The following is a 55952-nucleotide window of genomic DNA, read 5'->3' as shown; positions in this document are numbered from 1 at the left end:
ATGGCTTCGATCAGCGCACTGCGCTTCGCTTCGATGTTCACCTGCAGTACTCCTCCGTCGCGGGTGCGTACCCGGTCGGGCCCCGCTTCCCCGGGGCATGGGTTGCGACCCTCGTCCCGTGGGCGGGGTATTCTTGGTTAATGATGTGTCCGATTAAGATCGAATTCGGACACTTCTGTGTCTGGCTACAGTATCCGGGTAATTTGGAAACCGGACTTTTTGTGGTGTCCAAGTTGGATACATGCAACGAGAGGATGGATAACGAGCGCCGGATGGCTTCTGCTGGAACTATTTATCTGATGTTCGAGCGGAATTCCATGCAGAATAGGGGTATTTGCTTGGTTTTCACCGTGCGTCGATAGCGAGAAAGGCTTCCGCGGGAGGTCGCAAATCGCAGATCATGGCAAGCTCGCGTACTTGCTCCGGCGAAGTGGCGCTTGCAATGGGGGCGGCGACGCCTGCCCGCGTGTTGAGCCAGGCCAGTGCGGTTTGCGCGGGGGGTGGCGCCCAATTCATCGGCAATCCGGTTCAATGTGGCCAGTGTCTGCCAGCCATTGCCGGCGGCGGCCTCGTCGAGCGGCGTGGCTACGTGCCGACCCGGCCCATTGGCGTGCTTCCGTGTATTTTCCGGTCAGGAACCCGGCGGCAAGGCCGTAATAGGGGAGGGCAGCGATACCGCGCCTCAGGCAGAGATCCTGAAGTTCGCCTTCGAATTGCGTGCGGGCGACGAGGTTGTAGAGCGGTTGGAGCGCGGTGAAGGGGGGCAGGCCCCTTTCATCGGCTACCGTGAGAATGGCGGAAAGCCGGGCGGGGGAATAGTTCGATGCGCCCAGTTCGCGGGCGTGGCCCGAGCGGAACGCGCCGTCGTACACTTCGGCCACTTCGTCCAGCGGTGTCGTGCCGTCATCGCGGTGGGCGTAGTAGAGATCGACATAATCGGTGCACAACCGCTGCAGAGAAGCCTCAAGCGCCGTGCGGACAGTGCCGGGAGCCAGCATGCCGGGCGCGCCGCCCTGGCCGGTCTTGGTGGCGATGCGCATCTCGGAGCGGACCCCGCGCGTTTTGAGCCATTCGCCGATGATCGTTTCGGATTCGCCACCAACGTGGCCGGGGACCCAGTTGGAATAACCGTCGGCCGTGTCGATCATGCGGCCGCCGGCTTCGTAGAAGGCGTCGAGGACCGCAAGGCTGCGATCCCGGTCGATGGTCCATCCAAAGACGTTTCCGCCGAGCACCAGGCGGATGCCGCCAAGGCAGGGGTGCTCGCAGCGCGGGCTGTCCTTCAGGTCGGAGACCGGGATCGTGTCAGCCATTCATTACTCCGTCAGGCGAAGCGCTCCTTGAGGTCGTAGAGCGCGATGGCGGCCTTGGCGGCCTCGCCGCCCTTGTCCTTCTGTGCGGGATCGGCGCGGACCAGCGCCTGTTCCTCGTTCTCCACGGTAAGGATACCGTTGCCGATGGCAATGCTGTCCATGGTCAGTGCCATGATGCCGCGTGCCGATTCCCCGGCGACGATTTCGAAGTGGTAGGTCTCGCCGCGGATGACCACGCCGATGGCGACGTAGCCGTCATAGTCGCCGGTGGCTTCGGCCATCGAGATGGCGGCGGGGATTTCCAGCGCGCCGGGCACGGTGATCACTTCGGCCTTGTGGCCGGCGGCCTTGAGCGCGGCCTTGGCGCCGGCGATCAGCAGGTCATTGAGGTGGTCGTAGAAGCGGGCTTCGACGATGAGAAAACGGGCCATGTCAGTTCGCTCCTTCAGCGGCAGCATCTTCACAAGTGCTGGGAATGGGGCGCTCGTTCACGATGTTGAGGCCATACCCCTCCAGCGCGACAAGCGAATGGTGCGTGTTGGTGAGCAGGATCATGTCGTGGACACCAAGTTCCGCGAGAATCTGCGCCCCCACCCCATAGTCGCGAAGTTCTTCGATGTCAGGCGTTTCGCCCGCACGAATCTGCTGCTTGATGTCCATGACCTTGGACATCGAGCTGCCGATCTGGCGGTTGATGACGACGATCACGCCGCTGCCTTCTTCCGCGATCATTTCCATCGAGCGGTGCAGCAGGTTGCCGCGATCCGTGGATTCCTCGCCGAACACGTCGGTGAACATCGACAGGGTGTGCATGCGCACCAGCGTGGGCTTGGCGGGATCGATGCGGCCCTTGATCAGCGCCATCGTCTCGTCGCCGGTGGCCTTGTTGTAATAGCTGCGGGCCAGCCACTGGCCGCCGTGGCGGCTCTGGAAGGTGATCTCGTTCTTCTTCTCGACCATGCGGTCGTGCTTGCGGCGATAGGCGATGAGGTCGCGGATCGTGCCGATCTTGAGGTCGTGGATGCGAGCGAAGCCGATCAGGTCGTCCATGCGCGCCATGGTGCCGTCGTCCTTCATGATCTCGCAGATCACGCCCGAAGGGTTGAGGCCGGCAAGGCGCGAGATGTCGACGGCGGCTTCGGTGTGACCGGCACGGACCAGCACGCCGCCGTCACGCGCGCGCAGCGGGAAGACGTGGCCGGGGGTGACGATGTCGGCCTTGCTCTTGGTGCCGTCGATGGCGACCGAGATGGTGCGGGCGCGGTCGCCTGCCGAGATGCCGGTGGTCACGCCTTCGCGGGCCTCGATCGAGACGGTGAAGGCGGTTTCGTGGCGGGTGCCGTTGTGGCGGCTCATCAGGTCGAGGCCGAGTTCGTCGATGCGCTGGCTGGTCAGCGTCAGGCAGATCAGCCCGCGGCCATGGGTGGCCATGAAGTTGATCGCCGCCGGGGTCGCCATCTGCGCCGGGATCACGAGGTCGCCCTCGTTCTCGCGGTCCTCGTCATCGACGAGGATGAACATGCGGCCGTTGCGCGCCTCGTCGATGATCTCCTCGATGGGGACGAGCATCTGGCGGTCGTCGTTGGAGAACAGCACGCGCTCCAGCTTGACCAGGGTCTCGGCGGTGGGGTTCCAGTCCGGCTCGGTGCAGTCGCGCAGCGTGTTGGCGTGGAGCCCGGCTGCGCGGGCAAGGCCCGACTTGCTCATGCCGCCCTCGGCGACGAGCTTGCGGACCTGTTCGATCACATTGCCTGCCATTGGAGTATCTCGTTCTCACATTGTGGTGTGAGAGTGATATGAACTTATCACATCGAAATTCAAGACCCCTTGAATTCGGGTCGTCGCTTTTCGAGGAATGCCTCGACCGCCTCGGCGTGATCCTGCGTGGCGTGGGCGGCAGACTGCATGGCGGCGGCCATTTCCAGCAGGGTGGCGAGATCGGCGCGGCGGCCTTCCCACAGCAGGCGCTTGGTCATGCGCACGGCATGCGGCGGGTTGGCGGCGATGCGGCGGGCGAGGGCGCGGGCCTCGTCCATCAACTGATGATCGGGCACCACCTTCGATACGAGCCCGCAGGCCAGCGCCTCTGCGGCGTCGATCATGTCGCCGGTCAGGGCCATTTCGGCGGCCTTCGACCAGCCGACCACGCGGGGCAGCAGCCACGAGCCGCCGTCTCCGGCGATCAGGCCGATCTTCACGAAACTTTCGGCAAAGCGCGCGCTCTCCCCGGCAATGCGCAAGTCGCACATGCAGGTGAGGTCGCAGCCAGCCCCCGCCGCCGCGCCGTTGACGGCGGCAATCACCGGCACTTCGAGCGCGGCAAAAGCGAGCGGCAGGCGCTGGATGCCGCGCTTGTAATTGAGCCGGGTGCGGATCGGCTCGCCGCCGTTGACGTTGCCGCCGGGCTTCATCTCGTTGATGTTGCCGCCCGAGGAGAAGCCCTTGCCCGCGCCGGTGAGAATGGCGACGCGCGCGGCGGGATCGTTGTCGAGCCGTTCGACCGCGTCCAGCAGGGCCTCGATCACTTCGGGATCGGAGATCGGATTGCGCATTTCCGGCCGGTTGAGAGTGATCGTGACGATGCCTTCGGCGTCGATCTCGTACAGTACGGCGTCGGTCATGCTCTTGGTCCTGCTCCTTGTTCTTGCATCCGCCTTAGCAGGTTGACGCATAGGGAAAAGGGGCCGGATGCCTTTGCATCCGACCCCTTCGCGATTTCTCGGTAGCCGAGGATCAGGCGGGCTGCCTGGAGGCCGCGCTCATCATCTTGGTGATGTCCACTTGGCCGGTGGCGAGGCCGCCCATGAAGCCGCCGTCCACCGGCATGACGATGCCGTTCACCACGCCGGCAAGATCGCTGCAGATCAGCACCAGCGGGCCGGCCTGTTCGGCGGGCGTGGTGTAGCGGCCGAGCGGTTCGGCGGCGGCGTCGACCACTTCCTTGCCCGAAGTGGCGTGGAAGGTCGCCATCATCGGCGTCTGGGTGGGCGAGGGCAGCGAGCAGTTGATGCGGATGCCCTTCTTGATGAGCTGCGCGCCCATGAACTGGGTCCAGACGATCACCGCTTCCTTGGAGAAGGCATAGCCCTCGCTGACCTGCTCCACGTTGGCCTCGCACCAGGCGAGCCCGGCGTCGAAGCCCTTGGTGGCGAGCAGTTGCATGTGGACGGGGATGCGGCGGCTCCAGCCAAGTCCGCCGGTGGACGCGATCGAGACCACGGCGCCGCCCTGGCCCATCAGCGGCACGACCTGTTCGGTAAGGTGGCGGGTGCCCAGGAAGTTGACCTTCATCACGTCCATCGCCGGGAAACCGCCGCCGCCGGGCAGCCCCGCGCAGTTGAACAGTGCGTCGATCTTGCCGCCGACACCGGCAACCGCGGCTTCGAGGCTGGCCGGGTCGCGCAGATCGATCTGGGTGAACGAGGCCATCGGCACCGCGCTTTCCTTGAAGTCGAAGCCGTGGACTTCGGCCCCGAGGTCGACCAGCAGCTTGGCCGTCGCCTCGCCCATGCCCGAGAAGCAGCCGCTGACGATTACGCGCTTGCCCTTGTAGCCGAGAATATCGGTCATCCGGTTATCCTTCCTCTCTCGGGCGCGCACATGGGCTGACCCCGATCTCTTGTTGCCGGATAGCTAGTCGCACAGGGGCTGCGGCATCAACCGGGATGCGGGCTGATCGCCGGTACGATGCGCCCCGATGGCTCGCAAACCGGGACCCGTACTGCTAGGCGGGCGGGGATTGCAGCGGAGGAACGCGGTGTACGAGCAGGCGGCAGGCAAAACGGCGAACGCTGTTCCCGCAGTCTATCGCGAGCCCGAGCGGGCGGCGCGGATTGCCTTGATAGCCGGGAGCTTCGAGCGTCTCCTCGGGCGTTCTCTCGTGACCGGCAACGATCCGGTAGCGGCGCTCTGGCATGCGCCCTTTGCCGTGGTCGCGCATGGAACCGAGGCCGATCCGCTGTTCTTCTTCGGCAATGCGCAAGCTCTGGCGGCATTCGAGAGCGATCTTGCGGCGTTCGTCGGCATGCCCTCGCGCCACTCGGCCGAGGCGCCGCTGCGCGAAGAGCGGCAGGCCCTGCTCGACCGCGTGACCGCGCACGGCTTCATCGACGATTATGCCGGTGTGCGCATAAGCGCGAAAGGGCGGCGCTTCCGGATCGGGCCGGCGGTGGTCTGGAACCTCGTCGAAGGCGATGGGACCTGCCACGGGCAGGCGGCGACGTTTACGCTGTGACCGGTCTCGATCCCCACCTTGTTGATGCCCGCCTTGTTGATGCCCGCCTTGTTGGTGCCGTGATGGAGCAGGTGCACGGCGCGCTCTCCGGCTTTCGCCATCGTCCCGTCGTCATCGGCATTTGCGGCGCGCAAGGGTCCGGCAAGTCCACGCTGGCACAGGCGGTGCAGGCCCGGTGCGCGGCGGAGCGCATCGCGAGCGCGGTGCTGTCGCTGGACGACCTCTATCTCACCCATGCCGAGCGGCAGGCGCTGGCGCGGGACGTTCACCCCCTGCTCGCCACGCGCGGGGTGCCGGGCACGCATGACATCGCCCTCGGGCTGGACGTGCTCGACGGGCTGGAGGCGGGCGGTCCGGTGGCACTGCCGCGTTTCGACAAGGCCCGCGACGACCGGGTATCGGAGCATGACTGGCCCATCATCGGGCCCGGCTGCCAGGTGCTCGTGCTGGAGGGCTGGTGCCTTGGCGCCTTTCCGCAGCGGACGAGTGAACTGGCCGAGCCGGTCAATGCGCTGGAGGCGGGGGAGGACCCTGATGGCCATTGGCGGCGCTGGGTGAACGACATGCTCGGCGATTCGTACCAGCGGCTGTTTGCCCGGATCGACCGGCTGGTCCTGCTGGCCGCGCCCGGTTTCGAGGTCGTCCACCGCTGGCGCAGTCAGCAGGAGCGCGATCTCGCCGCGCGCGCCGGGCCGGATGACAGGGTGATGAGCGCGGCGCAAATCGCGCGCTTCATCGCCCATTACGAGCGGATCACCCGCGCCATCCTTGCCGAGATGCCCGCGCGGGCGGATCTGGTGGTGCGGCTGGATCAGGACCGCCGCCCGGAGGTGGTCGAAGGGCGTTAATCCGCCCTTTTGCGTGCCTTTTCGGCGCGGCGGCTGCGTTTGCGCTGGAGGTCCGCGAGCGAGGGCACCCGGTCGTCGATGACGTCGGCCAGCACGGCGCCGCGCTCACCGGGCGGTTTGGGTGGGCCTCTGGTGGTGTCGCAGAAGGTCTGCCGCTCGATTTCCGCATTGAGCAGGGCGCCGAGCAGGATGCCGTAGGCCGACAGGAACAGCCACATCAGGAACACGACGATGGCCGAAAGCGAGCCATACGTCGCGTTGTAGTCGCTGATATAGGCGACATAGAGCGAAAACCCGAAGGAGACGGCGATCCACAGCAGGGTCGCCAGCAAGGCACCGGGGGCGAGCCAGCGCCACTTGGCGGGGCGCCGGTCCGGGCCGTAGCGCATGATGAGCGCAAAGCCGAGGCTGCCGAGCATCACGGCGGCCAGCCACGTCAGCCAGTTGAACAGGGTCTGCGTCGCATCTCCGAGGTAGACGCTGGCATGGGTCTGCAGCCATGCGAAGACTCCGCCGGAGAGGATACCGGTCATCGCGATCAGCACGGCGGACAGCGTCAGCCCGCCGGCGCGGAAAGTGAGCGCGATGATGCCGCGGGTCTCGCGTTCCTCGTTGATGACGTTGAGCGCGCTGATCATGCCGCTCGCCGCGCGCATGCCTCCGTAGATCGCAAAGAACAGGGCGATCACCAGTGCAAAACCGGTGACGCCGCGGCTGGTCGTGACGATCTGGATCAGCTGCTGTTCGAGCATATGGGCCACTTCGGGAGGGACCACCCGGACGATGCTCTGCATCTGGCCGCGCACGGTGTCCACGTCGCCGACGAGGCCGTAAGTCATCACGGTGGCGGCGATCAGCGGCGTCAGCGCGAGAAAGCAGTAGAAGGCCAGCCCCGCCGCCAGCAGGCCGAGTTCGTGGAACCCGCTCATCACCCAGACGCGCCGCACCACCCGCCACCATGCGCGTGCCGGCAGGGCCAGCGGCGTTTCCGCATCCGAGCCGGGGGTGACCGGTGCGGGATCGATTGCCGCCGGAGCCGGCATCAGGGGTGGCGTATTCGCGCTGGAAACCGTATCCGGCTTGTCACGGTCGACGGTTCCTTCGTGTCCATTCATCAGCTTCCCCCTTGCCGCCGGGAACTTTCGCTGTTGCAATGCGATACGCTAAAGCACGAGGGCGTCCGTTGCCCAGATTCGAAGTGGCCATCGCGACCTGGCCACGGATCAAGCGGTTGATTATCGGGCCGGTCTGCGCAAGGCCGGACGCTACAGGGGGTATCCATAAGTCTGCTCATGCCAGGACCAAGCGATCACGCCGCCATCGGTTCCCGACTGGTGCGTGAAGGCGCCGGATTGGCGACGCTGGCATTCGTGCTGGCGCTCTCCGGTACGCCTGCGCGCGCGCAGCAAGCCGATCCCGCCAGCCCCGCGGCAAGCAGCAGCGATGCCGGGCGGTCTGATGCGAGAGGGGCGGATGCAGGAAAGCCCGACGAGAACGACACCCTGAAGGCCGGACAGCTTGCCGTGCCGGCGCCGCCTGCCGATGCGGTGATGCCCGATGTGAAGCCGGTCATTTCCGACGACGAATTCAACCGTTCGATCCCCAGGCTGGGCGCCGAAGACGATCCCGAACTCGGCAAGCCGCTGGAGACGATCGACGAATTCGAGAAGCGGCTGGCGGGCGATGGCAAGGCGGCGAATGCCTCGGCGTCTGCGGCGTCTGCGGCGTCTCCTGCTGCATCTGGGGCCGCATCTGGCACCGCTTCTGGGGCCGCCGTCCAGCAGGCGGCGGCGCCGACCGCCGAAACCGAGGCCATCGGCACCGCGCCGGTTCGGGACGCGGAACTGACCGCGCCCTTGCCGCCGATCGACCAGTTCGAAGTGACCCCGGTCCAGTTCGCCGAGGCCGAGGAAGAGGCCAAGGACACCGAAGTCACCTATGCGATGCGGATCGACGGGGTGGATGAGGCCGACAAGGCCGCGGACACCGATCTGCTGGCCGAGTTCAAGTCCCATTCCGCCCTGAAGAAAGGGGACGGCAAGGCCGCCAATATCGCGATGCTGCGCGCGCGTCTGGGTGAGGATGCGACGCTCATGCAGACCGTGCTCGCGTCCGAGGGCTGGTATTCGCCGGTCATCCGCACGCGGGTCGAGCGTGATCGCAGCGGCGAGGGCAAGGTTGCGCTGACCGCGGTGATGACGGTCTCGCCGGGCAAGCGCTACACGCTTTCCGACATCGTCGTGAAGGCCGACCCGACGGTGCCGCCGAACCTTATTGCCGACAATCTCGCGCTCAAGCGCGGCGAGCCGATCATCGCGCAGCGCGTGCAGGGCGCCGAGGCGCAAGTGGCGCTGGCGCTTCCCGAGAATGGCTATGCCTTTGCGCAAGTGGGGGACCGCGACATCCTGCTCGACCCGGATAGCGGCGAGGGTGTCTATACGCTGCCGGTCGATGTCGGCCCGCGCGGCCGCTTCGACGGGTTCACGACCTCGGGCGATCTGGCCTTCGATGCCAAGCACATCGGTGTGCTTGCGCGTTTCAAGAAGGGCGACCTTTACGACAGCCGCAAGGTCGACGACTTGCGCAAGGCGCTGATCGCGACCAGCCTGTTCTCGACAATTTCGGTCGAACCCCGCAAGACCGGGCAATCGGCGGGGAGCGACGGTACCGAATATGTCACCCTGCACGTCCAGCAGGATGCCGGGCCGCCGCGCACGATTGCCGGCACCATCGGTTATGCCACGGGTGAGGGCCTCAGCGCCCAGGCCAGCTGGACCCATCGCAACCTGTTCCCGCCCGAAGGCGCGCTGATCGTCAGCGCCATCGCGGGTACCAAGCAGCAAGGGCTGTCGACGACGTTCAGGCGCTCCAATTCGGGGCAGCGCGATCGCACGCTGGAACTGGTGACCGAGGCGTTCCACAACGACTACGACGCCTATAGCGCCTATACCGGGCGCATCGCCATCCGCATGGCGCGCGATTCCACGCCGCTCTGGCAGAAGAAGATCACGTATGCCGTCGGCGCCGAAACGCTGATCACCGGCGAGACCGACTACAACACGGCGACCGGTACGCGCGACCGCAAGCTCTACTACGTGGCCGGGGTGAACGGACAGCTCGGTTTCGACCAGACCGACAGCCTGCTCGACCCCACCAAGGGTTTTCGCCTGACCGCGCTGGTCCAGCCGGAAGCGACCGTGAAGGGCGGTTTCAATCCCTACATCCGCAGCCGGATCGACGGTTCCGGCTATTTCCCGGTCACCGACAGTCTTGTCCTGGCAGGGCGTGTCCGCCTCGGCACCATCAAGGGCGCCGGTCTGTTCGACATCGCTCCGTCGCGGCGGCTCTATGCCGGCGGCGGCGGCTCGGTGCGCGGCTACAGCTACCAGGCGCTGGGCGAGCAGGCCGCCGACGGCAAGGCGGTGGGCGGGCGCAGTCTCAACGAGGCATCGGTCGAGGCGCGTTACCGTTTTGGCAACTACGGTATCGTCGCCTTTGTCGATGCCGGGCAGGCCTATCGGCAGACCACGCCGCAGTTCAACGATTTGCGCTACGGCGTCGGCATCGGCGGGCGCTTCTACACGAATTTCGGACCGATGCGCCTCGATCTCGCCACGCCGATCGACCGCCGGCCGGGTGAATCGCGCCTCAATATCTACGTTTCGATCGGACAGGCCTTCTGATGAGCGGCGAAGAAGACAACCTGCCCCCGGCAGATAACGGAAACCTGCCGGAAGCGGACATGGCCGTGACCGGGGACGAGGCGAACACGCGGCCCAGGCTCACGCTTGGACGGCGCCTGCGCATCCGCGCCCTGAAAACGGTGGTCACCGTGGTGCTGGGCGCGGTGCTGCTGGCCGGGGCACTGATCTTCGGCATCGATACCGGCCCTGGCCACCGCTTCGTCGCCGAGCAGATCGCGGGGCTGCGCTTCGACAACGGCATGCGCATCAAGGTCGGGCGGATCGAGGGCTCGCTCTACGGCAGGATGACCCTGCACGACCTCTCGGTCAGCGACCCGCAGGGCGAGTTCCTGTTTTCGCCCGAGATCGATGTCGACTGGCGCCCCTTCGCCTATCTCGACAAGCACGTCGACGTGCGCAGCGCCGTGGCCGAGCGGATGGTCCTGCGCCGTTCGCCCCGGTTCAAGCCGACCCCGCCGAGCACCGAGCCGCTGCTGCCCGATCTCGACATCGACGTCGGCCGCCTGCGGATCGGCCAGTTCGTCGCCGAGGCGCCGGTGGCCGGGGTGCGCCGCATCCTCACCGTCGACGGGCGCGCGCATATCGCCGATGGCCGCGCGCAGGTCTTTGCCAAGGGCGGCACGGTCGCGATCAAGGGCGCCGTCAGGAACGGGGAGGGCGGAGACCGCTTCGATCTCGTGCTCGATGCCGTGCCGGCCAGAAACCGGCTGGCGCTCAAGGCCGACGTCGATGCTCCGGTGGGCGGCGTGATCGCCGCGCTCGGCGGGTTCAGGCAGCCGATGACGCTGCGGCTCGACGGCAAGGGCGACTGGAAGGCCTGGAACGGTACGTTCGATGCCGATCTTGGCGGCAGCGAGATGGCGCGACTGGCGCTGACGGCGCGCGAAGGCACCTTCGTCGTCAAGGGGCCGACCCGGATTGCCCGGCTCTTCACCGGACCGACCGCGGGTCTGCTGGGGCCGGTAACCAGCGTCGATCTCACGGCGGCACTGGACCAGCGCAAGGCCAGGCTGACGGGCCTGGTGTCGAGCGATGCCTTCACCTTGCGCCCCGACGGCGTGATCGATCTTTCCGCCAACAGCTTCGAGAACTTGCGCCTGCAGTTCGCGCTGCTCAGGCCCACGGTCATGGCGAAGAACCTCGGCGGATCGGGGCTTACCGCCTCGCTCGCGCTGGACGGTGCCTTCACCGCGCCCAGGGCCGCCTACAAGATCAACGCCGCGCGTCTGACGATGAACGACATGGGGCTCGAAGGGCTGAGCGCACAGGGCGCGGCGCGGGTCGATGCCGACAAGATCCTGATCCCCCTCGATGCCCGCGTGCGGCGCATCGTCGGGCTCGACACCGTGGCTGGCGGCACCCTGGCCAATGTCACCCTCAAGGGCGACCTTGCCATCGACGGGCCGCGTGTGCTGTCCGACAACATGCGCCTCAAGTCCGATCGCATCGACGCCGGGCTGATCCTGGTCGCCGATGTGAGCAAGGGCTTCTACACTGGCGCCATCGACGGCAAGATCGACAACTACCGCCTCGAGAGCGTCGGCCTGTTCGACATTCGCACGAACATGGACCTCAAGAGCGAGAACCAGGGCTTCGCGCTGGAAGGCACGGTCCACGCGCGTTCGCGCAAGCTGTTCAACGCCACCCTGCAAAGCTACCTCGGCGGCAATTTCGCGGCCTCTTCGCGGGTGCGCTACGGTTCGGACGGGATCGTGCGTTTTGCGGCGCTCAGGATGAACGCGCCGGATCTGCGGATCGTCGACGGGCAGGGCAGCTGGTCGCCCGAGGGCCGGATCGCGCTTACCGCGCGCGGCGCCTCGCAGCGTTACGGCGCGCTTGGCGTCAGGGTCACGGGCACGCTGACCAATCCTGACGCGCATCTCACCGCCGAGCATCCCGGCTTCGGGATCGGCCTCGCCAATCTCGATGCCCGCATCACCGGCGTGCGCGGCGGCTACCGCCTCGACGTCAGGAGCGACACCGACTACGGCCCGCTCAAGGCCGACGTGAACCTGCTGATGGGCCGCCAGATGGCGATCCGGATCAACAGCGGCAACTTGTCCGGCGTCGATTTTGCCGGGCAGATGACCCAGACCGCGGCCGGGCCGTTCACCGGTGAACTGACCGCCAAGGGCAACGGCATCGGCGGCGCGCTGCGGCTGGCGGCCGAGGGCAAGTTCCAGGCGGTCGACTTCAACCTGCGCGCCAAGGACGCGACGTTTGCAGGGCCTGCCAACCTGACCATCGGCTCGGCGCTGATCGACGGGCGCGCGGTGCTTTACGACAAGCCCACGGTCATCGCCGACGCCCAGCTTGCCGGCACCTCGATCGGCGCACTCGATCTGGCCGCCGCGCGCGTGCTGGTCGATTACCGCGATGGGCGCGGGCAGGCCAAGGGCCTGATCGAAGGGGTTAGCGGGGTGCCGTTCAAGCTCGGCGTCAATGCCGATCTGGCGCCCGAGTTGTGGCGCGTGGCCCTGTCCGGGCGGGTTCGCGGCCAGTCGCTGCGCACGCTCAGTCCGGCGCGGATCGTCCCCGGCAAGGACGGCTACGAACTGCTGCCGACCACGCTGTCGTTCGGCCGCGGCCAGGCGCGGGTGGCGGGCAAGTACGGCGAAGGCCTGCGTTTCGAGAGCCGGATGGAGAATTTCGACGTCGGCGTCATCAATGCCTTCGTGCCGGGCTACGGCCTTGGCGGCAGTGCCAGCGGCAGCTTCGATTTTGCCCAGGCGGGCACCGATGCCTTCCCGCAGGCCGATGCACGCCTGACCATCACCGACTTCACCCGCACCAGTTCCAGCACGATCAGCCAGCCGGTGGACATCAATTTCCTCGGCAAGCTGGTGAGCGACGGGGCCGAGGCCCATGCCGTGATCCGCAAGCGCGGCAGTGTCGTCGGGCGCATGGAGGCGACGCTGCGGCCGCTTCCGGCGGGTGGCGGCACCTGGTCGCAGCGGCTGCTGGAAGCGCCGCTGGGCGGCGGCATCCGTTACAACGGCCCGGCCGACACGCTGTTTTCGTTCGCCGGGCAGCCCGGGCAGACGCTGGTCGGCTCGGTCGGGCTGGCGGCGGACTTCTCGTGCAAGCTCACCGATCCTTGCGTGAACGGTCTGGTGAAGGGGCGTGACCTTACTTACGAATACCAGGCCTATGGCACCAAGCTGACCAACATGACGCTGGAAGGCCGCTTCAACGGCAACAACTTCGAACTGCAGTCGCTCAATGCCAATGCCGGCAGCGGCACCGTGAGCGCCAGCGGGCGGATGAGCCTGGCAGCGGCGGAAGGTTATCCCATGGATCTCGCCGTCAAGCTCGACAAGGCGCGGCTGGCGCGCAGCTCCTCGCTTTCGGCGAGCGCCACCGGCACCGTCAACCTGACCAAGCGGGCGGGCGAGAAGGCCCTCCTCTCGGGCGAGTTGCGGCTGCCGGAAACGCGCTACCAGATCGTGCGCGAAGGGGCGGTGGAAGTGCCGCACCTGACCGGCGTGCGGTTCAAGCCGCAGATCGGCCCGACCCGCGTGACCGGCGACGAGCAGGCCGAGGCCATGCTGACCGCGTTCTCGACGCTGCGGCTCGACCTGCACCTCAAGGCGCCGGAAAAGCTCTACGTCTCGGGCATGGGGCTCGATTCGGAATGGAGCGCCGACTTCACCGTGGGCGGCACCAGCGCCGCGCCGACGATGGCCGGCGACATCACGCTGATCCGCGGCAATCTCGACTTTGCCGGGCGCTCGTTCGACATCTCGTCGGGCAAGATCTCGTTCAACGGCGGCCAGACGATCGATCCTTCGGTGACGATCACCGCAACCGACACGATCGAGGATGTCGATGTGACCGTCGCCGTCAGCGGCAGGGCCTACAACCCGCAGATCACGTTCAGTTCGGACCCGAGCCTGCCTGACGACGAGATCCTCTCGAGGATCCTGTTCGGCAGCTCGATCGCCAACCTCTCGGCGATCCAGGCGGTGCAGCTGGCGACCTCGCTCAACTCGCTGCGGGCGAGCGGGGGCGGCCTCAATCCGCTGGGCAAGCTGCGTTCGGCAACCGGCATCGACCGGCTGCGCATCCTCAGTCCCGACCAGACCACCGGGCGCGGCACCGCGCTCGCCGCCGGGCAGTACCTGACCGACGACATCTACGTCGAACTGATCACCGACGCGCGCGGCTTCACCGCGACGCAGCTGGAAGTCAGCGTGACCAAGTGGCTGTCGGTGCTCAGCCAGGCGGGTGGTTCGGGGGTCAACTCGCTCAACGTGAAGATCAAGAAGGACTACTGATGCGGCGCGCTTCCATTTGCGTGGTCCTGCTGGTGCTCGTGGCGGCCTGCCACCGCGAGCCCAGCTTCGACGAGCGCTACAAGGCCGCGCAGGACAGCATCGGCGCCAAGGTCAAGGAGATCGACGCCCAGGCCTCAGGCAGCGCGCCCCCGCCGGCGGAAGACGCGGCAGCAGAGGGGGAGGGCGGCCGCTAGTGGATTGATTTTGACATTTGAGCCCGGCCTTTCCGATCGGGTCGCAAACGTCGGAACCGAACCATTGGCGAGATCGCGCCACTGCGGGGCGTATCCTGCTTAAACCCGGCCCCACCCAGGCCGAGCTTGTCGAAGCCCGCGCGCGGCGCGTGACCATTCGCTGAAGGGGCTTCAACAAGCCCGGCCTGAGCGGGGCTCGGAAGCTCGTGCCCCGGCGCTGCACAGATATTTTTAGCGGATTCCCTGCGTCGTTCACCAAGCTGCGTGCCTTCCGGCGAGACGCGGTGCCTGGCAGGGCCCGGCTTCGCCACATGGCTGACACGGCCATAACGAACATCGTTAAGTTCGGTTAAACGCGTTCCTTCAGGACGCTGCGTAGTACGGTTCTAACCATGGAGGCCCCAGACCTTGGGGGCCGCCGCCCGGCCCTGCACGCAGAGCAGGCCTGCGGCGGCGTTACCAAGGAAAGGGATAGTCTATGAACAGGACTGCACTCACGGTAGCCGCGCTCGGGATCGCGCTGGCAATTTCCGGTCCGGCACTCGCCGGCACCAAGGCGAGCGACCTTGCGGCAAGTGTCGCCAAGGCTGGCGCTGCGGGCAAGAAGGGTCTTCCCCCGGGCTTCTACACCTCGCAGGCCCACGCGAACGGACATTCGGCCGGCGCGCCGGGTCATGACTACGACCACCACACCAAGTCGCGCGGCTGCTGAGCTGACCTGACCTGAAAATGGGGAGAGGAGCCTGGGAGGCACCCGTCACGAGGTGCGATTCGCGCTCTGTCGCGAGGCAGGCTTCGATCGGAAGGAGAATGCGCTGAAAGGCGCGGTGGTGGACGCACTTGGGCTCGAACCAAGGACCCGCTGATTAAGAGTCAGCTGCTCTACCAACTGAGCTATGCGTCCACGCGCGTTGCCGCGTAAGTGATGAAATGGTGGACGCACTTGGGCTCGAACCAAGGACCCGCTGATTAAGAGTCAGCTGCTCTACCAACTGAGCTATGCGTCCACACGCGTTGCCGCGTAAGTGACGGAAATGGTGGACGCACTTGGGCTCGAACCAAGGACCCGCTGATTAAGAGTCAGCTGCTCTACCAACTGAGCTATGCGTCCACACACGTTTCCGTGCAAGGACAGGACTGGTGGACGCACTTGGGCTCGAACCAAGGACCCGCTGATTAAGAGTCAGCTGCTCTACCAACTGAGCTATGCGTCCACACTTTACCCTGTCCGGGCTGCCGTTTCAGAGCCTTGCGGGCTCCTCCTCGGCGGCGGAGAGGCCCCTATAACGGCAAAAATCCGGATGGGAAGGGGGGAGTTTGATTTTTTTTCAGGAAAGGCTGTTGGGGCGCGTATTCCAGCGGTTGATTGCCATCAGCGTGCCGATGCAGATCATGTTGGTCATCATCGAAGTGCCGCCGTGGCTCATGAAAGGCAGCGGAATGCCGACCACCGGGGCAAGCCCCATGACCATCATCAGGTTGATCGCGACGTAGAAGAAGATCGTCGCCGCCATGCCGGCTGCCAGCAGGCTGGAGAAGCGGTCCGGGGCATTGCGGGCGACCCGCAGGCCCCAGCTCAGCACCAGGGCAAAGACGAACAGCACGAAATAGCCGCCGACCATGCCCCATTCCTCCGACATCGTTGCAAACACGAAGTCGGTATGCGGTTCGGGCAGGTATTGCAGGTGGCTCTGCGAGCCGTTGCCGAAGCCCTTGCCGAAGATGCCGCCCGAACCGATCGCGATCTTGGACTGGGTGATGTGGTAGCCGGTGCCGAGCGGGTCGCTCTCGGGATCGAGGAAGGTCAGCACGCGGTTGCGCTGGTAGTCGTGCAGCACCGTGAAGAAGGCGATCGGGGCGCCGATCAGTGCGGTCACGCCGGCGCTGACGAACCACCACATCGGCAGACCGGCGAGGAACATCGTCACGCCGCCGCCAAAGCAGATGGCCAGCGCGGTGCCGAGGTCGGGCTGGATCGCCACGAAGGCGACCGGCAGCAGGATCAGCAGGCCGGCGGGGACGAGGCCGCGCCAGCTGGCGGTCATCGCGTGGGGCAGTGTCTCGTAGAACCGCGCCAGCACCAGCACGATGGCCGGTTTCATCAGTTCCGAGGGCTGCAGGGTCATGAAGCCGAGGTTGAGCCAGCGCTGGCTGCCGCCGCCGACCGCGCCGATCGCCTCGACCAGCACCAGCAGGATCACGATCGCGCCGTAGATCGGGTAGGCGGCCATGCGGAACATGTCGCGGTTGAACCGGGAAATGACGATGGCCATGCCGAGGAACACGAAGAAGCGCAGCACGTGGCTCAGGGCATAGGGCTGGAGACTGCCGCCTGCCGCCGAATAGAGCACCGCAGCGCCCAGCGTGACCAGCCCCATCAGCGGCACCAGCATGCCCCAGGGTTGGCGGGCGATGGTGTCGGGGACGATGGAGCGGCTGATCATTGCGGATTTCCGGGAGTTTGCGCAGGCGTCGCAGTCGGAGTGGGAGATGGCGGGGACGCAGGCGCCGGTGCGCCTGCTGCTGGCGCCGCCGGATTTGCGGCAGCGGGTTCGGGCGCGGGCGACTGGGCATCGCGCACGATCGGCTGCGGCGCCTCGGTCGGCGGATTGGCCTGGTCCGCCGCCTCGCTTTCCTGCTCCGGCGACACGGCCGGGGCGCCGACACCGTATTCGGCGGCATACTTGCGGTAACGCGCGTCGAGCCGCTGCTTGGGCGTGCCGCCCCAGCCTTGTTCCAGCTCGGTCAGGATATCCATGCCCTTCTGCTTGTCGAAGATGTAGGTCAGGATATCACGCGCGACCGGATAGGCGGCGGGAGAGCCGCCGCCGTGCTCGATCACCACGGAGCAGGCGTAGCGGGGGTTTTCCACCGGCGCGAAGCAGATGAAGTGGCCGTGGTCGCGGTGCTTCCACTGGCCGCCCTTGCCGTTGCCGATGTTGAGGCCGACGACCTGGGCAGTGCCGGTCTTGCCCGCCAGCTTGATGTCCGGGAAGGGCAGGCGCGCGTGCGGCGCCGAGCCCGGGCCGTTGGCGACGTCGGACATGGCCTGGTGGATATAGGCGAGGTGCTCCTCGGCAATGCCGAGCGACTTGGGCGCCTCGTAGTCGCTGCCGTGGATCAGGCGCGGCATGATGATCTTGCCGCTGGCAATCCGCGAGGCCTGGATGGCCTGCTGCAGCGGGTTCACCAGGAAGTAGCCCTGGCCGATGGTGGCGTTGACCGTGTCGAAGGTCTGCCATTCCTTGCCGTATTTCTTCAGCTTCCACGCCGGGTTGGGCACGGTGCCGTAGGACTGGCCGGAGACCGGCAGCGGGAAATCGTGGCCGAGGCCGAGGCGCCCCGCCATCGCCGCGATCGGGTCCATGCCGATACGCTGGGCGAAGTGGTAGAAATAGACGTCGCAGCTCTGGTAGATGCCCTTGGCCATGTTGACCTGGCCGTGGCCGCGGTGGTTCCAGCAGTGGAACACGCGGTTGCCGACGCGCAGGCCGCCGCCGCAGAACACCGATTCGTTCGGGTCGAGGCCGGCTTCCATGAACGAGAGCGCCACCATCGGCTTGACCGTGGAGCCCGGCGGATAGAGCCCGCGCAGCACCTTGTTGCGCAGCGGCACATGGTCGTCGTCCGACAGCATCTTCCATTCGAGGCGGCCGATGCCGTCGGAAAAGCTGTTGGGATCGAAGCTGGGCATCGAGCACATCGCGAGGATGTCGCCGGTCTGGCAGTCCATGACCACCGCCGCGCCCGATTCGATGCCGATGCGGCGCGCGGCATAGTCCTGGATGCCGGCGTCGATGGTCAGCTTAATGGTCTTGCCGGGGACGTCTTCGCGGGTGTCGAGATCGCGCACGATCCGGCCCGAGGCGGTCACTTCGACGCGGCGGGCGCCGGGTTTGCCGCGCAGGTCCTTCTCGTAGAACTTCTCGAGCGCGTCCTTGCCGACCTTGTAGCCCGGCGTGATGAGCACGGGATCGTGGTCCTTCTCGTACTCTTCGGCCGAGGCCGGACCGACGTAGCCGATCAGGTGCCCGACCGAGGGGCCGAGCGGATAGAACCGCGAGAAGCCGCGCTGGGTGACGACACCGGGAAGGTCGGGCAGGCGCACGCTGACCGAGGCGAATCGCTCGAAATCGAGGCCGCTGGCGACTTCGACCGGTGCGAAGCCGCGCGCCTTCTCGATCTTGTCCTCGAGGTCCTGCACGGCGATCGGCGTCATGTTGAGGAGCTGGCGCAAGGTGCCCAGCGTCTGCGCCTTGTCGCCCATGCGCTCGGGGATCACGTCGACCCGGAAGTCGGCGCGGTTCGAGGCCAGCGGGGTGCCGTTGCGGTCGAGCAGCCAGCCGCGGCGCGGCGGGATCAGCGAGAGGTTGACGCGGTTGCTCTCCGCCTCCAGCTCGTACTTCGCGTTCTGGCCGATGGCGAGCCAGGCCATGCGGCTTGCCAGCAGCACGCCGATGCCGCCCTGGACGCCGCCGACGATCAGGCTGCGGCGGTCGAAGCTGTTGCGCAGCGTGCCCGCGCTGACGTGGCGCGGCTCGATCAGGCGCCGGAAGTTGATCTTCATCGGCCGACCAGCAGCGGCTTCAGGCGGAAGCGATCGGCAAGGGCCACGAAACGGCCGACAAGCGGATAGGAAAGCACGGAAATCACGATCTGCGGTACGATCACACGAAGAGGGGCGTCGGCTCCGCCGAAATTGGCGAAGACGAGGCAGAGCAGGATGTAGGTAACGATCAGCCCGTTCGCCACCAGCCATTCGATGAGGAAGTGGCGCCAGGGAATGCGGGTCTCGACGATGTCGATCACGATCGAGGAGAGCGACCAGAGCAGCACCGCGCAGCCGAACGGCTGGCCGGAGAACAGGTCGTCGAACAGCCCGAGCGGCAGGCCGGCCCAGATCGGCATCAGGCCGGGGCGCAGCTGGTGCCAGGCAAGGAAGACCAGGTAGCCGAGCGGCGGCATCACCGGGGCCGAGGCGATCATCAGCCACGACGGCGCCAGCGATCCCAGCATGATCGTCAGCCAGGGGACCGAGTGGGCCAGAAGCGGCGAGGGGGCCCGGTTGATGCTGCGCCGGGGCTGGCTGTGGCCGTGGCCGGAGCGGAGCGCCATCAGGGCTTGCCCGGCTTCTTGGCGGCGGTGGTGGCGGCCGGAGGCGGCGGCGGCGGGGCCCAGGCGCGTTCGACCATGACGTAGTCGGTGTCCGAAGGGTTGCTCAGCACGCGGGCGATGGCGCCATCGCGCAGCAGTTCGGTGACGATCGCCATCGGCGTGCCCGGACGGTAGAGGCCGCCCGATCCCGAAGTGACCAGCACGTCGCCCTTTTTCAGGGGATTGAGGCCGAGGTTGATCAGGCGAATGCGCAAGGTGCCATCCGAGGCGCCCTGGGCGAAGGCGGGCACGCCGTCGCTGGCGCGGCGCACCGGCACGAGGCTCTCGCTGTCGGTGATCAGCAGCACGCGCGAACTGGAGGCTCCCACTTCGAGCACGCGGCCAACGAGCCCCATGGGCGAGCGGACCGGCATGCCGGTGACGACCCCCTTGTCGCGGCCGGCGCCCAGCGTCGCATAGCGGCGCGTGCTGGCCCCGGTCGAGGCGGTGAGGCGCGAGAAGGCGACCGGCTTCGCGTCATCGTCGCCAATGCCGAGCAGGCCCTTGAGGCGCTGGTTCTCCGCCTTGGTGGCTTCGGCCTCGACGAGGCGAACCTTGGCTTCGGCCAGTTCGCGGCGGATGCGCGCGTCTTCGCTGCCGGTATGGAAGAAACCGGTGACGTTGGCGACGACATCGTGCCCGAACGTGCGTCCGCTCGCCGCCGCCTGGCTGGCAGGCTCGGTCGCGTCGGCGGCAAGGCCGCGCAACGGGGAGAAGAAATCGGGGTTGACCAGCGAGACCACCACGAGCCCCAGACCCACGACGGCGCCCAACACGCCCGCGGAGTAGCTCAGGAAGGTGGTGTATTGCGCTCTGCGCGAATAGCTGGAGCGCCTGTTTGCGGGCGGCGCCATGCGCCATGCACTCCTGAAACAAGGGCGGACGGTCCGCCGGGATTACTCAGCCGGCAAAGGGGTGCCGGAATAGAAAACGGGCGGCGCGTGCCTCATGGCCGCGCCGCCCGCGCGAACGCTTATGCGGACATCAGGACGCCGCGATAGACCGGGTCTTCCATAGCGCGGCCGGTGCCGAGCGCGACGCAGGACAGCGGATCTTCGGCGACGCTGACCGGCAGGCCGGTCTCTTCGCGCAGATAGTCGTCCAGGCCCTGGATCAGTGCGCCGCCGCCGGTGAGCACGATGCCCTGGTCGACGATGTCGGCGGCGAGTTCCGGAGCGGTGTTCTCGAGCGCGATGCGCACGCCCTCGATGATCGCGCCGATCGGTTCCGCCAGCGCCTCGGCGACGTTCGCCTGGCTGATGGTGATTTCCTTCGGCACGCCGTTGACGAGGTCGCGGCCCTTGATGTGGATGGTTTCGCCGATGCCGTCAGCCGGGATAGTGGCGATGCCGTAGTCCTTCTTGATGCGTTCCGCCGTGGCGTCGCCGATCAGGAGGTTGTGGTGGCGGCGGACGTAGGAAACGATCGCTTCGTCCATCTTGTCGCCGCCGACGCGCACCGACGTGGTGTAGGCAAGGCCGCGCAGCGAGAGCACGGCGACTTCGGTGGTGCCGCCGCCGATGTCGACCACCATCGAGCCGACCGGTTCGGTGACCGGCATGTCGGCGCCGATCGCGGCGGCCATCGGTTCGAGGATCAGGTAGACCTGGCTGGCGCCGGCGTTCGAGGCGGCGTCACGGATCGCGCGGCGTTCGACCGAGGTCGAGCCCGAGGGCACGCAGATCACGATTTCCGGATAGCGGAACAGGTTCTTCTTGCCGTGCACCTTGCGGATGAAGTGCTTGATCATCTCTTCCGCGATTTCGATGTCGGCGATCACGCCGTCACGCAGCGGGCGGATGGCTTCGATGTTGTCGGGCGTCTTGCCCATCATCATCTTGGCGTCGTCGCCCACGGCCTTGACCTTCTTGACGCCGTTCAGCGTCTCGATGGCGACCACCGACGGTTCGTTCAGCACGATCCCACGATCCTGGACATAGACGAGCGTATTGGCGGTACCCAGGTCGATAGCCATGTTCTGGGAGCCGAGCTTGAAGAATCGCGAGAAGGGCGAGGCCATCAGTAATCCGTTGTCTTTCAGGCCGATTGCCGCCCTGTCGGGGGACGGCGTGGCCGGCTTGTTTGAAGGAGAGACAGCCCCTTAGCCCATCGATTTGCGAAACGCCAAAATTTTGTGTCATTTTCCGGGGGGAATCCACGGGGGCCCGTCTCGAATTCCTCGCGCTTCGTCGCTAGGGATGGGAACAGTTCGTGAATGTGGCTTTCCCCCGGTAAAAGCCGCGATGACCAGCGCGCTTCCTGGCGCCACCCAGCCCCGCCGTCACGGGCCGAACCAGAGACCTGAAAATGCCGACAATCCGCCGTCTTCCCGAGCATCTCGTCAACCGCATCGCCGCGGGCGAAGTGGTCGAGCGGCCCGCGGCGGCGCTCAAGGAACTGGTCGAGAACGCCATCGACGCGGGATCGACCGAGATCACCGTGCGGCTCGCTTCGGGCGGTCTCGACCTCATCGAGGTGACCGACGACGGCTGCGGCATGCGCCCCGACGAGATCGCGCTGGCGTTGGAGCGCCATGCCACCTCGAAGCTGCCCGACGAGGCGATCGAACTGGTGACCACGCTGGGGTTTCGGGGCGAGGCGCTGCCCTCGATCGGATCGGTTGCCCGGCTGACCATCGAAAGTCGGCCGCACGATTCGGCCGAAGGCTGGAAGCGGGTGGTCGACCATGGCCAGGTCACCGTCGATTCGCCCGCCGCCCTGCCGCCGGGAACGCGCATCCGGGTCGAGGACCTGTTCGGCAAGGTGCCCGCCCGGCGCAAGTTCCTGCGCTCGGCCCGCTCCGAATATGCCGCCTGCCAGGATGTCGTGCGCCGCCTCGCGATGGCGCGGCCAGATCTTGGCTTCGTGCTGGAGCATGAGGGGCGCCGGGTGCTGGCGGTGCAGCCGCGCGAGGAACTGGCCTCGCGCGTCGCCCGCCTCGTTGCGCGCGAACTCGCCGACGACGGCGTGCTGATCGATGCCGAGCGCGGTGCGGCGCGGCTGACCGGGGTTGCCGGCCTGCCGACCTACAACCGCGGCGTTGCCGATCACCAGTACCTGTTCGTCAATGGACGCCCGGTGAAGGACCGCCTGCTGGTCGGCGCCGTGCGCGGCGCCTATGCGGACATGCTGGCGCGCGACCGGCACGCGGTGCTGGCGCTGTTTCTCGAACTTCCGCCCGAGGACGTCGACGTCAACGTCCATCCGGCCAAGACCGAAGTGCGGTTCCGCGACCCGGCGTTCATTCGCGGCTTCCTTGTCGGCGCCTTGCGCCATGCGCTCGAATCGGCGGGGCAGAAGAGCGCGCAGCCGCCGCAGGCCGCGGCGATGAACATGTGGCAGGTCGAGCCGCTGGCGCCGCGCGCGCCGGAACCCGCTCCGGCACTGGGCTCACTGTTTGCGCGGCAATATTCCCCCGGCCCCCAATATTCCTCCCCGGGCGCGCGTCCGGCCGACCCGCGCGTGGCCGAGGCCGGTGCGGCCTGGCGCTCCTACGAGGCGCAGGTCATGGCCGAACCGTCCGGGCGGGCCGAGATGGTGCCCGAAGAGCCGCAGGAGGAGATCGGCTACCCGCTGGGTGTCGCGCGCGGGCAGGTGGCGAGCACATATATCGTCGCCGAGGCGCAAGACGGCCTTGTCATCGTCGACCAGCATGCAGCGCACGAACGCCTGGTTCTCGAACGGCTGAAGGCCGCCGGGGCGGAAGATGCGATGGTGCGCAGTCAGGCGCTGCTCCTGCCCGAAGTGGTCGAACTGGAAGAAACCGCCTGCGACGCGCTGGAGGACAAGATCGCGGACCTTGCGAAGTTCGGCCTTGCGCTCGAACGCTTCGGGCCTTGCGCGATGCTGGTGCGGGCGGTTCCCTCGGTGCTGGGCAAGAGCAATGTCCATGCGCTGGTGCAGGACGTGGCCGACGATCTGGCCAAGAACGGCGATGCCCTGCTGCTGGGTGAAAAGCTCGATCTGGTGCTGGCGACGATGGCCTGTCACGGTTCGGTGCGGGCCGGGCGCGCCCTCTCGGTCGCCGAGATGAACGCGCTGCTGCGCGAAATGGAACGCACGCCGCGTTCGGGCCAATGCAACCATGGACGCCCTACGTGGGTTAAACTCGCACATCAGGATATCGAGAAGCTGTTCGGACGAAAATGATGCGATCTGCGGTACTTGCCTTGGCGGCTTTGGGTGTTCTCTCAGCTTGCGGCAGGGAGGATCCGGCCCGCCAGAGAGCCGAGGATGCCCATGACGTCGCCATGGTCGAGCGGATGAGCAAGGAGCCGTTCCGCCCGATCCTGCCAAGGCCGATCACCCGCATCGATGTCGAGCGTTACGGTCTCGACAAGCCGGGCTGCCGGTTCGTCAGGCAGGGCGAGGGCGACCCGATTTTCATCGGCAATGCCGAGGAGGGGTTCATGCGGATCGAGGGTGACCTCAAGCGTTACGCCGCCAAGCTGGAAAGCGCGCAATTACCCGGGAATGCGCGGTCAACGTATGTCGGTCTCTCGACATGGGTGGATCTGGTCAGCCTGCCGGACCGGGCCGGGGGATCGGATACCACCCACTGGCCTGCCCGGCTGATCCTGCACGATGCGCAGGAGCGCGTGGCTTTCCGCGCGGACGGCGAGATGCGCTGCCGGGGCGAGGCGGCATTGCCCGGCGAGGCGACCCCCGCCGGCTGACCGGCCAGACTACCCCCGCAAGCTTGACCCGTTCCGCCGCATCGGCATTATGTCCGGTCATTGAACGGGGGATTTCATGAAGTTACGGTTTCTTGGCGTCGCGGCGGCGGCGCTGATTGTTGCGGCCGGCGTGCCGGTCAGGGCGGCGGATGCCCCGGTGCAGCTTCCCGCAGCGGTTGTCACCGCCGCCAAGTCGCTGCAGCCCCGGCATGGCAAGATCGCCATCGCCGAGGCCCATGCCACGCTCGATCTGGGCGATGCCTACGATTTCTACGGCCCCGAAGACGCGCGCAAGATCCTGGTCGATATCTGGGGCAATCCGTCGCAATCGGCCGACCGGGTGCTGGGCATGGTCATGCCCGCCGGTGCCTCGCCGCTCAGCGATGCCTGGGGCGCGGTGGTGACCTATGAAGAGACCGGCTTCGTCAGCGACGACGATGCCGGTAAGGTCGACTATGCCGAATTGCTCACGCAGATGCGCGAGGGCGAGGACGAGAACAACGAGAAGCGCAAGGCCGAAGGCTATCCGGCGATGCATCTCGCCGGTTGGGCCGAGCAGCCGACCTATGACGCGGGCACGCATTCGGTCGTCTGGGCGCAGGATATCGCCGTGGGCGATGCGGCCAGCCATACGCTGAACTACGATGTCCGCACGCTGGGCCGGCGCGGGGTGCTGAGCCTCAACCTGGTCTCGTCGATGGACCAGCTTTCGGATGTGCGGCGGGCGGCCACGGCCTTTGCCGACCATGCCGCCTTCGATCAGGGCGCGCGCTATCAGGACTACGATTCGTCCACCGACAAGACCGCCGAATACGGCATCGGCGGCCTGATCGCGGCGGGTGTCGGCGTCGCGGCTGCCAAGAAGCTAGGCATCCTGGCGATCCTGCTCAAGTTCCTGAAGCCCCTCGCCGTGGCCGCGATCGCCGCGTTTGCGGTCCTGCGCAACAAGATCGCGGGCCTGTTCGGCCGCCGCAAGCGCGAGGAGGACGATCCTTCGTTCGGGGAGGAACAGCCGGTCGCCGCTCCGGCCGAAGAACCTGCCGCCGAAGAATCTGGCGATGAGGCTGTTCCGGCCGCGGCCGAGCGCGCGGAAACGCCGGTCGCCTGATGGCCGGTGCGACGGCGGAGCAGCGCTGCTACTTCGCCGTCAGCACGCTGCGGAACGGCGCATCGCTGCCGTCGCCATCCGGCGCCTGCGGCAGCCCGACAAGGTCGCGCAGCAAGGGGGCGACGTCGACATTGTCGAACGCCGGCAGTCTGCCGGAGGCCTTGAATGCCGGTCCCGCCGCCACGAACAGTGCAGCCATTTCCGGCGCGGCATTGTCGTAGCCGTGCGAGCCGCCGCTTCGGGCGGTTCCGGGCGTGGTCGCGGCGATTTCCCAACCGGTCTCGGCCAGGCAGAAGTAGGGCGCGATGCGGGCATTGGTGCCGTATCGAAGGCGCGCCGGAATGTCCTGCCGACGCCAGCACTGCATGTGCGGATGGGGCTTGAGCAGGATTGCCGCGAGCTTGCCGTCCTTGCCGCTGGTCGGCGTAATCGCCGCGAAGGGGCCGGCATCGCCCAGCTTGAACAGCTTCGGGCTGGCGAGCCGGTCGAGCGCGATCGTGCGTTCGCTCGACGTGGCGGCCATTCCATGGTCGGCGACGACCACGAGGTTGGCCGGTTGCCCAAGGGCGCGCAGGCCCTCGATCAGCAGGCCTATATCGCGGTCGGCATCGGCAATCGCGGCATTGGTCTGCTCGGCATCGGGGCCGTAACGGTGCCCGGCGGTGTCGACCTGATCGAAGTAGACCGTCACGAACTTCGGGCGGGAGGCGGCAGGGCGGCGCAGCCAGTCGATCACCGCCGAAACGCGCTGGCCGGGAGAAACCGCCGGGTTGAACTGCTGCCAGTCGGACGGACGCGTGCCGCCCTGATCCTCGCTCCACGACGACTTCACGCGGTGGCCGCCCCAGGCGACGTTCGACCCCGGCCAGAACATCGTGGCGGTGCGGATGCCCGCCTTTTCCGCCGTCACCCAGATCGGTTCGGCGCCGTTCCACCAGAAGGGATCGTCGCTCGCCATCGTGAAGACTTCGCCCGGACGCGCGGGGTCCTCGAAGCGGTTGGCGACGATGCCGTGATGGTCCGGCACCTTGCCGGTCACCAGCGTCCAGTGGTTGGGAAAAGTCTTGCTGGGGAACGAGGGGCGCATCGCCGCGCTGATCCCGCCTGCGGCCAGGGCGGCGAGATGAGGGGTGATGCCGCGGTCCAGATAGTCCGCCCGGAACCCGTCGATCGAGACGAGGATCGTTACCGGCGCGCGCGCTTCATCGGGTGCCGTGGCTGTCAGCGGCGATGGCTGGGCAGTGGCAGTGGCAGGGGCGGCGCTGGCGGCAAGAAGGGCCAGCGAAAGGGCAAATCGCTTCATGGGGGCTGCTTGGCGGGGGGACTTTGCAGATTTATGCCAGAAGGGCGCGGAAAGTGATTTTCCGCGCCCTTCAGATGGTTGGAGTCTGTCTGGAAATTCGCGGAAGCGGGCCGCTAACGCTAACGCTAACGCTAACGCTAACGCTAACGCTAACGCTAACCGGAATGCCCCGCAGGGCATTCCCCAAACAGGCTTTTTAGACGTTGAACTTGAAGTGCATGACGTCGCCGTCGTGCACCAGGTATTCCTTGCCTTCCTGACGCAGCTTGCCGGCTTCCTTGGCGCCGGTTTCGCCGCCGAGCGCGACGTAGTCGTCAAAGGCGATGGTCTCGGCGCGGATGAAGCCGCGCTGCATGTCCGAGTGGATCTCGCCGGCGGCTTCGGGGGCCTTGGCGCCCTTGTGCACGGTCCAGGCGCGGGCTTCCTTGGGGCCGACGGTGAAGAAGGTCAGCAGGCCGAGCAGGTCGTAGCCGGCGCGGATGATGCGGGCGAGGCCGGTTTCGTGGAGGCCCATTTCCTCAAGGAACACCATGCGCTCCTCGATCTCCATGCCGACCAGTTCCGATTCGATGGCGGCCGACACGATGACGGCGGTGGCGCCTTCGGCCTTGGCCTTCTCGAACACCCGGGCCGAGAATTCGTTACCCTCGGCGGCAGCTTCTTCCTCGACGTTGCAGACGTAGAGCACCGGCTTGGCGGTCAGCAGCTGGGCCTGGGCGAAGACGCGGGCTTCATCCTCGTCCTTGGGCTGGGTCAGGCGCGCGGGCTTGCCGTCGCGCAGCAGTTCCAGCGTCTGGCCGAGGACCGAAGCGATGATCTTCGATTCCTTGTCGCCCTGGGCGGCCTTCTTTTGCGCCGCGGGGACGCGCTTTTCGAGGCTTTCGAGGTCGGAGAGCAGCAGTTCGGTCTCGACCGTCTCGGCATCGGCGATGGGGTCGACCTTGTTGTCGACGTGCTGGATGTCGTCGTTCTCGAAGCAGCGCAGCACGTGGACGACGGCGTCCACCTCGCGGATGTTGCCGAGGAACTGGTTGCCGAGGCCTTCACCCTTCGACGCGCCGCGCACGAGGCCGGCGATGTCGACGAAGGAGAGCTGGGTCGGGATGATCTTGGCCGAACCGGCGATCTCGGCCAGCTTGTCGAGGCGCGGATCGGGCACGCCGACCTGGCCGACGTTGGGCTCGATCGTGCAGAACGGATAGTTGGCCGCCTGCGCCGCCTGCGTCTCGGTGAGCGCATTGAACAAGGTCGACTTGCCGACATTCGGCAGGCCCACGATTCCGCAACGGAAACCCATGTGTAACTCCGGGAAGAAATGATTGGCCGCGCCTTAGCGTCAGTCGCGGGAAATGGCCAGCCAGCTTGCAGGCTCAGTCCTGCTGGCGCAGCGCGACATCGTTCATGAAGCGCACGTCATCGCCGGCGGAAAGGCGGTCGGCTTCGGCGGCAACGGCGCCCAGCATGCCGGCCAGCGGGTCCATCTCGGCCTTGGCATAGTTGCCCAGCACATAGCCGTGGACGCGGTCCTTGTGGCCGGGGTGGCCGATGCCGAGGCGGATGCGGCGGAAATCCGGGCCAAGGTGCTGGTCGATCGAGCGCAGGCCGTTGTGGCCGGCATGGCCGCCGCCCTGCTTCACCTTGACCTTGAAGGGCGCGAGGTCGAGCTCGTCGTGGAACACGGTGAGATCCGTGATCGCCAGCTTGTAGAAGCGCATGGCCTCGCCGACGGCGCGGCCGCTCTCGTTCATGAAGGTGGCGGGCTTGAGCAGCAGCACTTTCTCGGTGCCGATGCGGCCTTCCTGCAGCCAGCCCTGGAACTTCTTCTGGACCGGGCCGAAACGGTGGATTTCGGCAATCGCATCGACCGCCATGAAGCCGACGTTGTGGCGGTTCATCGCATATTGCGGTCCGGGATTACCGAGGCCGACCCAAAGCTGCATGATTTCACTGATCCCGAATAAGCGAAAGGCCCCTTCCGCGCGCCGGGCATGCCGGGGCGGAAGGGGCCAATCTCTAGGACTGTCCGATTACTCGGCGTCAGTCTTGGTCGTGTCGCCTTCCGAGCTCTTCAGAGCCGAAGGGGCAGCGATCGTCGCGATGGTGAAATCGCGGTCGGTGATCGCCGAAGCAACGCCCGAAGGCAGCTTCACGTGGTGGATGTGGATCGATTCGCCCACATCGAAGCCGGTCACGTCGATGGTGATCTCGTGCGGGATCTTGTCGGCATCGCAGACCAGTTCAAGGTCGTGACGCACGACGTTCAGCACGCCGCCGCGCTTGAGGCCCGGCGAAGCGTCTTCGTTGGCGAACACGACGGGCACGTTCACGTGCACGGTCGCGTTGGCGCCAAGGCGCAGGAAGTCGACGTGGAGCGGACGGTCGGTGACCGGGTGGAAGGCAACGTCCTTGGGCTGCGTGCGCAGCTTCTTGCCGCCAACTTCGACTTCGATGATCGAGTTGAAGAAGTGGCCGGTCATGAGCTGACGGGTCAGCTCCTTTTCCTCGACGTGGATCGCGATGGGTTCTTCGTTGCCACCGTAGACGACGGCGGGAACGCGGCCATCACGACGCAGCGCACGGGAGGCTCCCTTGCCAGCCCGTTCACGCGTCTCGGCCGGCAGGTTAAGCGTATCGCTCATGGGACTTGCCTTTCAAAACTGGATATAGATCGGCAGCGGATCGCTCATCGACCCGCGCCGTTCCCGCCACGCCTCCAGGGATGACCATGACGGGAAGCGCGCGCCCTTAATGCGAATTCGGCGGAAATGCAAGCGGAGCGGGCCCGCACTGCGCTCATGGCGCCTTGAGCGGACGCGTAGGCGGGCAGTGGATGCGCCGGGCCGGAACCGAGACCAGCTCCAGTTCGGGATAGCGCAGTGCCGTCAGCTTGCCGCCGAAGACACAGCCGGTGTCGATGCAGATCGTCCGTCCCGCCCATTCGGCCTCGCTTACCGGCGTGTGTCCGTAGACGACCATGGCCTTGCCTGCGTAACCCGCGGCCCAGTCACCGCGAACGGGCAGGCCGAATTCGTCGATCTCGCCGGTCGCCGCGCCATACATGCAAAAGGCGCGGACGGATTTGCCGGTACGGCCGAGCAGGCTTTCCTTGAAGCCGGCATGGGCCACGATCAGCTTGCCGTCGTCGAGCACGTGGTGGCTGGGCAGGGTGCCGAGCCATGCCTGCATCCCGGCCAGGAACGCCGGCGGCTCTTCGCGAAGTTGTTCGATTGTCTCTGCAAGGCCATGGGAAATAGTGACATTCCGTCCCGCAAGGTACCGCATGAGCTTGTCGTCATGGTTCCCCACGACTGCAAGGGCGTGGCCGTTCTCGACCATGTGGCGGGCGATGCGCAGGGTGTCCGGTGAGCGCGGTCCGCGGTCGACCAGATCGCCGAGAAACACCGCTCGGCGGCCGGATGGCGGCGTGACCGTCACGGTCTTGCCGTTCCATTGCGTCCGGTAGCTGAGGTCGTCCAGCAGCTGTTCGAGTTCGTCGGCGCAGCCGTGCACGTCGCCGACGATGTCGAACGGTCCGCTGTCGGAGGTGCTGTCGTTCATGGTCATCACTCGACCCGCGTGACCTTGTAGCCGTTCGCCGCGAGCAGGGCGGGCAGGCCTTCCGGTCCGGCCATGTGTGCCGCGCCGACGGCGACGAAAGGCCGGTGGCCTTGCCTCATGGCGGCGGCGATCCTGCTCGTCCAGTCGCGGTTGCGGCCGGTGAAGAGGACCGCGCGCAGTTGCGGGTCGGTGAGCATGCCGCGGCGGGTTTCCCGTTCGATCGCGGTCATGTCGCCCTTGCGCCAGCTTTCCACAAGGCGGCTGTCGTCGTCGCCCTGCTGGTCGGTCACGACGGCGGTGAGCAGATCGCGCTGGTCGGCTTCGGCAAGGCAGTCGAACAGGCCGAGTTGGCGTTCGGCGCCTTCGAGTTCGACGACCGGTTTGTCGCCTGCCTGCGCCATCACGGCCCGGTCCACGCCATTGCGGCTGTCATCGTCGCTGGCGCCGATCCGGGCGAGGGTGAGGGCGGCGGCCCAGGTGTCCATCTGCGCGAAGTCGCCGTCGCTATAGCCGCCGCGCTTCAGCAGGGCCGCGAGGGCGGGGCGGTATTTCACGGAAATTCGTTGTGAAAGAATTGGTTGTCTATCACTCTTGGCAAGTCGCGCGAACGTGGCGGCCACCGCCTTCTCGTCGGCGAGGTTGCTCACCTCCACCATCACGCTGTCGGCGGCGGCCAGTGCCCCGCGCACCTTGGCGGTGTCCCATGCGAGCGGGCGTTTGACGCTGTGGATCGTGCCGAACAGCCAGGCCTGCTGGCCGCTGGCGCCTTCGACATGCCAGAGCGCGGGATTTGCCGGCTCGGGCGACTGCGAGCAGGCGGCAAGCAAGGTGCTCGCAACGAGTCCAAGAATGCGTCGCATCGTGTTGTTACTGAACCCGTTTTGCCTTTATTCCGACTTTTGCGAGCTGGTCTTGTACACTGCCTTCACCGGCAAGGTGCCCTGCGCCCACGGCGACGAAGACCGTGCCCGGCTCGGCCATGCGGGCCTGCAGCCACTGGGCCCATGCCTTGTTGCGGTTGGTGATGAAGGCCGCGCGCATGGCCTCGTCCGACTCGTCCTCGTTGAGCAGGCTGGCAAGTTCGTCGGCGCGGCCGGTCTTCCAGGCGGTGACCACTTTGGCGACGTCCTCGCGCAAGGTCGGCAACTGCTCCAGCACTTCGCCAAGGTAGCGGTTCTGGCTTTCGAGCGGCATGCCGTCGAACAGTTCGATTTGGTACTCCGGCGTTTCCAGTGCCTTGCGGGCCTTGTGCTTTTCGGCCGCGCGGGCCTCGATCAGCGTCTCGACGCCGTTGGCCTTGTCGTAGCCGGCGGCCTTGAGCGGCAGCAGGGACAGCAGCAGTCCGGCATACCATGGCTCGAAACGGTCGAAGGCTTCGGCCGGGATGCCCATGCCGGCCAGGGCCTTCTCGAAGGCCGCGCGCTCTTGCGCAGGAAGGCTGGCGCGCAGGGTCGTGCCGTCGCTGCGCAGGCCCTTTTCGATGAAGAGCTGCTGCAGCGATTCGGCGGAGCCGATCTCGGTTTCGGTGACCAGCAGGTCGGACGAATCGAAGGCCTTCTTCACGGGCCCTGCGAACCAGTGGGTATCTTCCGGCAGGATGTGGATCGTGCCGAAGAGGTAGATCGTGGTGTCCTTGTCCGCGATCTTCCACATGGCGGGGCGTGCGGGCGCCTCCTCCCGCGCCAGCGACGGCGTGGCGGCAAGAAGGCCAAGGGTGGCGGCTGCGGCAAGACGGACGTGGGATTTACGGAAGAATTTCATCGCCATTCCATGAAACGGTACAGGCAAACGTCCGATTAACGGCGCCTCGGGGCTTGCCTTAGCGGCATCGATTGCTCCGGGGTAGCGCTCTGTGTCACGATCACGTCGTTCAGCGCGGTTGATTTGCCGGTGTCGATCCGCCAAAGGCCGGCTGTTCAAGAGTTTTGACGGGATTTCGATGTCGACCGCCGTGCCATCCGCAGAAAGGCAGCCGCTCAGCTTTCAGGACATGATCCTGACGCTCCATGATTTCTGGAGCAAGCAGGGCTGCCTCATTCTCCAGCCTTACGACATGCGCATGGGGGCGGGTACGTTCCACCCCGCGACCACGCTGCGTGCGCTCGGCCCCGAACCGTGGAAGGCGGCCTATGTCCAGCCTTCGCGCCGTCCGACCGACGGTCGTTACGGCGAGAACCCGAACCGCCTCCAGCACTATTACCAGTATCAGGTGATCCTGAAGCCGAACCCCGAGAACCTCCAGGAGCTTTACCTGCAGAGCCTCGCGGCGATCGGCGTCGATCCGCTGGCGCATGACATCCGCTTCGTCGAGGACGACTGGGAAAGCCCGACGCTGGGCGCCTGGGGGCTGGGCTGGGAAGTCTGGTGCGACGGCATGGAAGTGACGCAGTTCACCTATTTCCAGCAGGTCGGCGGTTATGACTGCAAGCCGGTTGCCGGCGAGCTGACTTACGGCCTCGAACGCCTGGCGATGTATATCCAGGGCGTGGACTGGGTCTACGACCTCAAGTTCAACAACGAAGGCGTGACCTACGGCGACGTCTTCCTCGCCAACGAACAGCAGCAGTCGAAGTACAACTTCGAGATCGCCGACACCGACGCCCTGTTTGCCGGTTTCAAGGCTGCCGAGGCCGAGTGCATGCGCTGCATCGAGGCGGAAATCCCGCTCGCCGCCTATGACCAGGCGATCGAGGCCTCGCACCTCTTCAACCTGCTGCAGGCGCGCGGCGTGATCTCCGTGCAGGAGCGCGCCAGCTACATCGGCCGCGTGCGCGAACTCGCCAAGGGTTCGTGCAAGGCCTGGATCGACAAGAACAAGGACCAGTGGGAAGCCAAGTTCCCGGGGTGGAGCGCATGACCGATTTCCTTCTCGAACTGCGCTCGGAAGAAATCCCCGCGCGCATGCAGGCTGGCGCCCGTGCCGACCTTGAAAAGCTGTTCCGCAAGGAAATGGAAGCGGCCGGCGTTGCCGTGGGTGACGTCACCGTCTGGTCGACCCCGCGCCGCCTTGCGCTGATTGCCCATGGTCTGCCGCTGGCGACCGAAGCTGTCCATGAGGAAACCAAGGGCCCCGCCACCAGCGCGCCCGAGCAGGCGCTTGAAGGCTTCCTGCGCAAGACCGGCCTTTCCAAAGACCAGCTCGAAGTCCGCGACCTCAAGGGCAAGGACACGTATTTCGCGGTCGTCGAAAAGCCCGGCCGCGCCGTGAAGGACGTGCTGGCAGAGGCGATCCCCGCCATTGTCCGCGCGTTCCCCTGGCCCAAGTCGCAGCGCTGGGGCGCGGCTTCGCTCTCCACCGAATCGCTGCGCTGGGTGCGCCCGCTCTCGGGTATCGTCTCCATCCTTGGCGAAGATCTGGTCGCGTGCGAGGTTGGCGGGATTGCTTCGGGCTACGTGACCAAGGGGCACCGCTTCCACGCCCCCGGCGAGATCACCATCGGCGGCGCGCATGACTATGCGGACAAGCTCCGCCTTGCCCATGTCCTCGTGAACCATGAGGAACGGCAGGACATCGTGCGCACCAAGGCGCGCGAGGCGGCGTCCGCTGCCGGTATGGTGCTGGTCGAGGACGAGGGGCTTGTCGTCGAGAACGCCGGCCTCACCGAATGGCCGGTGCCGCTGCTCGGCCGGTTCGAGGAAGACTTCCTGGAAGTTCCGCCCGAAACCATCCAGCTTACGGCGCGCGTGAACCAGAAGTACTTCGTTTGTGAGGACGCTTCGGGTGCGCTCGCCAATGCCTTCGTCTGCACCGCGAACATCGTCGCGACCGATGGCGGTGTCGCCATTGTCGACGGCAACCGCAAGGTCCTGGCCGCGCGCCTGTCCGACGCGCGGTTCTTCTGGCAGCAGGATCGCAAGACCCCGCTTTCGGTACACGCCGAAAAGCTGGCGCGCATCACCTTCCACGAGAAGCTGGGCACCGTTGCCGACAAGGTCGAGCGCGTTGCGAAGCTTGCCGAATGGCTGGCGAGCGAAGGTGTGGTGCCGAACTGCGATCCGGCGCTGGCGCGTCAGGCGGCGGAACTGTCCAAGGCCGATCTCGTTACCGAGATGGTTGGTGAATTTCCGGAACTTCAAGGGCTTATGGGCGGTTATTACGCCCGCGCCGAAGGTCTGCCCGATGCCGTGGCCGATGCCATCCGCGACCACTACAAGCCGGTCGGGCAGGGCGATGAAGTCCCCACCGCCCCGGTGACGGTGGCCGTGGCGCTGGCGGACAAGCTGGATACGCTGCGCAGCTTCTTCGCGATCGACGAGAAGCCAACCGGCTCGAAGGACCCCTTCGCGCTGCGCCGTGCGGCGCTGGGTATCATTCGCCTGATTACCGACAACACCTTGCGCTTCGGTGTGGCCGAGGGCGATCTGCTCGACTTCTTCGTGGACCGCCTGAAGGTCCAGCAGAAGGAAGCGGGCGTGCGCCACGACCTGATCGACGCGGTGATCGCGCTGGGCGGCGAGGACGATCTCGTGCGCCTGCTCGCCCGCGTCCATGCGCTGCAGGCCTTCGTGCAGACCGATGACGGCGTGAACCTGCTTGCGGGTTACAAGCGCGCGGCGAATATCCTCAAGAAGGAAGACTTCTCCGTCGCCATTGCCCGCACCGGCGACGAGGATCCGCTCGAGAACGTCGACGATCCCGACATGAAGGACGTCTACGCCGCGCGCGGTTCGCTGCCTTATGCGGCCGAGCCTGCCGAGCAGGCGCTGCTCGATGCCGTGGCGGCGGCGGAACCGCAGGCCGCCAAGGCGGTCGAGGGTGAGGACTTCGCGGCGGCCATGACCGCGCTGGCCACGCTGCGGGCGCCGATCGACGCCTTCTTCGAAGGCGTCACGGTCAACGACGCCGATCCGGTCAAGCGCCGTTCGCGCCTCGCCTTGCTTGATCGCTTCCGCAGTGCAGTGCACAACGTGGCGGACTTCTCGAAGATCGAAGGATAAGGGTCTCTTCCCCCGACGGTTCTCGAAGGAGCATACGAACCAGGACAGGAAAGTCGGGGGATAGATGAACAGGCAGGTCTACACGTTCGGCGGCAACGCGGGGAACGATGTCAGGAATGACGATCCTCGCGGGCGCGACAAGGTCGTGGTTGGCGGCAAGGGCGCGAACCTTGCCGAAATGGCCGGCATCGGCCTGCCTGTTCCTCCCGGTTTCACCATTACCACCGAAGAATGCGTGAAGTACCTCGCCGAAGGCGGGGACTTCTCGGATGCGCTGCGCGCCGATGTTGCCGAGGCGCTGACGCATATCGAGAAGACCGTCGGCAAGGCTTTCGGCGATGCCGCCGACCCGCTGCTGGTCTCGGTCCGTTCGGGCGCGCGGGTGTCGATGCCGGGCATGATGGACACGGTCCTCAACCTCGGGCTCAACGATGCCACGGTCGAGGGGCTGACGCAGACGTCGGGTGACGAGCGTTTCGCCTGGGACAGCTATCGCCGCTTCATCCAGATGTATTCCGATGTGGTTCTCGGCCTCGATCATGGGCGTTTCGAGGAAGCGCTGGAGATCGCCAAGGAAGACAACGGCTACATGAACGACGTCGAGATGACGGCGTCGAACTGGAAGGCCGTGGTCAGGGAATACAAGGGCATCGTCGAGGAGCAACTCGGCCGCCCGTTCCCGCAGGACGTGCAAGAGCAGCTCTGGGGCGCGATCCGGGCGGTGTTCGATTCGTGGGATTCCGACCGCGCCAGGGTCTATCGCCGCCTCAACGACATTCCCGGTGACTGGGGCACGGCAGTCAACGTCCAGGCCATGGTCTTCGGCAACATGGGCGATACCTCGGCCACCGGCGTCGCCTTCACCCGCGACCCGGCGACCGGCGAAAAGGCCTATTACGGCGAGTGGCTGGTCAATGCGCAGGGCGAGGACGTCGTCGCCGGAATCCGTACGCCGCAGTATCTCACGAAGGCTGCGCGCGAGCGCGCCCGGGCCAAGCCGCTGTCGATGGAAGAGGCGATGCCCGAGGCCTACACCGAGCTTGCCGCGGTGTTCGAGCTGCTCGAAAAGCACTACCGCGACATGCAGGACATCGAGTTCACCGTCGAGCGCGGCAAGCTCTGGATGCTGCAGACCCGTTCGGGCAAGCGTACCGCCAAGGCGGCGCTCAAGATGGCGGTCGAGATGGTGGACGAGGGGCTGATCGACGAGGCGACTGCGATCGTGCGTGTCGATCCGATGGCGCTCGATCAGCTTCTGCACCCCACGCTCGATCCCAAGGCGCCGCGCGACATTCTCGGCAAGGGGCTTCCCGCATCGCCGGGGGCGGCTTCGGGGGCTATCGTGCTCGATGCCGACACCGCCGAAAAGCGCGCGGAAATGGGCGAGGCGGTCGTGCTTGTCCGGGTCGAGACCAGTCCTGAGGACATTCACGGCATGCATGCCGCCAGGGGCATCCTGACGGCGCGTGGCGGCATGACCAGCCATGCCGCCGTGGTGGCGCGGGGCATGGGCCGGCCTTGTGTCTCAGGCGCCTCGGGCCTGTCGATCGACATGAAGAGCCGCACCTTGCGCATGGGCAACCGGGCCCTGAAGGAAGGTGACGTCATTACGCTCGATGGGGCCACCGGTGACATCATGGCCGGAGAAGTGCCGACGATCGAGCCGGAACTGGCGGGCGATTTCGCCACGCTGATGGTCTGGGCCGACAAGCACCGCCGCATGAAAGTGCGCACCAATGCCGAAACCCCGGCGGATTGCCGGATGGCGCGCCAGTTCGGCGCCGAGGGTATCGGCCTGTGCCGGACCGAGCACATGTTCTTCGACGCGGGTCGCATATCGGCCGTGCGCCAGATGATCCTTGCCGAAGACGAAGGCGGCCGCCGCGCGGCGCTGACCAAGTTGCTGCCCGAACAGCGGGCCGATTTCATCGGGATCTTCGAGGTCATGGCGGGACTTCCGGTAACCATCCGCCTGCTTGACCCGCCGTTGCACGAGTTCCTGCCGCACGGCGACGGCGAGTTTGCGGAGCTTTCGGACGCGATCGGCATCGGTGTCGAGACGCTCAAGCGCCGTGCCGAGGAACTGCACGAATTCAACCCGATGCTGGGGCATCGTGGGTGCCGCCTGGGCATCACCTTCCCCGAAATCTACGAAATGCAGGCTCGCGCCATCTTCGAGGCGGCCTGCGACGTGGCCGCTGCATCGGGCGAGGCGATCGTGCCGGAAGTGATGATTCCGCTGGTCGCCACCCGGCGCGAGTTACAGATCCTCAAGAAGGTGGTCGACGAGACTGCCGTCAGGGTCTTTGCCGAAAAGGGGCACGTGCTCGATTACATGGTCGGCACCATGATCGAACTGCCGCGCGCGGCGCTGATGGCGGGCGAGATTGCCGAGGAGGCGCGGTTCTTCTCGTTCGGTACCAACGATCTCACGCAGACGACACTGGGCGTTTCACGCGATGATGCGGCGCGTTTCCTCAGCCCTTATGTCGAGAAGGGCATCTACCCGCGCGATCCCTTCGTCAGCCTCGATATCGAGGGTGTCGGCCAGCTTGTGCAGATGGGAGCCGAGCGTGGGCGCGCGGTCCGCTGCGATCTCAAGCTGGGCATTTGCGGTGAGCATGGCGGTGACCCGGCCTCGATCGCGTTCTGCGAGAAGGTGGGGCTCGATTACGTCAGCGCCTCGCCCTACCGGGTTCCCATCGCGCGCCTCGCAGCAGCGCAGGCGGCACTGGCGAAATAAGCGAAGGCAGGAGTGATGCTCCTGCCTTTTTCTTATTTTTTCCAGCCTGATAGGGTCAGGATCTCGAAAGTTTCGACGGTCTTTCCGTTGACTCCGGCGAGCTCGAACGCGGCCTTGGCACGCGCCAGCGCGGCCTTGCCGAGCGGCGGGCCCGGATCAGCCAGCACACTCGAATGAGCCTGGGCTCGCAAGTCGCCGATCAGGCGCTCGAAGCTGCGGAACGAGACCTGGAGCGGGCGCTGGTCGATCACCGGGTCGGCATAGAGCGTGCGCTGGAGGAGTTGCCCGCCCGCCCGCACGTCCACCATCGGATGGATGCGGGCGGCGGGGCGATCGGCGTCGGCGGCCAGCATGATCTCGCGCAGGCGCGGCAGGCTTCCCGAGGACAGGAAGCTGGCGATCAGCATGCCGCCCGGGGCCAGCGCCCGGCGGGCGTGGATCAGCGCGCCAGGCAGGTCGTTGACGGTATCCAGCGTGCCGAGGCTGGCGATGAGGTCGAAGCCGTCGAAGGGGTAGGGCGCCTCCTCGTCGAACCCGGAGGCGGGTTCCGCCTCGACCACCTCGACGCCGCGCAGTCGCAGGCCCCGGGCGAGCGAGCCGGTCCAGTCGCCGATCACCAGCGCGCGCCGCGGTTCGAAGCGCAGGAACGAGAGGCGTTCCTCGACATCCTCGATCATGTCGTCGAGCAGGTAGTGCGGCGCGTCGGGCAGGCGTTGCAGCGCCTCGGCGCGGCGGCGGGCGGCGATGCGGCGGGGGCGGGCGAAGATACGCGGCGGGGCGGGGGGAGTGCTTTCGGCCATCGCTTGGCTCCCTGCCGCGTCCGGCGGCTTCGCGCAACCTTGCAGACGGCTCCATCGATGAACAGCTTGTAGCTTGCCGCGGCGGCCGGGCCGCCTAGAGTCGCCGCGATGGAGATTGGCAAGGCGCTTGCGCCGCTGTTGGACCTTGTATTCCCGCCGCGCTGCCCGCTGTGCGGCACCGCGATCGTTGCCCAGAACGGGCTCTGTCCGGCCTGCTGGCAGCAACTGGTGCTGCCCGGCGATCCCGGCTGCCGCACGTGTGCGAGGCCCTTCACGCAGAGCATACCGCAAGACGCGATGTGCGCGCCTTGCATGGCCGATCCGCCCCGTCATGACGGCATTGCCGCGGCCACGCTCTACAACGATGCCTCGCGGCGCCTGGTGCTGGCGCTCAAGCACGGGAACCGCATCGCGCTTTCGCAGATGATGGGCGGGCTGATCGCGGGCCGCATGCATGATGTCGATGCGGACTGGCTGGTGGTTCCGGTGCCGCTGCATCGCTGGCGGCTCTGGCGGCGCGGCTACAATCAGGCGGCGGAACTGGCCCGCGTCCTCGCCCGGCAGCGCGGTGCGCGACTAGGCGTCGCCGTGCTGGAGCGCCGCAAGGCCACGCCCTCGCTCGGCGGCCTGGGGCGCGCGGCGCGCCAGCGGGTGCTGTCGGGGGCGATCGCGGTATCACGGCGCCATCGTTCCGTGGTGAAAGGTGCGCGGATCGTGCTGGTCGACGATGTACTGACCAGCGGTGCGACCAGCGATGCCTGCGTGGTGGCGCTCAAGCGTGCCGGCGCCCGCGAAGTGGTGATCGGTTGCTTTGCCCGGGTTCTGGATGAGGTACTTTGACCTCAGGCGAATGAGGGCGTGGTAAAAACGAAAACGCCCGGAGCCAAAAAGGCTCCGGGCGTTCTCGTGACGAAACTCGTGAACCCCGCTATGCGGTTCGGCGGCCCCCCTGCAGGCCGCCTGGTCCGATCCCTCAATTCTTCCCTGAACCGTGGTGCCTGTTTCCTGATATTGCCTTGGCATTTCTGCCGGTGAGACATCTATCAGTCAGCGACCTAAGGTCGGAAGCAGCCCCCCAGCTGCAAGGCGACATTCCCAGCAAACGCGGGGGTTGAAAAGGGGCTTGAGCGCGTTACGGGGATTTTGGTGATCGGCTGTGGTTATCGTGCAACAACCATTTGGCCGTGACGTATCTGGGGAATATATCTGAAATGTCCGATACCGGTTCCGAGATTTCCAAGGCCGAGCGCGAGCAAGGTTCTGCTTTTCTTCCCAAGTTCGACGCGCAGGGGCTGGTGATCGGCATCGCGGTGGACGCCTTGACCCGGGAAATCCTGATGGTGGCGTTCATGGATGCCGAGGCGCTGGCGCGCACGCGTGAGACGGGCCTTGCCCATTTCCATTCGCGCTCGCGCGGGAAGCTGTGGCTGAAGGGGGAGACTTCCGGCCATGTGCTGCGGGTCGAGGAGATTCGAGTCGATTGCGACCAGGACGCGATCGAACTGCGGGTCCGGCCGGAAGGCCCTGCCTGCCATACCGGAGCGCGCAGCTGCTTCTACCGCCGACTCACCGATGAAGGACTCGAATCGGTAGAAGGCTGAAGGACTTGCGGGCTCCCTCCGGGCCCGCAAGGCACGCCGCGCAAGAAATGCATATAGAACAGCCTGTTTCAGGCTTATCTGTTCAATTCAGCATGTTAGGCTGAAATCATGAGGGCCTTCGATTGGCCCGATCCGACGGACGTATCGTCGCAACACGCTCGCATGCTGCACTGCGAAAGGGAAGGCTCCCGATCGGCAGTGGTGATTGGCGCGCGATCCCTACTGCCCTGCGATAATTGCAAAAACTGCTTTTCGACTGTCCCGTGACCGGTGTCTTGCCCCTTCACCGGCCGAGGGGAGACGCGTGCCTGCTTTCCGGAACCGGGCGCGGGTCGACTTGGGGCAGCGAAGGAGAGGTCGTCGGCCTGGAAAGGTCGTTCGGGGCGCAAAGAAGGAAGGGAAAACCTCATGATGCAACGTATAACCATTGCCGCTGCCGCCGTGGGCCTGCTGGCAGTCGCGCCAACCGCAGCCATGGCGGGGGAGAAGGCCGCTCAATCGACGCTGAGCGCGTCGAAGTTCAAGCTGGCTGCGCTGACCGGGGATTTCGGCAGGAGCAAAGGCTGGCAGGGCAGCCAGCACGGCAACAAGTGGGGCAACAGCGGCGACCACCGCCATGACGGGGATCATCGTCCTCCTGTCGGTGGAAACAAGTCCAACGGCTGCTGACAGGCCATGAGACGGACCGTGGCTGCCTCGCGGGGCAGCCACGGCCTATATTCCGGCGTTCAGTCCAGAACTTCGTCGAACAGCGAAAGCATCGCGGCCCAACTTTGACGGTCGGCACTGGCATCGTACCCCAGGGCGGCCATGCCTCGTTCGTCGCTGCCGCGGTCGGTGAAGCCGTGGCGCACGCCGGAATAGGCGTGGAAGTGCCAGTTGGCCCCGGCCTTGTCCATTTCCTCCCAGAAACCGATGACCTGCTCGCGCGGGACCAGCGGATCGGCATCGCCGTGGCAGACCAGGATGCGCGGGCGGATCGTGCCGGGTTCGGCGGGACGCGGCGTCGAGAGCGTGCCGTGGAAGCTGACCGCGGCAAGCAGGTCCTGGCCGCTACGCGCGGCTTCGAGAACCGCCTGACCGCCCATGCAGTAGCCGAGGCCGAGCATCGGCAGGTCCGATGCGTCGGGCCCCAACGCTTCCGACCCCAACGCTTCCGACAGAGTGCGCAGTGCCGCGATGGCGGCGGCGATGCGGCCCCGGTAATGGTCGTTGTCGGCGCGCAGTTTTTCCGCCAGCGGGAACGAGGCCTCGAAGCTGGCCACGGGTTCTCCGTAGAAATCGGCAATTAGCGTCAGATAACCGAGTTCGGCCAGCATCTTCGCGCGCCGTTCCATCGGCGCGTTGAAGTTGGCGATCGTCGGGAAGAGGATGACCGCCGCGCGGACATCGCCCGAGGGGCGGGCCAACCAGCCGGTCAGCTCCTGACCGGCGTGGCTGTAGGCAATGGCTTCCATCCCGCTCATTCCGGCAGGAAGTCCGGCACCGAGAGGTAACGCTCGCCGGTGTCGTAGTTGAAGCCGAGCACGCGCGAGCCTTCCGGCAGCGAGGGCAGCTTCTGGGCGATGGCGGCCAGCGTTGCGCCCGAACTGATGCCGACCAGCATGCCTTCCTCGGTCGCGCAGCGGCGCGCCCATTCCTTGGCATCGGCCGGATCGACCTGGATGGCGCCGTCGATCGACTGGGTATGCAGGTTGCCGGGGATGAAGCCGGCGCCGATGCCCTGGATCGGGTGCGGGCCTGGCTGGCCGCCGGAAATCACCGGCGAAAGCGTCGGCTCGACGGCATAGGCCTTGAGTGCGGGCCAGGTAGCCTTGAGCGCCTCGGCGCAGCCCGTGAGATGACCGCCGGTGCCGACGCCGGTGATCAGCACGTCGACCGGGGTTTCGGCGAAGTCCGCGAGGATTTCCTGCGCGGTCGTCTTCACGTGAACGGCGACGTTGGCCGGGTTGTCGAACTGCTGCGGCATCCACGAGCCGGGGGTTTCGGCGATGAGCTCGCGCGCGCGCTCGATCGCGCCCTTCATGCCCTTTTCGCGCGGCGTCAGGTCGAAGCTGGCGCCATAGGCCAGCATCAGGCGGCGGCGCTCGATCGACATCGATTCGGGCATGACGAGGACCAGCTTGTAGCCCTTGACCGCCGCGACCATGGCAAGGCCGATGCCGGTGTTGCCCGAGGTCGGCTCGATGATGGTGCCGCCCGGCTTCAGGGTGCCGTCGGCCTCGGCAGCCTCGATCATGGCGAGGGCGATGCGGTCCTTGATCGAACCGCCCGGATTGCCGCGCTCCGCCTTGATCCAGACCTCATGGTCCGGGAACAGGCGCGAGAGGCGGATATGCGGGGTATTGCCGATGGTGGCGAGGATGCTGTCGGCCTTCATTGCTCTTGCTCCCAACGTGGTGCGAAGGTTCGGGCCCGGCGGATCTCGGGGAAGCCCCAGGCCCAGATTGCGGTGATGACTATGGCAGCGGTGCCGCCGAAGACAACTGCGCCGGTTGCACCCAGAAGTGCGGCGGCGACACCTGACTGCATCTCGCCAAGCTCGTTCGAGGCGGAGATGGCGAGCCCGGAAATGGCGGAAACGCGCCCGCGCTTGTCATCGGGCGTGCGCAGCTGGACCAGCGAACTGCGGATGAACACCGAGATCATGTCCGCCGCGCCGATCAGCGCAAGGAAGCCCAGCGAGACGACGAAGCTGCGCGACAGGCCGAAGCCCAGCGTCATCGCGCCGTAGGCGGCGACCGACACGAGCATCTTGACGCCGACGTTCCTTGCCAGCGGGCGGAACGAGAGCCAGAGCGCCACCACGGCGGCGCCGGCGGCCGTCGCCGCGCGCATCTGGCCAAGGCCTTCGGGGCCGACATGGAGGATGTCGCGCGCAAACACGGGCATCAGCGCGGTGGCCCCGCCCAGCAGCACCGCGAAGAGATCCAGCGTGATGCAGCCGAGCAGGAAACGCTCGCTCCAGATGAAGTGGAAGCCATCGACGATCTGGCGCAGCGGGTGCGCCTTGCGTGCGTCCACGGGCACCGGCGGAATGTTGCGGATCGCCAGGATGTTGAGAGCGGCCAGCGCCATGAGCGCGGCCGCGACCCAGTAGGGGGAGGCGTGGTGGCTGGCGAAGAGGAAGCCGAAGGCTGCAGGGCCGACGATCGTACCCGCCTGCATGGCGATCGAGTTGAAGCCGATCGCGCGGGGGATCAGGCTGCTCGGCACGATGTTGGGGGCAATCGCGCTCATCGAGGGGGCGACAAAGACGCGCACGGCGCCGTGTACCGCGGCAAAGATGTAGAGCGCGGGCAGGCTGCGCCAGTCGAGCGTGGTGGTGATGCCGAGGCCGAGCGCGACGAGGATGTCGATGCCCATGGCCAGGCCGGCCACCCGGCGCCGGTCGAACCGGTCGGCGATGACGCCGGAGATCGGGGTCAGCAGGAAGATCGGCAGGAACTGCGCGAAACCGAGCAGGCCGAGCTGGAACGAGGCCTGGGTGATCGACATGCCATAGTCGCTGCGGGCGACGTCATAGAGTTGATAGCCGATGATGACGACCATGCCGGTCGAGGCCAGTACCTGGAAGAACCGGGCAAGCCAGAACTTGCGATAATCGGCGATGCGCAGCGGGGATGTTGGAGATGATGGCGGCTGCGCTGGGGCGCCTGCAGGGGAAGAGGGCGTATTCACGTCGGGCTGCATGGCAGCATGACCGGCGCTTGCCAAGTCATGCTGCCATGGGGTGTCGATAGGTTATGTTTGGGATCAATAAGTAAACCGCGCGGTGAGGCGCACGTCGCGGCCGGCGATCGGCACGAAGTCGCGCGTTTCCGAGGCGGCGAGACGGCCGCTCGCGTCGAGCAGGTTGTCGGCGGCGAGGATCAGCGAGAGCGGGCCGTCCTGGCCCATCGGACGCCAGGTGGCGCTGAGGTTGACGAGCGTGAAGGCGCTGGTCGGGTTCTCGTTCTCGGTCACGCGGTCCTGCTTGGCGTTCCATTCCACTTCGCCGCGCAGGGTGACGGCCGGCGAATCGAATTCGAGGCCGCCGCGCGTGCGCAGCGGGGGAATGCGGGGCACCGGGCCCATGTTGACCAGCTTGGCATGGGTATAGTCGACCCCGCCGTCGGCCTTGAGCGCGTTGTCGCCCCAGCGTGCGAAAGTCAGCGCGCCTTCCGCCTCGATGCCGCGGAAGCGGGCGGGGGCCTGGAGGTACTGGTAGACCGGGAAGTCCTCGATCACTTCGCCGGTCGGAACGGCGGTGATGAAGTTGTCGAAGTTGGTGCCGAACAGGGTGACCGAGCCGACAAAGGCGCCGCCGTTGTAGCGCAGACCCGCCTCGACGGTGTTGCTCTTTTCGACCGTGAAGTTCGGGTTGCCGCGTTCGTAGGACTGGGTGGCGTCATGCAGGCCGTCGACGAAGAGTTCCTCGGCCGAAGGTGCGCGTTCGCCGTGCGAGAAGTTGGCCGAGAAGGTCAGCGTGTCGGTGGCGTGCCAGGCGACACCGGCAACGGCGGCATACTGGTCGAAATCGCGGTGCTCGGTGGCCGGGATCGTGCGGATCTGCGTGTTCTCGTAGCGCAGCGCGCCTTCGAGGTCGAAGCGGCCGACTTCCAGCTGCTGCAGCGTGAAGACCGCAAAGCGGTTGGTGTTGTTGTCCGGCAGCAGGGCCTCGTCGCCGCTGATGTCGAGGCGCGAGGACGAGTACTGGACGCCGGTCGAGCCGCTCCAGATGCCGCGCTTGGCCTGGTCGGCCTGGAGGCGGACTTCCACGGCCTGATTGTGGAACTGGGTGCCGATGTCGCCATCCTCGATCTCGGCGTGCTCGTAGTCGCCATAAGCGCCGCGCACTTCTAGGCGCTTGAGGAAGCCGGTGAGGTTGAGCCCGGCGCGCAAGTCGACGCGGGTCTGGCGCAGCGAGATGCTGGTGGCCTCGGGATCGGTCGAGGGACGCGGCGGGATGCCGTAGTCGGTGGCGAGGCGCTGCACCGAGACGCCGATGTCGCCGCCGTCGTCGATGAAGGCAAGGCCGCCGCCGTAGCTCCATCCCTCGGTGCCGCTGTTGGCGATCTTGCCCTTGGCGTTGGCCTGCTCGGTGAGCGTGGCGGCGCCGGTCAGGTCGCCCGCGGCGGCAAGGTCGCTCGCCTGGGTCAGCGTTTCGGCGCGCAGTTCGGGCGAGAGCACGTGGCCGCCGACGTGGAGGTCATCGCTGTGGTAGTAGGATGCGTCGAAGTGGGCGACGAGGCGGCTGGCAAGGCGCACGTTGGTGGCGATGCCGCCGTTCACCATGTCGGCGGCGGTGCCGAAGGACCCGAGCGCGTCGACGGTGAAGGCCTTGTCCGGCACGCTGCGCGGAATGCGCTTGTCCACCGCATTGACGGCGCCGCCCGAGGGATCGCTGGCGTAAAGCAGGACGCGGGGGCCGTGGAGCACTTCGACACGCTCGACATTGAGCGTGTCGAGCGAGACGGCGTGGTCGGCCGACACCGAGGAGGCATCGAGCGAGCCGATGCCGTCCAGCAGGACCTGCACGCGCGGACCGTCGAAACCGCGCAGGACCGGGCGCGACACACCCGGCGCGAAGCCGGTGCTGGAGACGCCAGGCAGGCTTGCCAGCATTTCACCGATCTGCGGCTTGATGTCGCGGGTCAGTGCCTCGCCGGTCAGCACCACGGGGGCGCTGATCGGATCGGCATTGCCCGAGATCACACGGCCGGTGACGATGATTTCCGGCCCGTTTTCCTGCGGATGGGCGCTGTCGGCAGTCGCGGCGGCGTCAGCAGCAAATGCGGCCCCCGGTGCGGCAAGCAGGGCGGTGGTGGCAAGGGCGCCGGCAGATGCCAGCAGGGCGATTCGGGCTTGGGGCGTCTTCATGGCGCCTGGGCTAGTGGTGATGTTATACTGTATCAAGAGGTAATCGCAGCATGACGTAAAATTCATGTTGCAGTGCGGTGAAGGTGCCACGCAAGAAAGCCGCCCGGAGCGGAACCGGGCGGCTTTCTTGTGCAATGCCAATGGCTGGAAGGTATTACCGGCGCGGGCGGAGGCGCGGATTGGGCTGCGTGGCGTCGACCAGCTTGAGGAAGTCATCGATGCGGATGATCCGCTCGAACTGGAAGCCGGAGCGGCCTTCGTGCGACCAGATCAGGTGGGCTTCGATCCGTCCCACCACGGGCAGGCGCATCACCAGCCGTTCCCCGCGATCAAGCGCAAGCTCGCCCTTGCACATGAAGCCCTGGGCGGAAAAGTTGACGATATGCAGGTGGACATCGCCCATTTGGCGATGCTCGGCGATCAGCTTGTGATCGACAGGGTGGCGGGTTGCCCGCCGCTTGTCGGTTACAGAGAGCTGGGCTCCTGCACTCATGGTCTTGTCCGCCTATTGGTTGTCGCCGTGAAACGGTACAGAGCATCAAAATGGCAAACAAACGGTAAACTTCCGGCAGGATTTTGCCGCCTGCCGGAAGTAATACATTGATGTGGCTCTTTCAGGCGCCGCGCAGGATCGCGTGCTTCTTCTTGCCGAGGCTCAGCTTTCGGGTTTCGCCGGAGGCCACTTCGATCAGGAAGCCGGGATCATCCATGGTGACATCGTCCAGTTTCACGGCGCCTTCACCGATCTTGCGCTTGGCCTCGCCGTTGGAGGCGGTGAAGCCGAGTTCGGTGAGCGCCGCGCCGAGGCGAACGCCTTCGCCGGTGACGTCGAGCGTCGGCAGGTCCTGACCGAGACCGCCGCCCGCGAACGTCGCTTTGGCGGTGGCTTCGGCGGCGACGGCAGCATCCTCGCCGCGGCACAGCCGGGTCACTTCGTTGGCCAGCATGACCTTGGCATCATTGATCGCGGCGCCTTCAAGCGCTTCGAGGCGGGCGATCTCGTCCAGCGGCAGGTCGGTGAACAGGCGCAGGAACTTGCCGACGTCGCGGTCGTCGCAGTTGCGCCAGTATTGCCAGAAGTCATAGCTCGGCAGCATCTCCTCGTTGAGCCAGACCGCGCCGGAGGCGCTCTTGCCCATCTTGGCGCCGTCCGCGGTGGTGAGCAGCGGCGTGGTCAGGCCGAACACTTCCTTGCCGTCCATGCGGCGGGTCAGTTCGATGCCGTTGACGATGTTGCCCCACTGGTCGGAGCCGCCCATCTGCAGGCGCACCTGCTTTTCCTTGCAGAGGTGACGGAAGTCGTAGCCCTGCAGGATCATGTAGTTGAATTCGAGGAAGGTCATCGGCTGCTCGCGCTCGAGGCGCAGCTTGACCGAATCGAACGAGAGCATGCGGTTGACCGTGAAGTGCGTGCCCACTTCCTGGAGCAGCTGGATGTAGCCGAGCTGGCCCAGCCAGTCCTGGTTGTTCACCATGACCGCGTCGGTCGGGCCGTCGCCGAACTTCAGGAGGCGCGAGAAGATCGAGAAGATGCCCTTGATGTTGGTCTCGATCGTCTCGTCGGACAGCATCTTGCGGCTTTCGTCGCGCCCGGTCGGGTCGCCGATGCGGGTGGTGCCGCCGCCCATCAGCACGATCGGCTTGTGACCGGTCTGCTGGAGACGGCGCAGCATCATGATCTGCACGAGACTGCCGATGTGCAGCGACGCGGCGGTCGCGTCGAAGCCGATATAGCCCGGCACGACCTGCTTCTCTGCGAGAGCGTCGAGGCCCTCGGCATCCGTCGTCTGGTGGATGTAGCCGCGTTCTTCGAGGACGCGGAGCAGGGAAGATTTGTAGGTCATGACCGTGCTTCTTGTTTATGGGAGCGGGGCGCCTAGCATGGGGGGCGCAGGATATGAAGCAATTGGTCGCGTTCGTGGTGATATCCGGCCGAAACCGGTCCGGTGGCAATTGCCAGCATGACCCGCGCGGCTCTACGCAGGGGCCATGTCCGACCTGATCTGCCACCCCGCCCATCCGCCCGTCCTTGTCCGTTCGATGGAGGCCCGCGTGATCGGCCTCGACCAAAGCTGGCTGCGTGTGCGCTGGCGGATCCTGGGCGCGGGCAAGCTGGTGGTTCCCGCCTTTGCGGGCAAGGGCCGGGCCGACGGGCTCTGGAACACCACCTGTTTCGAGCTTTTCCTCCAGCCCCCCGGTGGGCAGCCTTATGTCGAGATCAACCTCTCGCCGTCCGAGCGCTGGAATGCCTATGACTTTACCGCGCGCCGGGAGGGCATGAGCGAGCGGCCGATGCCGCGTGAACCCGAATGCACGATGCGCAAGGGCTCCGACATCGCCATCTTCGATGCCGCCATTCCCGCCGCCGGCCTGCCGGATCTGCCGCTCGCCATGGGCTTCACGGCCGTGATCGAGGAAGAGGGCGGCGTGCGCAGCTTCTGGGCGCTTTCCCACAGCGGCGAGGCGCCTGACTTCCACGATCCGGCTTGCTTCACGCTGGCGCTTGCGGCACCCACCGCGTCATGAAATTCGGTATCGATCGCCTGCTGGCGGACCCTGAACTGCGCAAGCCCCTCGAAGGTCGCCGCGTCGCGCTTGTCGCCCATCCCGCTTCGGTGACGGAAGACCTCGTCCATTCGCTTGACGCGCTGATCGCGGCCGGGGTGAACGTGACGAGCGCCTTCGGCCCCCAGCACGGCCTCAAGGGCGACAAGCAGGACAACATGGTCGAGACCATGGACGAGCTGGACCCGACCTATGGCATCCCCGTCTACAGCCTCTACGGCGAAGTGCGGCGTCCCAGCGCGGCGATGATGGACAGTGCCGACGTGTTCCTGTTCGACCTCCAGGACCTTGGCTGCCGCATCTACACGTTCGTCACCACGCTGCTTTATCTGCTGGAAGCGGCGCAGGAGCAGGGCAAGAGCGTCTGGGTGCTGGACCGTCCCAATCCCGCCGGTCGTCCGGTCGAAGGGCTGACGCTGCTGCCGGGGCAGGAGAGCTTTGTCGGTGCCGGACCGATGCCGATGCGCCACGGCCTGACGCTGGGCGAGATGGGGCACTGGTTCATCCGCCATTTCAAGCTCGACGTCGATTACCGGGTGATCGCGATGGACGGGTGGGAGCCGGAAGGCCCCGGATTCGGCTGGCCGCTTGACCGCGTGTGGATCAACCCCAGTCCCAATGCCGCCAATCTCAACATGGCCCGAGCCTATGCCGGGACGGTGATGATCGAGGGGGCGACGGTTTCCGAAGGACGCGGCACCACGCGTCCGCTCGAAGTGCTGTTCGGCGCCCCCGATCTCGACGCCAAGGCGGTTCTGGCCGAGATGCAGCGCTTTGCGCCCGAATGGCTGGCGGGCTGCGCCTTGCGCGAATGCTGGTTCGAACCGACGTTCCACAAGCATGCCAGGAGCTTGTGCAGTGGCCTGATGATCCATGCCGAGGGCCCGTTCTACGATCACCACGCCTTCCGGCCCTGGCGGCTTCAGGCACTGGCATTCAAGGCGATCCGGCGCCTCTACCCCGACTATCCGATCTGGCGCGACTTCCCTTACGAGTACGAGTTCACGCGGCTCGCGATCGACGTCATCAACGGCGGTCCGGGGCTGCGGGAGTGGGTCGACAATCCCGATGCGCTGCCTGGCGATCTGGAGGCGGCGGCCGGAGCGGACGAAGCCGCGTGGAAGGCCGAAGTCGCCGATCTGCTGCTCTATCGCTGAACAGGATGGCTCAGGGCTTCACCGAAGTGGCGAAGCCCTGAGGTTTCAGCGTAATTCGCGTTTCGCGAAATTCCAGACGGGCTCTTGGAGCAGTTTCCGATCTGACTGCATCGGACCAACTGCTCCAAGGTTTTGGTTTTACGCGTTTTCCGAGTCATCAGGTGATTCCACCTGATTAGAAAACGCTTTAGAAGCGGATGCCGCCGGTCAGCACGGCGTGGCGGCGCTGGAAGTTGATGCCTTCGAAGCTGCCGAGGTCGGCGTAGTTGATTTCCACGCCGACATAGGCCTTGCTCGACAGATTGTAGTCGAGACCGATGCCGCCCATGACGCCGTCGAGCGTTTCGGTGCCGGAATCGCCTTCATAGGTCGCCTTCAGCTTCATGCGGTCGTAGCCGAGCTTGCAGTAAAGCTGGAGGGCGGAGCCGAGGTTGATGCCGATGCGGCCGCCTGCGGCGAGGTTGCCGTCCGAACCCAGGCAATAGCCGCTCGCGCAGTCCTTCGAGCGGGCATAGTCGTAGTTCACGAAGGGCCCGACGGTGACCTTCGTGCTCACCGGAATGTCATAACCGATCTCGCCGCCAATCGAGACCGACTGCCCCAGTTTGTAGACGTCGTCGTCGCTGACGGTCGGGGTTTCCAGACCGACGCGGGCCTCGACGCGCAGCCCGGAAAGCCTGGCTTCGTCGGCGAGCGCCGGCTGGGCCAGAAGGGCTGCGGAGATGAGGCCGTACTTGATGAAACGCATAAATTCCCCCTGTTGGAGAAAGCGCACCCGCTTCTCCATGCATTTGATATCGTATTGGAATGATGTTGTTTTGCGTACCCGAGTGGGCGCTTAACGAAGGGGGTGAAAGTTCTCAATTGGCAAAGGCTATTACTTTTTTGAAATCGGTCGATACCGTCACTGCATTGTTTTGCGTTCGGGCCCGAGGCTGACCGTCACGCCTTCTTGCGCGACAGTTCCCGCATCGCCGCGTCGAGCCCGTCGAGCGTGAGCGGGAACATCGCCCCGCCCATCAGATCGCGGATCATGCGGGTGGAGCTGGAATAGCCCCACTGGCTTTCCGGCGTCGGGTTGAGCCACACGCTGGCTGGATAAGTCTGGGCAACGCGCTGCAGCCAGACCGCGCCGGCCTCCTCGTTCATGTGTTCGACCGAGCCGCCGGGATGGCTCACCTCGTAAGGGCTCATCGCCGCATCGCCCACGAAGATCACCTTGTAGTCGTGCCCGAACTTGTGGAGCAGGTCCCAGGTCGGGGTGCGCTGCGACCTGCGGCGGCGGTTGTCCTTCCACACGCCTTCGTAGAGACAGTTGTGGAAGTAGAAGAACTCCATGTTCTTGAACTCGGCGCTGGCGGCGCTGAACAGGTCCTCCATCATCGTGATGTAGGGATCCATCGAACCGCCGACGTCGAGGAAGAGCAGCACTTTCACCGCGTTGTGGCGCTCGGGACGCATGACCACGTCGAGCCAGCCCTGCTTGGCGGTGCCCCGGATCGTCTCGTCGAGATCGAGCTCGTCGGCCGCGCCTTCGCGGGCGAAGCGGCGCAGGCGCCGCAGCGCCACCTTGATGTTGCGCGTGCCCAGTTCGCGGGTGTTGTCGAGATTGGCGAACTCGCGCTTTTCCCAGACCTTGACCGCCCGCCCGTGCCGGCCTTCACCGCCGATGCGGATGCCCTCGGGGTTGTAGCCGGAATGCCCGAAGGGCGAGGTGCCGTTGGTGCCGATCCACTTGTTGCCGCCGGAATGGCGCTTTTCCTGTTCTTCGAGACGCTTCTTCAGCGTCTCCATGATCTCGTCCCAGGAACCCAGCGACCGGATCTGCTCCATCTCCTCCTGCGAGAAGTAGCGCTCTGCCACCTTGCGCAGCCAGTCCTCGGGAATGTCCACCGGCTGCTGGCCATAGTCGGTCAGCACGCCCTTGAAGACCTTCTGGAACACATGGTCGAAGCGGTCGAGCAGACCTTCGTCCTTCACGAAGGTTGCCCGGCTGAGGTAGTAGAACGCCTCGGGCGTGCGCTCGATCACCTCGCGGTCGAGCGCTTCGAGCAGCACCAGGTGTTCCTTGAGCGAGGCGCCGATGCCCGCGGCGCGCAGTTCCTCGACGAAGTTCAACAGCATGACGGTTCTCGCCGGTCAGCCGAACGACACAGGGAAGCAACGAGGCGGGCAGGGGCCGGGCAAGCGTTCATGCCCATCGCATAGCCTATCGCGCGGCGGGTGGGAAACGCCTGCCCGATGACCGGCGGGCGATTGAGAGGGCGCCGCGAAGCTTTATAGATCGCACCGTGCAACTTACCCCGAATCAGATCGCCCGCCTTCGTGAAGATGCCGTCCGCGCGCTGCAGCGCCGGGACGGCCCGGCCGCGCTTGCGGCGCTGGAGCCGCTGATGCAGCTTCCCGATCCGCCGCTGCTGTCGGCAGCGCAGGCCTATCTCTTCGCGGAAGACCCGCGCCAGGCGGATGCGGTGCTCGACAGGGTGCTGGCAGCCGACCCGCGCCATATCGGCGCCCTCCTGCTCAAGGGGGAGGCGCATGGCCAGATCGGCGACAGCCGGGCCGCCACGGCATTCTATCAGGCCGCTCTCGACACCGCCGCCCGGACGCCGAACGTGCCGCAGGGCCTGCAGGGTGCGCTTCAGCGTGCCAGAGAGGCTATTTCCGGCTTCGCTTCGCGTTACGAGGAAGAACTGCGCGGGCGGCTGGAGCAGGAAGGCATTCGCGGCGCGGCGATGAGCCCGAGGATCGCTGAGGCGCTCGACATCCTGACCGGGCGCAAGCAGGTCTTTGTCCAGCAGCCGCAGAGCTTCTACTTCCCCGGCCTGCCGCAGAACCAGTTTTACGAGCGCGAGGCATTTGACTGGGTTCCTGCGCTGGAAGCGCAAAGCGAGGTCATTCGCGCGGAACTGGAGGGCGTGCTGGGCGAGGACGATGCTTTCCGGCCTTATGTCGAATCCGAGCCGGGACGGCCTCCCAAGGCCAATGCCATGCTGGGCGATCCGCGCTGGGGCGCCCTGTATCTCTGGCGCGGCGGCGAGCCGGTGGCACGGCAGGCCGAGCGCTGCCCGCGCACGATGGCGGCGCTGGAAGCTGCGCCGATCCCGCGCATCGCCGGTCGTTCGCCGATGGCCCTGTTTTCGCGCCTCAAGCCCGGCATGCATATTCCTGCGCATACCGGTTTCCTCAATACCCGCCTGATCTGCCACTTGCCCTTGGTGGTGCCGCCGGGGTGCAGCCTGCGCGTGGGCAACGAGGTGCGTTCGTGGGAGCCCGGCAAGTTGCTGATCTTCGACGACAGCATCGAGCATGAGGCATGGAACCGCGGCGAGGACGACCGCGTCGTTCTGCTGTTCGAGATCTGGCGTCCGGAGATCAGCGAGCAGGATCGCGCCGCCCTGACGGTGATGTTCGAGTATATCTCGGCCTACGACGCCTGACCTGCATGGGTGTGGTGGCACCCGTCCGGCGCCCATTCGGCACTGGGCGACGCCAACCTTACCGGGGATCGGGCTTACCGGGGATCGACAGCAGGCGGCGGCGGGGGCTGGCGCGGCCACTGCTCCAGCGCGGGGTCGATCATGGCCCATTGCGGCGCATCCTCGGTCCAGATCGCGGCGTCGGGCTTGAGGCCGTGTCCGGCATCGAGCGCGCCGAGGCGCATGGTCTTGAGATGCGGGCGGGCCGAACTCTGCGCAAAGATCTGGGTGCCGCATCCGGGACAGAAGTGGAAGGTCAGTCTGTTGCCGCTGGCGGCCTGCCATGCCGAGGCGGCAAGATCGCCGCCGATGGCGACGTCCTCGGCCTTGAAGATCGCGTTGTTGGTGGGGCCGCCGGCGGCAAGCTGCTGGCATTGGCGGCACCAGCACTGGCGCGTGGCGACCGGTTCGCCCGCGATCGCGAGCGTGATGGCGCCGCAGACGCAGCCCCCGGTGTAAGGTGCGGTCATCGTGTCAGTTCCCCCGGCGCGCCATGAAGGCGAGCCTTTCGAACAGCATGACGTCCTGTTCGTTCTTGAGCAAGGCCCCGTGGAGCGGCGGGATCGCCTTGGTGGCATCCTGGTTCTGCAACACGTCGAGCGGCATGTCCTCGGCCAGCAGCAGCTTCAGCCAGTCGAGCAATTCGCTGGTGGAGGGCTTTTTCTTGAGCCCTGGCACTTCGCGCAGTTCGTAGAAGATCTCCATCGCGCGGGTGACCAGCGTCTTCTGGATGCCCGGGAAATGCACGTCGACGATGGCCTGCATCGTCTCGCGGTCGGGGAACTTAATGTAGTGGAAGAAGGAGCGGCGCAGGAAGGCGTCGGGCAGGTCCTTCTCGTTGTTCGAGGTGATGACGACGATCGGACGTTCGGCGGCGGCGACGTGCTCGCCGGTTTCGTAGACGTCGAAGGCCATGCGATCGAGTTCGGCAAGGAGGTCGTTGGGGAACTCGATGTCGGCCTTGTCGATCTCGTCGATCAGCAGCACCGGCAGGCGCGGGGAGGTGAAGGCTTCCCACAGCTTGCCCCGGCGGATGTAGTTGTTGATGTCATGGACCCGCGCATCGCCGAGCTGGCCGTCGCGCAGGCGGCCGACCGCGTCGTACTCGTAAAGGCCCTGATGTGCCTTGGTGGTGGACTTGACGTTCCAGGTGATCAGCGGGGCGCCGAGCGAGGCGGCGATCTGTTCGGCCAGCACGGTCTTGCCGGTGCCCGGCTCGCCTTTCACCAGCAGCGGACGGCGCAGCAGCACGGCCGCATTGACCGCGACCTTGAGGTCGTCCGTGGCGACGTAACTGCCGGTACCTTCGAAACGCTGCATCATCCATCCCTTAGCTGATCGCCTGATGGGTAGGTTTTGCCTCGCCGCATGGCAAGCGATCTGGCCCGGCTCTTATCGAAGGCATGGACTTCGCCGCCGGGGCGTTGCAAGCAGGCGCAAAATTGGGGCTGCTTATCTTGCGTGAAATGAACTGGCTGGGCGCGGGCCGGGTGCGGGGCTACCTGCGCCTGCTCGCCCTGCTCAATGCGGCGATGGTGATCTGGCTGCTGGCGACCGCGCACGGCGGGGTGGACGCCAATGGGTTCCTGCTCGGCAGCGACTTCATCAGTTTCTGGACCACGGGGCGGATGCTGATCTCCGGCGCCGACCCCTATGACGCGGCGGCGCATATTGCGGCGCAGCGGACCTTTTTTGCCTCGGCGAGCGGTTACACCGCGTTTTTCTATCCGCCCTCGTTCCTGGCGCTGTGCTGGCCGCTGGGCTGGCTGGGCTATTTCCCGGCATTGGCGGCATGGCTGCTGGCGACAGGCGCGCTCTATGTGGCGGCGGTGCGGGTGTGGTGGCGTGAACTGCCGGTCCTGGCGCGCCTCGGCATGCCGCTGTGGCTGCCGCTTCTGGCCTATCCGGCGATGGTGATCGTAGTGACCCATGGGCAGACCTCGTGGCTGGTCGCTGCCTTGCTGGGAACGGGGCTGCTTCTGGTCCGCCGCCAGCCCGTGCTGGCAGGCCTGTGCCTCGGTCTCGCGACGGTCAAACCGCAGTTCGGCCTGCTGGTGCCGCTGGCGCTCATCGCCTCGCGCGAATGGAAGGTGGTGCTGGTGGCCGCGATCACCGCGCTGCTGCTGGCGGGATTGTCGGCCTGGGCGTTCGGCCCACAGCTCTGGCTGGAGTGGTTGGCTGCGAGCGCGCGCGCTGAGGTCGCGATGGCTGACGGCGCCGTGGGTTTCGGCAAGATGACAAGCGTGTTTGCGGCGCTGCGCCTGCTTGGGGCGACGAACGTGGCCGCCTATGCCGTGCAGGCGCTGGTGGCAGCGATGGCCGCGACACTGGTCGTGATCCATGGCTGGCGCAGAGGGTGGCGGCCGGGGCTGGCGGCGCTGGTTCTGGCAGGAGCGCCGCTCGCAACGCCGTTCGTGCTCGACTACGACATGGTGCTG

The 55952-nt window shown here is 66.2% G+C and carries 49 protein-coding genes and 4 tRNA genes (1 of these 53 running past the window's edge); 19 read left to right on the top strand and 34 right to left on the bottom strand.

What is annotated here, in order from left to right; genetic code table 11:
• The 6 genes from OKA11_RS02515 to OKA11_RS02490 form a co-directional block, all read right to left on the bottom strand.
• Window positions 1–41 carry the start of a hypothetical protein gene (locus tag OKA11_RS02515; RefSeq protein WP_267218674.1) on the bottom strand. It extends 124 nt beyond the left edge of the window, so the window shows 41 of its 165 coding nt (coding positions 1–41); it begins with the start codon at window positions 39–41; the stop codon falls past the left edge of the window.
• A gap of 471 nt (window positions 42–512) precedes the next feature.
• Window positions 513–1313, bottom strand: coding sequence for an aldo/keto reductase (locus OKA11_RS02510; protein ID WP_267218673.1), 801 nt, complete (start codon window positions 1311–1313; stop codon window positions 513–515).
• Between the two features lie 11 nt (window positions 1314–1324).
• Window positions 1325–1744 (bottom strand): 6,7-dimethyl-8-ribityllumazine synthase, encoded by a 420-nt coding sequence (gene ribH / locus OKA11_RS02505; protein ID WP_267218672.1) that lies wholly within the window; start codon window positions 1742–1744, stop codon window positions 1325–1327.
• Window position 1745: 1 nt separating this feature from the next.
• A complete protein-coding gene (ribB, locus tag OKA11_RS02500) occupies window positions 1746–3071 on the bottom strand; it encodes a 3,4-dihydroxy-2-butanone-4-phosphate synthase (RefSeq protein WP_267218671.1) in 1326 nt (441 codons plus the stop codon).
• Between the two features lie 59 nt (window positions 3072–3130).
• Window positions 3131–3934, bottom strand: a complete 804-nt coding sequence (locus OKA11_RS02495; RefSeq protein WP_267218670.1) for a crotonase/enoyl-CoA hydratase family protein — start codon at window positions 3932–3934, stop codon at window positions 3131–3133.
• A 112-nt stretch (window positions 3935–4046) separates the two neighbouring features.
• A complete protein-coding gene (locus OKA11_RS02490; RefSeq protein WP_267218669.1) occupies window positions 4047–4883 on the bottom strand; it encodes a coniferyl-alcohol dehydrogenase in 837 nt (278 codons plus the stop codon).
• A gap of 127 nt (window positions 4884–5010) precedes the next feature.
• Here OKA11_RS02490 and OKA11_RS02485 point away from each other — a divergent pair, with 127 nt between their 5' ends.
• Together OKA11_RS02485 and OKA11_RS02480 are read left to right on the top strand one after the other, a co-directional pair.
• Entirely contained in the window at window positions 5011–5547 is a 537-nt protein-coding gene (locus tag OKA11_RS02485; RefSeq protein WP_267218668.1) for an MEKHLA domain-containing protein, read from the top strand.
• Between the two features lie 62 nt (window positions 5548–5609).
• Entirely contained in the window at window positions 5610–6395 is a 786-nt protein-coding gene (locus tag OKA11_RS02480) for a kinase (RefSeq protein ID WP_267218991.1), read from the top strand.
• On the opposite strand, the gene OKA11_RS02475 is transcribed toward OKA11_RS02480, so the two are convergent.
• Window positions 6392–7510, bottom strand: a complete 1119-nt coding sequence (locus OKA11_RS02475; protein ID WP_267218667.1) for a YihY/virulence factor BrkB family protein — start codon at window positions 7508–7510, stop codon at window positions 6392–6394. The genes OKA11_RS02480 and OKA11_RS02475 overlap by 4 nt on opposite strands.
• 177 nt (window positions 7511–7687) lie before the next feature.
• On the opposite strand from OKA11_RS02475, the gene OKA11_RS02470 reads away from it, so the two are divergent.
• From OKA11_RS02470 to OKA11_RS02455, 4 genes are all read left to right on the top strand, one after another.
• Window positions 7688–10078: an autotransporter assembly complex protein TamA gene (locus OKA11_RS02470; protein WP_267218666.1), complete on the top strand. Its 2391-nt coding sequence runs from the start codon at window positions 7688–7690 to the stop codon at window positions 10076–10078.
• Window positions 10078–14376 (top strand): translocation/assembly module TamB domain-containing protein, encoded by a 4299-nt coding sequence (locus tag OKA11_RS02465; protein WP_267218665.1) that lies wholly within the window; start codon window positions 10078–10080, stop codon window positions 14374–14376. Before OKA11_RS02470 ends, OKA11_RS02465 begins: the two co-directional genes overlap by 1 nt.
• A complete protein-coding gene (locus OKA11_RS02460) occupies window positions 14376–14570 on the top strand; it encodes a hypothetical protein (RefSeq protein WP_267218664.1) in 195 nt (64 codons plus the stop codon). The genes OKA11_RS02465 and OKA11_RS02460 overlap by 1 nt, the downstream gene beginning before the upstream one ends.
• Before the next feature lie 478 nt (window positions 14571–15048).
• Window positions 15049–15282 carry a hypothetical protein gene (locus tag OKA11_RS02455; RefSeq protein WP_267218663.1) on the top strand — a complete coding sequence of 78 codons (234 nt, stop codon included), beginning with the start codon at window positions 15049–15051 and terminating at the stop codon, window positions 15280–15282.
• 116 nt (window positions 15283–15398) lie between these two features.
• Here the strand turns inward: OKA11_RS02455 and OKA11_RS02450 are convergent.
• From OKA11_RS02450 to OKA11_RS02410, 9 genes are all read right to left on the bottom strand, one after another.
• A tRNA-Lys gene (locus OKA11_RS02450) sits at window positions 15399–15474 on the bottom strand.
• A gap of 27 nt (window positions 15475–15501) precedes the next feature.
• Window positions 15502–15577, bottom strand: a tRNA-Lys gene (locus OKA11_RS02445).
• Window positions 15578–15605: 28 nt separating this feature from the next.
• Window positions 15606–15681, bottom strand: a tRNA-Lys gene (locus tag OKA11_RS02440).
• A 27-nt stretch (window positions 15682–15708) separates the two neighbouring features.
• Window positions 15709–15784: transfer RNA gene (locus OKA11_RS02435), tRNA-Lys, on the bottom strand.
• Window positions 15785–15898: 114 nt separating this feature from the next.
• Window positions 15899–17011 (bottom strand): rod shape-determining protein RodA, encoded by a 1113-nt coding sequence (gene rodA, locus OKA11_RS02430; RefSeq protein WP_267218990.1) that lies wholly within the window; start codon window positions 17009–17011, stop codon window positions 15899–15901.
• Entirely contained in the window at window positions 17011–19137 is a 2127-nt protein-coding gene (mrdA, locus tag OKA11_RS02425; RefSeq protein ID WP_267218662.1) for a penicillin-binding protein 2, read from the bottom strand. The genes rodA and mrdA overlap by 1 nt, the downstream gene beginning before the upstream one ends.
• Entirely contained in the window at window positions 19134–19685 is a 552-nt protein-coding gene (locus tag OKA11_RS02420) for a rod shape-determining protein MreD (RefSeq protein ID WP_267218661.1), read from the bottom strand. Before OKA11_RS02420 ends, mrdA begins: the two co-directional genes overlap by 4 nt.
• Entirely contained in the window at window positions 19685–20578 is an 894-nt protein-coding gene (gene mreC, locus OKA11_RS02415) for a rod shape-determining protein MreC (RefSeq protein WP_267218660.1), read from the bottom strand. The genes OKA11_RS02420 and mreC overlap by 1 nt, the downstream gene beginning before the upstream one ends.
• Window positions 20579–20697: 119 nt before the next feature.
• A complete protein-coding gene (locus tag OKA11_RS02410; protein ID WP_142633493.1) occupies window positions 20698–21744 on the bottom strand; it encodes a rod shape-determining protein in 1047 nt (348 codons plus the stop codon).
• A gap of 287 nt (window positions 21745–22031) precedes the next feature.
• On the opposite strand from OKA11_RS02410, the gene mutL reads away from it, so the two are divergent.
• From mutL to OKA11_RS02395, 3 genes are all read left to right on the top strand, one after another.
• Window positions 22032–23873, top strand: coding sequence for a DNA mismatch repair endonuclease MutL (gene mutL / locus OKA11_RS02405; protein WP_267218659.1), 1842 nt, complete (start codon window positions 22032–22034; stop codon window positions 23871–23873).
• A 101-nt stretch (window positions 23874–23974) separates the two neighbouring features.
• A complete protein-coding gene (locus tag OKA11_RS02400) occupies window positions 23975–24400 on the top strand; it encodes a hypothetical protein (RefSeq protein ID WP_267218658.1) in 426 nt (141 codons plus the stop codon).
• 76 nt (window positions 24401–24476) lie between these two features.
• On the top strand, window positions 24477–25508 hold the full coding sequence (locus tag OKA11_RS02395; RefSeq protein WP_267218657.1) for a DUF2167 domain-containing protein: 1032 nt from the start codon (window positions 24477–24479) through the stop codon (window positions 25506–25508).
• A 28-nt stretch (window positions 25509–25536) separates the two neighbouring features.
• On the opposite strand, the gene OKA11_RS02390 is transcribed toward OKA11_RS02395, so the two are convergent.
• The 7 genes from OKA11_RS02390 to OKA11_RS02360 all read right to left on the bottom strand — a co-directional run bounded on the left by OKA11_RS02390 (window position 25537) and on the right by OKA11_RS02360 (window position 32130).
• Window positions 25537–26811 (bottom strand): alkaline phosphatase family protein, encoded by a 1275-nt coding sequence (locus tag OKA11_RS02390; protein WP_267218656.1) that lies wholly within the window; start codon window positions 26809–26811, stop codon window positions 25537–25539.
• A 196-nt stretch (window positions 26812–27007) separates the two neighbouring features.
• Window positions 27008–28108: a redox-regulated ATPase YchF gene (gene ychF, locus OKA11_RS02385; RefSeq protein WP_267218655.1), complete on the bottom strand. Its 1101-nt coding sequence runs from the start codon at window positions 28106–28108 to the stop codon at window positions 27008–27010.
• Window positions 28109–28181: 73 nt separating this feature from the next.
• Window positions 28182–28751 (bottom strand): aminoacyl-tRNA hydrolase, encoded by a 570-nt coding sequence (pth, locus tag OKA11_RS02380; RefSeq protein WP_267218654.1) that lies wholly within the window; start codon window positions 28749–28751, stop codon window positions 28182–28184.
• Between the two features lie 87 nt (window positions 28752–28838).
• Window positions 28839–29450, bottom strand: coding sequence for a 50S ribosomal protein L25/general stress protein Ctc (locus OKA11_RS02375; protein WP_267218653.1), 612 nt, complete (start codon window positions 29448–29450; stop codon window positions 28839–28841).
• Window positions 29451–29604: 154 nt separating this feature from the next.
• On the bottom strand, window positions 29605–30369 hold the full coding sequence (locus OKA11_RS02370) for a metallophosphoesterase (protein ID WP_267218652.1): 765 nt from the start codon (window positions 30367–30369) through the stop codon (window positions 29605–29607).
• A gap of 5 nt (window positions 30370–30374) precedes the next feature.
• The gene (locus tag OKA11_RS02365; RefSeq protein WP_267218651.1) at window positions 30375–31229 is read right to left on the bottom strand and encodes a TraB/GumN family protein; all 855 of its coding nucleotides are present in this window, start codon (window positions 31227–31229) and stop codon (window positions 30375–30377) included.
• A 7-nt stretch (window positions 31230–31236) separates the two neighbouring features.
• Window positions 31237–32130 (bottom strand): TraB/GumN family protein, encoded by an 894-nt coding sequence (locus OKA11_RS02360; RefSeq protein ID WP_267218650.1) that lies wholly within the window; start codon window positions 32128–32130, stop codon window positions 31237–31239.
• A 178-nt stretch (window positions 32131–32308) separates the two neighbouring features.
• On the opposite strand from OKA11_RS02360, the gene OKA11_RS02355 reads away from it, so the two are divergent.
• The 3 genes from OKA11_RS02355 (at window position 32309) to ppdK (ending at window position 38050) form a co-directional block, all read left to right on the top strand.
• Window positions 32309–33226: a glycine--tRNA ligase subunit alpha gene (locus OKA11_RS02355; RefSeq protein ID WP_185928727.1), complete on the top strand. Its 918-nt coding sequence runs from the start codon at window positions 32309–32311 to the stop codon at window positions 33224–33226.
• Window positions 33223–35307: a glycine--tRNA ligase subunit beta gene (gene glyS, locus OKA11_RS02350; RefSeq protein ID WP_267218649.1), complete on the top strand. Its 2085-nt coding sequence runs from the start codon at window positions 33223–33225 to the stop codon at window positions 35305–35307. The genes OKA11_RS02355 and glyS overlap by 4 nt, the downstream gene beginning before the upstream one ends.
• Before the next feature lie 64 nt (window positions 35308–35371).
• The gene (gene ppdK, locus OKA11_RS02345; protein WP_267218647.1) at window positions 35372–38050 is read left to right on the top strand and encodes a pyruvate, phosphate dikinase; all 2679 of its coding nucleotides are present in this window, start codon (window positions 35372–35374) and stop codon (window positions 38048–38050) included.
• 32 nt (window positions 38051–38082) lie between these two features.
• Here ppdK and OKA11_RS02340 read toward each other — a convergent pair whose 3' ends face one another.
• Window positions 38083–38850, bottom strand: coding sequence for a class I SAM-dependent methyltransferase (locus tag OKA11_RS02340; RefSeq protein ID WP_267218646.1), 768 nt, complete (start codon window positions 38848–38850; stop codon window positions 38083–38085).
• A gap of 108 nt (window positions 38851–38958) precedes the next feature.
• Between OKA11_RS02340 and OKA11_RS02335 the strand changes: the two genes are divergently transcribed.
• The 3 genes from OKA11_RS02335 to OKA11_RS02325 all read left to right on the top strand — a co-directional run bounded on the left by OKA11_RS02335 (window position 38959) and on the right by OKA11_RS02325 (window position 41120).
• The gene (locus OKA11_RS02335) at window positions 38959–39690 is read left to right on the top strand and encodes a ComF family protein (RefSeq protein ID WP_267218645.1); all 732 of its coding nucleotides are present in this window, start codon (window positions 38959–38961) and stop codon (window positions 39688–39690) included.
• A 371-nt stretch (window positions 39691–40061) separates the two neighbouring features.
• A complete protein-coding gene (hisI, locus tag OKA11_RS02330) occupies window positions 40062–40451 on the top strand; it encodes a phosphoribosyl-AMP cyclohydrolase (RefSeq protein WP_207078604.1) in 390 nt (129 codons plus the stop codon).
• A 408-nt stretch (window positions 40452–40859) separates the two neighbouring features.
• On the top strand, window positions 40860–41120 hold the full coding sequence (locus tag OKA11_RS02325) for a hypothetical protein (protein WP_267218643.1): 261 nt from the start codon (window positions 40860–40862) through the stop codon (window positions 41118–41120).
• 59 nt (window positions 41121–41179) lie between these two features.
• Here OKA11_RS02325 and OKA11_RS02320 read toward each other — a convergent pair whose 3' ends face one another.
• The 6 genes from OKA11_RS02320 to tyrS form a co-directional block, all read right to left on the bottom strand.
• Window positions 41180–41917 (bottom strand): dienelactone hydrolase family protein, encoded by a 738-nt coding sequence (locus tag OKA11_RS02320; protein ID WP_267218641.1) that lies wholly within the window; start codon window positions 41915–41917, stop codon window positions 41180–41182.
• Window positions 41914–42831: a cysteine synthase A gene (gene cysK / locus OKA11_RS02315; protein WP_267218640.1), complete on the bottom strand. Its 918-nt coding sequence runs from the start codon at window positions 42829–42831 to the stop codon at window positions 41914–41916. The genes OKA11_RS02320 and cysK overlap by 4 nt, the downstream gene beginning before the upstream one ends.
• Complete coding sequence (locus tag OKA11_RS02310) at window positions 42828–44144, bottom strand: MFS transporter (RefSeq protein ID WP_379489385.1); 1317 nt, start codon at window positions 44142–44144, stop codon at window positions 42828–42830. The genes cysK and OKA11_RS02310 overlap by 4 nt, the downstream gene beginning before the upstream one ends.
• A 63-nt stretch (window positions 44145–44207) precedes the next feature.
• Entirely contained in the window at window positions 44208–46313 is a 2106-nt protein-coding gene (locus OKA11_RS02305) for a TonB-dependent receptor (RefSeq protein WP_267218638.1), read from the bottom strand.
• A gap of 154 nt (window positions 46314–46467) precedes the next feature.
• A complete protein-coding gene (locus OKA11_RS02300) occupies window positions 46468–46806 on the bottom strand; it encodes a PilZ domain-containing protein (protein ID WP_267218637.1) in 339 nt (112 codons plus the stop codon).
• 121 nt (window positions 46807–46927) lie between these two features.
• Entirely contained in the window at window positions 46928–48157 is a 1230-nt protein-coding gene (gene tyrS, locus OKA11_RS02295; protein ID WP_267218636.1) for a tyrosine--tRNA ligase, read from the bottom strand.
• Between the two features lie 145 nt (window positions 48158–48302).
• Between tyrS and OKA11_RS02290 the strand changes: the two genes are divergently transcribed.
• Both OKA11_RS02290 and OKA11_RS02285 read left to right on the top strand, forming a co-directional pair.
• The gene (locus OKA11_RS02290; protein WP_267218635.1) at window positions 48303–48839 is read left to right on the top strand and encodes a DOMON-like domain-containing protein; all 537 of its coding nucleotides are present in this window, start codon (window positions 48303–48305) and stop codon (window positions 48837–48839) included.
• Window positions 48836–50035: an exo-beta-N-acetylmuramidase NamZ family protein gene (locus OKA11_RS02285; RefSeq protein WP_267218634.1), complete on the top strand. Its 1200-nt coding sequence runs from the start codon at window positions 48836–48838 to the stop codon at window positions 50033–50035. The genes OKA11_RS02290 and OKA11_RS02285 overlap by 4 nt, the downstream gene beginning before the upstream one ends.
• A gap of 187 nt (window positions 50036–50222) precedes the next feature.
• Here the strand turns inward: OKA11_RS02285 and OKA11_RS02280 are convergent, their stop codons facing one another.
• A complete protein-coding gene (locus OKA11_RS02280; RefSeq protein ID WP_267218633.1) occupies window positions 50223–50783 on the bottom strand; it encodes an outer membrane beta-barrel protein in 561 nt (186 codons plus the stop codon).
• 194 nt (window positions 50784–50977) lie between these two features.
• The gene (locus OKA11_RS02275) at window positions 50978–52159 is read right to left on the bottom strand and encodes a vWA domain-containing protein (RefSeq protein ID WP_267218632.1); all 1182 of its coding nucleotides are present in this window, start codon (window positions 52157–52159) and stop codon (window positions 50978–50980) included.
• A gap of 167 nt (window positions 52160–52326) precedes the next feature.
• Here OKA11_RS02275 and OKA11_RS02270 point away from each other — a divergent pair, with 167 nt between their 5' ends.
• Window positions 52327–53475 (top strand): aspartyl/asparaginyl beta-hydroxylase domain-containing protein, encoded by a 1149-nt coding sequence (locus tag OKA11_RS02270; protein WP_267218631.1) that lies wholly within the window; start codon window positions 52327–52329, stop codon window positions 53473–53475.
• 74 nt (window positions 53476–53549) lie between these two features.
• On the opposite strand, the gene OKA11_RS02265 is transcribed toward OKA11_RS02270, so the two are convergent.
• Both OKA11_RS02265 and OKA11_RS02260 read right to left on the bottom strand, forming a co-directional pair.
• Entirely contained in the window at window positions 53550–53984 is a 435-nt protein-coding gene (locus tag OKA11_RS02265) for a GFA family protein (RefSeq protein WP_267218630.1), read from the bottom strand.
• 4 nt (window positions 53985–53988) lie between these two features.
• Entirely contained in the window at window positions 53989–54834 is an 846-nt protein-coding gene (locus OKA11_RS02260) for an AAA family ATPase (RefSeq protein ID WP_267218629.1), read from the bottom strand.
• A gap of 122 nt (window positions 54835–54956) precedes the next feature.
• Here OKA11_RS02260 and OKA11_RS02255 point away from each other — a divergent pair.
• The coding region (locus OKA11_RS02255; protein WP_267218628.1) for a glycosyltransferase family 87 protein at window positions 54957–55952 on the top strand (996 nt) is incomplete at its 3' end.

Source organism: Novosphingobium clariflavum (assembly GCF_026420865.1).
In the GTDB taxonomy this organism is placed as follows: Bacteria; Pseudomonadota; Alphaproteobacteria; order Sphingomonadales; family Sphingomonadaceae; genus Novosphingobium; species Novosphingobium clariflavum.
The sequence above is the reverse complement of the archived record's forward strand: the minus strand, read 5'-3'. Positions and strand labels throughout refer to the sequence as shown.

Bases quoted from the DNA above. Each gene is read 5' to 3' on its own strand.
- OKA11_RS02510 (WP_267218673.1), bottom strand. From the start codon at position 1,313: ATGGCTGACACGATCCCGGTCTCCGACCTGAAGGACAGCCCGCGCTGC.
- ribH (WP_267218672.1), bottom strand. From the start codon at position 1,744: ATGGCCCGTTTTCTCATCGTCGAAGCCCGCTTCTACGACCACCTCAAT.
- ribB (WP_267218671.1), bottom strand. From the start codon at position 3,071: ATGGCAGGCAATGTGATCGAACAGGTCCGCAAGCTCGTCGCCGAGGGC.
- OKA11_RS02495 (WP_267218670.1), bottom strand. From the start codon at position 3,934: ATGACCGACGCCGTACTGTACGAGATCGACGCCGAAGGCATCGTCACG.
- OKA11_RS02490 (WP_267218669.1), bottom strand. From the start codon at position 4,883: ATGACCGATATTCTCGGCTACAAGGGCAAGCGCGTAATCGTCAGCGGC.
- OKA11_RS02485 (WP_267218668.1), top strand. From the start codon at position 5,011: ATGGCTCGCAAACCGGGACCCGTACTGCTAGGCGGGCGGGGATTGCAG.
- OKA11_RS02480 (WP_267218991.1), top strand. From the start codon at position 5,610: ATGGAGCAGGTGCACGGCGCGCTCTCCGGCTTTCGCCATCGTCCCGTC.
- OKA11_RS02475 (WP_267218667.1), bottom strand. From the start codon at position 7,510: ATGAATGGACACGAAGGAACCGTCGACCGTGACAAGCCGGATACGGTT.
- OKA11_RS02470 (WP_267218666.1), top strand. From the start codon at position 7,688: ATGCCAGGACCAAGCGATCACGCCGCCATCGGTTCCCGACTGGTGCGT.
- OKA11_RS02465 (WP_267218665.1), top strand. From the start codon at position 10,078: ATGAGCGGCGAAGAAGACAACCTGCCCCCGGCAGATAACGGAAACCTG.
- OKA11_RS02460 (WP_267218664.1), top strand. From the start codon at position 14,376: ATGCGGCGCGCTTCCATTTGCGTGGTCCTGCTGGTGCTCGTGGCGGCC.
- OKA11_RS02455 (WP_267218663.1), top strand. From the start codon at position 15,049: ATGAACAGGACTGCACTCACGGTAGCCGCGCTCGGGATCGCGCTGGCA.
- mrdA (WP_267218662.1), bottom strand. From the start codon at position 19,137: ATGAAGATCAACTTCCGGCGCCTGATCGAGCCGCGCCACGTCAGCGCG.
- OKA11_RS02420 (WP_267218661.1), bottom strand. From the start codon at position 19,685: ATGGCGCTCCGCTCCGGCCACGGCCACAGCCAGCCCCGGCGCAGCATC.
- mreC (WP_267218660.1), bottom strand. From the start codon at position 20,578: ATGGCGCCGCCCGCAAACAGGCGCTCCAGCTATTCGCGCAGAGCGCAA.
- OKA11_RS02410 (WP_142633493.1), bottom strand. From the start codon at position 21,744: ATGGCCTCGCCCTTCTCGCGATTCTTCAAGCTCGGCTCCCAGAACATG.
- mutL (WP_267218659.1), top strand. From the start codon at position 22,032: ATGCCGACAATCCGCCGTCTTCCCGAGCATCTCGTCAACCGCATCGCC.
- OKA11_RS02400 (WP_267218658.1), top strand. From the start codon at position 23,975: ATGGTCGAGCGGATGAGCAAGGAGCCGTTCCGCCCGATCCTGCCAAGG.
- OKA11_RS02395 (WP_267218657.1), top strand. From the start codon at position 24,477: ATGAAGTTACGGTTTCTTGGCGTCGCGGCGGCGGCGCTGATTGTTGCG.
- OKA11_RS02390 (WP_267218656.1), bottom strand. From the start codon at position 26,811: ATGAAGCGATTTGCCCTTTCGCTGGCCCTTCTTGCCGCCAGCGCCGCC.
- ychF (WP_267218655.1), bottom strand. From the start codon at position 28,108: ATGGGTTTCCGTTGCGGAATCGTGGGCCTGCCGAATGTCGGCAAGTCG.
- pth (WP_267218654.1), bottom strand. From the start codon at position 28,751: ATGCAGCTTTGGGTCGGCCTCGGTAATCCCGGACCGCAATATGCGATG.
- OKA11_RS02375 (WP_267218653.1), bottom strand. From the start codon at position 29,450: ATGAGCGATACGCTTAACCTGCCGGCCGAGACGCGTGAACGGGCTGGC.
- OKA11_RS02370 (WP_267218652.1), bottom strand. From the start codon at position 30,369: ATGAACGACAGCACCTCCGACAGCGGACCGTTCGACATCGTCGGCGAC.
- OKA11_RS02365 (WP_267218651.1), bottom strand. From the start codon at position 31,229: ATGCGACGCATTCTTGGACTCGTTGCGAGCACCTTGCTTGCCGCCTGC.
- OKA11_RS02360 (WP_267218650.1), bottom strand. From the start codon at position 32,130: ATGAAATTCTTCCGTAAATCCCACGTCCGTCTTGCCGCAGCCGCCACC.
- OKA11_RS02355 (WP_185928727.1), top strand. From the start codon at position 32,309: ATGTCGACCGCCGTGCCATCCGCAGAAAGGCAGCCGCTCAGCTTTCAG.
- glyS (WP_267218649.1), top strand. From the start codon at position 33,223: ATGACCGATTTCCTTCTCGAACTGCGCTCGGAAGAAATCCCCGCGCGC.
- ppdK (WP_267218647.1), top strand. From the start codon at position 35,372: ATGAACAGGCAGGTCTACACGTTCGGCGGCAACGCGGGGAACGATGTC.
- OKA11_RS02340 (WP_267218646.1), bottom strand. From the start codon at position 38,850: ATGGCCGAAAGCACTCCCCCCGCCCCGCCGCGTATCTTCGCCCGCCCC.
- OKA11_RS02335 (WP_267218645.1), top strand. From the start codon at position 38,959: ATGGAGATTGGCAAGGCGCTTGCGCCGCTGTTGGACCTTGTATTCCCG.
- hisI (WP_207078604.1), top strand. From the start codon at position 40,062: ATGTCCGATACCGGTTCCGAGATTTCCAAGGCCGAGCGCGAGCAAGGT.
- OKA11_RS02325 (WP_267218643.1), top strand. From the start codon at position 40,860: ATGATGCAACGTATAACCATTGCCGCTGCCGCCGTGGGCCTGCTGGCA.
- OKA11_RS02320 (WP_267218641.1), bottom strand. From the start codon at position 41,917: ATGAGCGGGATGGAAGCCATTGCCTACAGCCACGCCGGTCAGGAGCTG.
- cysK (WP_267218640.1), bottom strand. From the start codon at position 42,831: ATGAAGGCCGACAGCATCCTCGCCACCATCGGCAATACCCCGCATATC.
- OKA11_RS02310 (WP_379489385.1), bottom strand. From the start codon at position 44,144: ATGCAGCCCGACGTGAATACGCCCTCTTCCCCTGCAGGCGCCCCAGCG.
- OKA11_RS02305 (WP_267218638.1), bottom strand. From the start codon at position 46,313: ATGAAGACGCCCCAAGCCCGAATCGCCCTGCTGGCATCTGCCGGCGCC.
- OKA11_RS02300 (WP_267218637.1), bottom strand. From the start codon at position 46,806: ATGAGTGCAGGAGCCCAGCTCTCTGTAACCGACAAGCGGCGGGCAACC.
- tyrS (WP_267218636.1), bottom strand. From the start codon at position 48,157: ATGACCTACAAATCTTCCCTGCTCCGCGTCCTCGAAGAACGCGGCTAC.
- OKA11_RS02290 (WP_267218635.1), top strand. From the start codon at position 48,303: ATGTCCGACCTGATCTGCCACCCCGCCCATCCGCCCGTCCTTGTCCGT.
- OKA11_RS02285 (WP_267218634.1), top strand. From the start codon at position 48,836: ATGAAATTCGGTATCGATCGCCTGCTGGCGGACCCTGAACTGCGCAAG.
- OKA11_RS02280 (WP_267218633.1), bottom strand. From the start codon at position 50,783: ATGCGTTTCATCAAGTACGGCCTCATCTCCGCAGCCCTTCTGGCCCAG.
- OKA11_RS02275 (WP_267218632.1), bottom strand. From the start codon at position 52,159: ATGCTGTTGAACTTCGTCGAGGAACTGCGCGCCGCGGGCATCGGCGCC.
- OKA11_RS02265 (WP_267218630.1), bottom strand. From the start codon at position 53,984: ATGACCGCACCTTACACCGGGGGCTGCGTCTGCGGCGCCATCACGCTC.
- OKA11_RS02260 (WP_267218629.1), bottom strand. From the start codon at position 54,834: ATGCAGCGTTTCGAAGGTACCGGCAGTTACGTCGCCACGGACGACCTC.